The sequence below is a fragment of the uncultured Aquimonas sp. genome, assembly GCF_937888285.1.
GTDB lineage: Bacteria > Pseudomonadota > Gammaproteobacteria > Xanthomonadales > Xanthomonadaceae > Aquimonas.
On record NZ_CALART010000005.1, the window covers coordinates 1 to 56,199 of the forward strand.

A 56,199-nucleotide genomic window follows, 5' to 3' on the forward strand; every position below is an offset into this window, starting at 1 on the left:
CAACCCGGCGGTGATCGCCGACAACGTCGGCGACAACGTCGGCGACTGCGCCGGAATGGCCGCCGACCTGTTCGAGACCTACGCCGTGACCATCATCGCGGCCATGCTGATCGCCGGCATCAGCTTCGCCACCTACGGCTTCGGCGGCGTGATGTATCCGCTGGTGATCGGCGCGGTGTCGATCGTGGCCTCGATCATCGGCACCTTCTTCGTCAAGGTCGGCAGCGACGGCAAGATCATGAAGGCGCTGTACAAGGGCCTGATCGTGTCCGGCGTGCTGGCGGCGATCGCCTTCTGGTTCGTCACCCAGGACATGATCCAGACGAATGCCACGGAAGTGTTCGCCTGCGCCCTGATCGGCCTCGGCCTCACCGCGGCCATGGTGGTGATCACCGAGTACTACACCGCCACCGAGTACGGCCCGGTGCGCCAGGTCGCCAAGGCGTCCGAAACCGGCCACGGCACCAATGTCATCGCCGGCCTCGCGGTGTCGATGAAGTCCACGGCCGCGCCCGTGCTGGCGGTCGCCGCCGCGATCTACGCCTGCTACGAGCTGGCCGGCCTGTTCGGCATCGCCGTGGCCGCGACCTCGATGCTGTCGATGGCCGGCGTGATCGTCGCACTCGACGCCTACGGCCCGATCACCGACAACGCCGGCGGCATCGCCGAGATGAGCGAGCTCGGGCCCGAGATCCGCAAGACCACCGACGCGCTGGACGCGGTCGGCAACACCACCAAGGCGGTGACCAAGGGCTATGCGATCGGCTCGGCCGGTCTGGCCGCGCTGGTGCTGTTCGCCGACTACGCGCACAAGCTCGACGAGAAGTTCGGCGTCGATGCCATCGACTTCTCGATCGACCGCCCGGACGTGCTGATCGGGCTCTTGATCGGCGGCATGATCCCCTTCCTGTTCGGCGCCTATGCCATGCAGGCGGTGGGCCGTGCGGCCGGCGCGGTGGTCGAGGAAGTGCGCCGCCAGTTCCGCGACATCAAGGGGATCATGGAAGGCACCGGCAAGCCGGAGTACGACAAGGCCGTCGACCTGCTGACCCGCGCCGCGATCAAGGAGATGATCCTGCCCTCGATGCTGCCGCTGTTCATCCCGGTGCTGGTCGGCCTGCTGCTGGGCCCGGCCGCGCTCGGCGGCCTGCTGATGGGCACCATCGTCACCGGCCTGTTCGTGGCGATCTCGATGTGCACCGGCGGCGGCGCCTGGGACAACGCCAAGAAGTACATCGAGGAAGGCCACCACGGCGGCAAGGGCAGCGAGGCCCACAAGGCCGCGGTGACCGGCGACACCGTGGGTGACCCCTACAAGGACACCGCCGGCCCGGCCATCAACCCCCTGATCAAGATCATCAACATCGTCGCCCTGCTGCTGGTGCCGCTGCTGTAATCGTTTCGATGATGGTTTGACCCCACGCGGCCCGCCTTGTGCGGGCCGCGTGCGTTGCAGGCTACGGCAGCCCAAACGACGCGCGTCGGGTTTGCATTTGTTGGCAGCGCTTGGGGTATTGCGCGCTCGCGTTGGCTGCTAGCGTCCGTCTTCCCACATCGGGACTTCGATGAAATGGTCTATGCGCGCGCAATCAAGGACGCTCAAGGCGCACTGAGGTTTCAGGCGCTCGAAGATCACCTGCAGGGCGTCGCGGGTCGCGCCCAGTGCTTCGCAGCTGCGTTCGGATGCGAGGCCTGGGGCGAGCTGGCTGGGCGCTGGCATGACCTGGGCAAGTACGCCGCCGACTTTCAGCGCTATCTGCTGGAAGCCAATGGGGTTGAGGTGGATCACGAGGACGCGGGCATCGGCGACAGCGGTCGCGTGGATCACTCCGCTGCCGGCGCGCTGCATGCCCTGTGCCAACTCGGCCCACTTGGCGCGCTCATTGCCCACCCCATCGCAGCCCATCATGCGGGGCTCTACGACGCTTCCGAGCTTGAGGCTCGACTGCAACGTGCAAGAACGGCCGGCCGACTCGAAGCAGCGAAGCTGGCCGCACCACCGCCGCACGTTCTCGACAGCGCGGCGCTCGCTCCGCCCACGATCCCCGGCCGTGAAGACGAGCCGCTGGCGTTTGCCACCTGGCTGCGCCTGCTGTTCTCCTGCCTCGTCGACGCCGACGTGCTGGACAGCGAAGCCTTCGGCGACCCGGCGGCCTCGGGCCTGCGCAGCGCCTATCCCACGCTGGGCGAACTCAAGCCGCGCTTCGATGCGCACATGGCGAGATTCACCGCCGACAGCCCGGTCAAGCAACTGCGCGCGCAGATTCTCGCCGACTGCCGCGAGCGCGCCGCCTGTGCGCCGGGCCTGTTCAGCCTGACCGTGCCCACCGGCGGCGGCAAGACGCTCTCCAGCATGGCCTTCGCGCTGGAGCACGCGCAGCGCCACGGCTTCAAGCGGGTGATCTATGTCATCCCCTACACCAGCATCATCGAACAGACCGCGGACGTGTTCCGCGGGATGTTCGGCGAGGCGGTCGTCGAGCATCACAGCAACTTCGAGGTCCAGAACGAGGGCAGCCGCGAAACGCAACGCTCGCGCCTGGCCACCGAGAACTGGGATGCGCCGATCATCGTCACCACCAATGTGCAGTTCTTCGAATCCCTGTTCGCCGCCCGCACCAGCCGCTGCCGCAAACTGCACAACATCCTCGACAGCGTGGTGATCCTGGACGAGGCGCAGATGCTGCCGCCGCCCTTCCTGCTGCCGATCACACAGGTGCTGCGCCTGCTCAGCCAGCACTACCGCACTTCGATCGTCCTGTGCACCGCCACCCAGCCCGCGCTGTCGGAGCGCCGCAGCTTCGACCAGTATTTCCGCGGCCTGCCTGAGCCCACCGAGCTGATGGCAGACCGCGATGCGCTGTACCGCCAGTTGAAGCGCGTGCAGGTCGAGCTGCCCGAAGACCTGTCGGTCGGCACCGACTGGCCCGAGCTGGCAGAACGCGTCAGCGCCCATGAGTGCGTACTGGTGATCGTCAACAGCCGCGCCGATGCGCAGGCCCTGCATGCGCTGCTGCCTGAGGGCAGCCTGCATCTGTCGGGGCGCATGTGCGGCGCCCATCGCTCCGAAGTGATCCAGCAGATCCGCCATCGACTGCAGGCGCGACGCGAGGGCCACGACACCGCACCGCTGCGCGTGGTCAGCACCAGCCTGATCGAGGCCGGTGTGGATGTGGACTTCCCTGTCGTCTACCGCGCGCTGGCTGGGCTGGACTCGATCGCGCAGGCGGCCGGACGCTGCAACCGCGAGGGGCTGCTGACCGAGCTCGGCAGAGTGATCGTGTTCGTGCCGATGAAGCCGGCGCCACCGGGGCTGCAACGCATGGGCGCGCAGGCCTGCATCGGCGTATTGAAGCAAGCCGAAGGCGACCCGCTGCAGCCCGCGCTGTTCACCCGCTACTTCCAGTCTCTTTACAACGACTGCGCGCTGGATCAGCACGATATCGTCGGGCTGCTCAAGGCCCAGAACCTGCAGCTGCGCACGGCAGCCGAGCGCTTCAAGCTGATCGATGATCGGCAGCAGGCGATCCTGGTGCCCTACCAGTCGGATGCGGAAGACGCGCGCTATGCGGCTGCGCGCGCTGCGCTGATGGCACAGCAGAGCCAGGGCTCGGCGCTGCGCCGGCTCCAGAGGTTCGCCGTCAACGTGAACCCGCGGGACTTTCAGCATCTGCAGAACTCTCACGAAGTTCACGAGCTGTTCCCGGGGGTCTGGGAACTGGTCTCTTCAACGCAATACGACGCTGTTCTGGGCCTACGGCTGGATGGCCCCGATGCCAGCGCCCTCTTGATGGTTTGATGGAGCACGCATGCAAGGTTTCTGTCTGGACGTCCGCGGCGACTTCGCCTGCTTCACCCGGCCCGAGATGAAGGCCGAGCGCGTGTCCTATGACGTGATCACACCGTCGGCGGCGCGCGCGATTTTCGAGTCGATCTGCTGGAAGCCGGCGATCCGCTGGCAGGTTCAGAAGATCGAGGTGCTGAACCCGATCCGCTGGTTCAGCCTGCGCCGCAACGAGGTCGGCGCGGTGGTGTCGTCGCGCTCGGTCGAGGCCGCCATGCGCTCGGGCTCGGGCGCGCTGGCGCTGTACGCCGACGAGGATCGCCAGCAGCGCGCCGGCCTGTTTCTGCGCGATGTGCGCTACCGCCTGCATGCGCGCTTCGAGCTGACCCGCGAGGCCGGGCCCGGCGACAACGCCGGCAAGTTCGCCGACATGTTCCGCCGCCGCGCGCAGCGCGGGCAGTGCGTCAACCAGCCCTATCTCGGCTGCCGCGAGTTCTCGGCCGACGTGCGCTGGGTGGAAGACGTGGCCGCTGAACCCGCCGCGCTGGACGAGACTCGCGACCTGGGCTGGATGCTCTACGACCTCGACTTCGCCAACCCCACCGAGCCCGCGCCGAGGTTCTTCAAGGCGACGCTGCAGCAGGGCGTGGTGCAGGTGCCGGCCTGGAACAGCCCGGAGGTGCGCGGATGATCCTGCAGAGCCTGGTCGAGCTGTACGAGCGCCGCATGAAGCTCAGCGACGCCAACGAGCAGCCGGCGCCGCTGGGGTTCGAGAACAAGGAGATCCCGTTCCTGATCGAGATCGACAGCGACGGACGTTTCCTCCAACTTCGGGACGTGCGGCTGGGCGAAGGCAAGGCGCGCCGAGCGCGGCCGCGCATCGTGCCGCAGGGCGAGAAGAAGACTTCGGGCGTCAAGGCCAACCTGCTCTGGGACACCGCCGAGTACGTGCTGGGCTGTCCGGTCGAGCTGAAGGGCAAGGCCTCGAAGCCCGAGCGCCTGCGCGAACAGCATTTGGCCTTTCGCCAGCGCATCGAGAACCTGCCGGAGCCTGCGCGCAGCGATGCCGGCGTCGCGGCCGTGCTCGCCTTTCTGGATTCACTCGACCTTGACCAGCTGGCGCGCGACCCGCTGTGGGAGGAAATCCGTACCAGCAACCCTCTGATGAGCTTCCGCCTCTCCAGTGATGACGACTTGGTCTGCCAGCGCCCGGCGGTGGAGGCTGCCTGCAGGTCACTGCTGTCGGCCTCGGACAACGACGGTCTGTGTCTGGTCAGCGGCGAGCCGGCGCCGATCGAGCGACTGCATGCGGCCATCAAGGGCGTGTTGGGTGCGCAGACTTCGGGCGCCAACATCGTGTCTTTCAATCAGGCCTCGTTCGCGTCCTACGGCAAGTCGCAGGGCGCGAATGCCCCCGTCGGCAAGGACGCTGCCGCCAAGTACACGACGGCGCTGAACGATCTGCTGGGCCGCAACTCCCGGCAGCGCGCGCAGGTGGGCGACACCTCGATGGTGTTCTGGTCCGAGCAGGACAGCGCCATGGAGCAAGGCGACTTTCTGAGTCTGCTGGGCATCGCCCAGGAGGACGACCCGGCCGCGCACACCGACCGCGTCGCCAAGCTCTATGCCGCCGTGCGCACCGGCCAATATGCGCAGCTGCCCGAGGCCCGACAACGCTTCTTCGTGCTGGGCCTGGCACCGAATGCGGCGCGGCTGTCGGTGCGCTTCTGGCATGTCGACACCATCGCCGGCATGTCCGCGCGCTTTGCCCGCTGGTTCGATGACATCGCGCTCGCCCACGGGCCGAATCAGCCAGACGCACTGTCTCTCAACAGCCTGCTTCGCGCCTGCGCACTGCAAGGCAAGCTCGACAACCTGCCGCCTAGCCTGGGTAGCGACATCCTGCGCGCCGTCCTGACCGGCGCTGCCTATCCGCAGAGCTGGCTTCATGCCGCGCTTCGACGATTTCGAGCGGAACGCCGAGGCGAGCGAAGCATCGACTATCCGCGCGTCGCTGCACTCAAGGCTTGCTTGAATCGCATGGCCACCACAGACAAGGAGAGGCTTACCGTGTCCCTCGATCCAGACAACACCGACATCGCCTATCGCTTGGGCCGTCTGTTCGCGGTGCTGGAGCGCATTCAGGAGGAAGCGAACCCGAGAATCAACGCCACCATCCGAGATCGCTACTTTGGCGCTGCATCAAGCAACCCGATGACTGTGTTCCCCACGCTACTGAGACTCAAGAACCACCATCTCGGCAAGCTCGGCAAAGGTAGGGCTAAGAACCTCGAGACCTTGATCGGCTCGATCACAGATGCCCTGCCGGGCTCGAACCCGTTCCCAGCAGTGTTCGACCTCGCTGCGCAAGGTCGCTTCGCGGTGGGCTACTACCACCAGCGTCAGGATTCCTCCACTTACCGCAATCACCAGGAGAACGCAGCATGAGCCTTGTCAATCGCTTCGATTTTGCCTTGCTGTTTGATGTCATCGACGGCAATCCGAACGGAGATCCCGACGCCGGCAATCTGCCCAGGCTGGATGCGGAGACCGGGCGTGGACTTGTGACCGACGTGTGCCTCAAGCGGAAGGTCCGAAACTTCGTAGCGCTCACCCGTGAGTACGCGAAACCCTACGACATCTACGTGCGCGAGCGGAGCGTTCTCGGACGCGCTCATGTGGAGGCCTTCAAGGAACTTGGTATCAGTTTGGGTGACGAGAGCAGAGTCCCGATTACCCATACGCAAGCAGAAGCGCTTGAGGAACTCGGGCTTCCAGAGGGGCTGAGCATCCAGGAAGAAGACGACGATTCCTGGCGACTTGTCGTCGCAGCCGACGTTGACCCCAAGGCGATCAAAGCTTCCATCAAGGAGCTGCAGGCGCCAAAGGCGCTCTCACAGCTACTGACCAAGGCACTCTCGGGAGCTAAGGGGCGAAAGCCCACCCCCGCAGAGAGTGACGGTGGCAAGGCTTGGCTGTGCAAGAACTACTTCGACATCCGTACCTTTGGCGCGGTGCTGAGCCTCAAGTCAGCGCCCAACTGCGGCCAGGTCCGCGGCCCCGTCCAGCTCACCTTTGGCCGCTCGGTCGACCCCATCGTCGCGCAGGAGCACAGCATCACCCGCATGGCCGTCGCCACCGAGGCCGAGGCCGAGAAGCAGGGCGGCGACAACCGCACCATGGGCCGCAAGCACACCGTGCCCTATGGCCTCTATGTCGCGCACGGCTTCGTCTCCAGCTTCCTTGCCAAGCAGTCGGGCTTCTCGGCGGACGACCTCGAACTGCTGTGGCAGGCGCTCGGCCAGATGTTCGAGCACGACCGCTCGGCCGCACGCGGCCAGATGTCCACGCGCGGCCTGTACGTGTTCAAGCACGAGAGCGAGCTGGGCAATGCGCCCGCGCACAGCCTGTTCGACCGTCTCACGGTGGCGCGCAAGCCCGAGATGGCCATTGCCCGATGCTTCGACCATTACGACGTGCGCTTCGACGGGCGTACTCTTGCCGTGGGCGAAACCGTATCCGCCGGCCCGGGCGTTGAACTGATCCGCAGGTGCTGACATGGACTGGAAGGGCCGCATCGTGGCCGACCCCGAGGTGATGCTGGGCAAGCCCTGCATCCGCGGCACGCGCATCTCGGTGGAGTGGATTCTGGAGCGGCTCTCCGGCGGCTGGGACGTGCTCACCCTGATCGAGGCCTACCCGCACCTGTGCGCCGAAGACGTCCAGGCGGCGCTGGCCTTTGCCGCCGAGCTGATGCGCGACGAGCGCTACATCGCCGCGAGCAAGGCGGTGGCCTAGGCCATGTGGCCGCCGCGCCTGCTGGCCAACGAGAACCTGCCCGCACCGTCGATCCGGCGGCTGCGGGCGGCGGGTATCGACGTGGCCGCCGTTCGCGAGGACTCCCCGGGCATCGACGACATCAGCGTGCTGGCGCGCGCCGTGGCCGAGCAGCGCTGGCTGCTGACCTTCGACATGGACTACGGCGAGCTGATCTTCCGGCGCGGCCTGACGCCACCGCCTGCGCTGGTGCTCTACCGCCTTCAGCGCTTCGGCGTGGACGATGCCGCGCTGCGCCTGCTCGCGTTGCTCGATTCCGCCGAGGCGCGCAGCGGCGGCTACTTCATCGTGCTGGACGAGGCCGTGCGCTGGCGGCCCTTGGGCGATGCGGCGGGTGGACGCTGAAGACCCCATCCCGCTGTCGGCCCTGCAGCACTGGAGCTATTGCCCGCGCCAGTGCGCGTTGATCCACCTTGAGCAAGCCTTTGCCGAGAACCTGCACACCGCGCGCGGGCGCGCAGTGCATGCGCTGGTGGACGAACCCGGCGTGGAGCGCGCAGGCCGCACGCGCATCGAGCGCGCCATGCCGCTGTGGTGCGAACGCCTGGGCCTGATCGGCAAGGCCGATGTCGTCGAGTTCGCCGCCGATGGCACGCCCTACCCCGTGGAATACAAACACGGTCGCCGACGCCAGCGCCGTCACGACGAACTGCAGCTGGCCGCGCAGGCGCTGTGCCTGGAAGAGATGACCGGCAAGCCAGTGCCCGCGGGCGCGATCTACCACCACAGCTCGCGCCGCCGTCGCGAGGTGCGCATCGACGCCGCACTGCGCGCCGAGGTGGAAGCAGCAGCCCTCGCAGTGCGAGAGATGCTGCGTCAGGCGCGCCTGCCGCCACCCGCCAACGACACCCGCTGCCGCGAGTGCTCATTGATCGAACTCTGCCAACCCAAGCCGCTGGCCGAGCACGCCCGCTACGCGGCGCTGCTGAAGGAGCTGACCGCGCCATGAGCCTCAGCTACACCCTGCAGAACACCTTGTATGTGATGACCGGCGGTAGCTATCTGCATCTGGACAACGACACCGTGCGCATCGAGGTGGAGCGCGAAACCCGCCTGCGCGTGCCCCTGCACCATCTGGGCAGCATCGTCTGTCTGGGCGATGTGCTGATCTCACCGGCCCTGATCGGACGCTGCGCGGAAGCCGGCATCGGGCTCTGCCTGCTGGACCGCAGCGGCCGATTCCGCGCGCGCGTCGAAGGCCCGATGAGCGGCAACGTGCTGCTGCGTCAGGCCCAGCATCAGGCGGTCTCGGATACCGCCAGCACGCTGGCGAATGCGCGCCAGTTCGTGCTGGGCAAGCTGCGCAACAGCCGGAATGTGCTGCAGCGCAGCGCGCGCGAGGCGAAGAGCGAAGCCGACAGCGAAGCGCTGGCTGCGGCGGTGCAGAAGTTCGATGCCTCGCTGCGCGCCGCCACCGCAGTGGAAGATCTGGATGCCCTGCGCGGCGTGGAAGGCGAAGCCGCGCGCACCTATTTCGGTGCCTTCCAGCACCTGATTCGCCCCGACCGCCGCGAGGCCTTCGCGCCTTCCGGGCGCAGCCGACGGCCGCCGCGGGATCGCTGCAACGCGCTGCTCTCCTACCTCTATACCTTGATCACTCACGAATGCCGCAGCGCGCTCGAAGTGGTGGGGCTCGATCCGCAGATGGGCTTTCTGCATGCCTTGCGGCCCGGCCGGCCTGCGCTGGCGCTCGACCTGGTGGAAGAGTTCCGCGCGGTGCTGGCCGATCGCACTGCGTTGTCCTTGATCAACCGCGGGCAGATCGGCGAGAACGATTTCCGCATCACCGAAGGCGGCGGCGTGCTGCTGGGCGACGAGGCGCGCCGCACCGTCGCCACCGCTTGGCAAACCCGCAAGCAGGACGTACTGACCCACCCGCTGCTGGAGGCCGAGATCCCCTGCGGTCTGCTGCCACAGGTGCAGGCGCGCATCCTGGCGCGCAGCCTGCGCGGCGAAACACCCGCCTACCTGCCCTATTTGCACCGCTGAGGTCGCCATGCTGGTCATCGCCTGCTACGACGTGTCCACCGAAACCAGCGAAGGCCGCAGTCGCCTGCGCCGCGTGGCCAAGGCCTGCGAACGCATCGGCCAGCGCGTGCAGAAGTCGGTGTTCGAATGCCGCATCAACCAGATGCAGTTCGAAGAGCTGGAGCGCCGCCTGCTGTCGATCATCGACCCCGAGCAGGACTGCCTGCGCTTCTACCGCCTGCACGAACCGGCGGAGCTCAACATCAAGCAGCACGGCAACTTCCGTGCGCTAGACTTCGATGGCCCCTTGGTGGTCTGACGCGAACCCCAAGCATCGCCCGATTTCCCGGCAGGTTCGCGCGGACCGGAAAGCCCTGATTTTCCTGAAGTTGCGGAGCCGCGCGTGGCCGTTCGCTCGCTCGATGTCCAGCATTCAACGAGGTTCGCGCAAAGGGTTTGCGCAAGCCTTGCAGATCAACGGTTTTCCAAGGTGGAGTCGCCTGCTCATCAACGAGCAGGCGTGGGTTGAAACCTCACCAGTCTCAGCACGGGCTTTGTTCCCGTTGTCGCCTGCTCATCAACGAGCAGGCGTGGGTTGAAACACCGCGACGCGTCTGCTGACCACGGCGACCACGGTCGCCTGCTCATCAACGAGCAGGCGTGGGTTGAAACGAGAAGATCGACGACACGCCGGCGCAGCGCCTTGGTCGCCTGCTCATCAACGAGCAGGCGTGGGTTGAAACAAGCTGGCGCGCATCCTGATCTGCGCCGACGACGTCGCCTGCTCATCAACGAGCAGGCGTGGGTTGAAACAGAACCGACATGTTGGTGGACTTGCTGTACAAGAGTCGCCTGCTCATCAACGAGCAGGCGTGGGTTGAAACGAATGCACGCAGCCAGACGTCGGGTGCCTTCGGGTCGCCTGCTCATCAACGAGCAGGCGTGGGTTGAAACGATATAGGCCGAGTAGTTGGCGTCCGGGGTGCTGGTCGCCTGCTCATCAACGAGCAGGCGTGGGTTGAAACCTTCGGCTTCAGGTGCGGGGCTTGGGCGTAGATCGTCGCCTGCTCATCAACGAGCAGGCGTGGGTTGAAACTTCTTCGCGTAGATCGGCCACTTCGCGCCCTCCGTCGCCTGCTCATCAACGAGCAGGCGTGGGTTGAAACCGAAGCTGGCTTGCCATCCATTCGGCGTCACCGCGTCGCCTGCTCATCAACGAGCAGGCGTGGGTTGAAACGCATAGCTCACTCCATTCCTCAGGCAGCCGGCAGTCGCCTGCTCATCAACGAGCAGGCGTGGGTTGAAACTTCTTGCCGCTGTCATCCGGCCGGCTGGTCAGGTCGCCTGCTCATCAACGAGCAGGCGTGGGTTGAAACAAGCGAGACGCGGTAGGCCTCGCGCTGCTCTTCGTCGCCTGCTCATCAACGAGCAGGCGTGGGTTGAAACGAGCAGGCCGCCCGGAATCTCGGCATGGCCACGTCGCCTGCTCATCAACGAGCAGGCGTGGGTTGAAACCATCCTGCCCGCCGGACAGCGCTACCGGCTCGGTCGCCTGCTCATCAACGAGCAGGCGTGGGTTGAAACGTCTTGTTGCTGTTGGCGTCGCCGCGATAGTCCTGTCGCCTGCTCATCAACGAGCAGGCGTGGGTTGAAACGTCTTGTTGCTGTTGGCGTCGCCGCGATAGTCCTGTCGCCTGCTCATCAACGAGCAGGCGTGGGTTGAAACAGTTGCGACGCCTGCACTGGCAGTGCCGCCCACGTCGCCTGCTCATCAACGAGCAGGCGTGGGTTGAAACCGCGACAGGGTTCACGCTTTGGCGTGCTGCGCCGTCGCCTGCTCATCAACGAGCAGGCGTGGGTTGAAACTGGGAAACGCCGTTGGCGCAACCCGCAGTCAGCGTCGCCTGCTCATCAACGAGCAGGCGTGGGTTGAAACTCCATGCTGGCTTCGCCAGGCAGGCAGACCATGGTCGCCTGCTCATCAACGAGCAGGCGTGGGTTGAAACTCGAAGGTGTTGCGCAGGGCGTCCCACGCCCCGAGTCGCCTGCTCATCAACGAGCAGGCGTGGGTTGAAACAAGAGAGACCGCACATGTCACTTGACCTCAAACGTCGCCTGCTCATCAACGAGCAGGCGTGGGTTGAAACGATTCGGTGGAGTCGTGCACCGCGCGCTCGACGTCGCCTGCTCATCAACGAGCAGGCGTGGGTTGAAACATGTGCTTCTCGTAGGTGCTGCCCGAGGGCACATGTCGCCTGCTCATCAACGAGCAGGCGTGGGTTGAAACTCGTTGGGCACCACCGCTTCGAGCGCGCTCGGCGTCGCCTGCTCATCAACGAGCAGGCGTGGGTTGAAACTTGAGGACGAGATGGCAGCCACGCAGGACCACAGTCGCCTGCTCATCAACGAGCAGGCGTGGGTTGAAACATCGCCGTTTTGAACTTGCTGATAGCAGCTAGCGTCGCCTGCTCATCAACGAGCAGGCGTGGGTTGAAACTGCGTCGACAGATGGACGCGGCCTGCAAGCATCACGTCGCCTGCTCATCAACGAGCAGGCGTGGGTTGAAACCGGATCCAGCGCGTCGCGTGGTGCCGGAAGGAGGGTCGCCTGCTCATCAACGAGCAGGCGTGGGTTGAAACGAGATCCCCCGCAACTACACCCTCGACGCCGTCGTCGCCTGCTCATCAACTAGCAGGCGTGGGTTGAAACGGCGTCGATCACGGCATACAGAGTGCGGCGCGACGTCGCCTGCTCATCAACGAGCAGGCGTGGGTTGAAACCGCGTACCAGTGACCGTCGGGCCCGCTCACGCCGTCGCCTGCTCATCAACGAGCAGGCGTGGGTTGAAACCTGCGCGACGACGACGACCGCGCGCTGCACGACCACGTCGCCTGCTCATCAACGAGCAGGCGTGGGTTGAAACATCACCGCCGCGGACTGCATCGACTTCGCCCAGGTCGCCTGCTCATCAACGAGCAGGCGTGGGTTGAAACAAGCGCAGGAGGTTGCCGTTGGCCCAACCCGTGCGTCGCCTGCTCATCAACGAGCAGGCGTGGGTTGAAACGCCATCACGTTCACCAACACCATCCTCGGCGAGGTCGCCTGCTCATCAACGAGCAGGCGTGGGTTGAAACGCGCGGCAGCTGCTGAACCTGTTCCGCGACTGGTGCGTCGCCTGCTCATCAACGAGCAGGCGTGGGTTGAAACGAGGTCGACGGCTTGCAGGTCAAGTGCCGCCACGTCGCCTGCTCATCAACGAGCAGGCGTGGGTTGAAACTGCCGTCAGGTGACCCTGCCGGACTTCAAGGAAGTCGCCTGCTCATCAACGAGCAGGCGTGGGTTGAAACGCGGACCTGAAGGTGAAGCTCGAGCGCATGGATGTCGCCTGCTCATCAACGAGCAGGCGTGGGTTGAAACGCCGGGCGGTGCGTCTGACCTTGCACAGGCCTGACGTCGCCTGCTCATCAACGAGCAGGCGTGGGTTGAAACGCGGATGCGGGCATCGCCGACACCGGCACCTACGTCGCCTGCTCATCAACGAGCAGGCGTGGGTTGAAACGCTGCCTGAGCCAGCTTGCGCACCTCGTCGACGGGTCGCCTGCTCATCAACGAGCAGGCGTGGGTTGAAACGATGGTGACCCGGTGCAATCGCAGGTGCGCCGCGTCGCCTGCTCATCAACGAGCAGGCGTGGGTTGAAACAGCTGCTGCAGCCTCGCTACGGCGATGACCGTGGTCGCCTGCTCATCAACGAGCAGGCGTGGGTTGAAACCTGGCGCATCGATCAGATCCCGTGGAGCAAGGGTCGCCTGCTCATCAACGAGCAGGCGTGGGTTGAAACGGGCTGATCGACGAATAGACCTCGGTGAACCAGGTCGCCTGCTCATCAACGAGCAGGCGTGGGTTGAAACCATGACAGCCCTCGCGAGCGGGCTCGGGCCGATGTCGCCTGCTCATCAACGAGCAGGCGTGGGTTGAAACCACGGCTTGGCCATCGAGCTCAAGCGCCAGCAGGTCGCCTGCTCATCAACGAGCAGGCGTGGGTTGAAACGAGCAGTTCACGCACCCGAAGTGGGGCATCCGCGTCGCCTGCTCATCAACGAGCAGGCGTGGGTTGAAACACCGCTGGATCGGCGTCATGCGCCGCGTCGAGGTCGCCTGCTCATCAACGAGCAGGCGTGGGTTGAAACCGATATCGGCCACATCGTTGTGCTCGGCCTCGTACGTCGCCTGCTCATCAACGAGCAGGCGTGGGTTGAAACACTGAGCGCAGCGCGCTGGCATCCACCGCGCATGTCGCCTGCTCATCAACGAGCAGGCGTGGGTTGAAACACTGCGGTCTTGCCGGTGCGGCGGGCGCTGAAGTCGCCTGCTCATCAACGAGCAGGCGTGGGTTGAAACGACTACTCGATGCCGAAGTGGGACTACGTCAACGTCGCCTGCTCATCAACGAGCAGGCGTGGGTTGAAACAGGCTGGCCAGCAGGCGGAAGCTGACGGCGTCGTCGCCTGCTCATCAACGAGCAGGCGTGGGTTGAAACAACACTTCCTGGGATTCCAGCAGGCTGATCCCGTCGCCTGCTCATCAACGAGCAGGCGTGGGTTGAAACGCGTCTCCGCGGGAAGCCTGAACGCGAAGCCAGGTGTCGCCTGCTCATCAACGAGCAGGCGTGGGTTGAAACTCTCCTGCAGGCGTCCAGCGACATAGGCCACGCCCAGTCGCCTGCTCATCAACGAGCAGGCGTGGGTTGAAACGCGGCTTCGATATGTGCGGCGACCGTGGCGGCGTCGCCTGCTCATCAACGAGCAGGCGTGGGTTGAAACGTGGAAGTTCGCACGGGTCTGACGGTGCTCTGACGTCGCCTGCTCATCAACGAGCAGGCGTGGGTTGAAACTCGTAGGCGAGCGGGAAGCGATGTGCCATCGCGTCGCCTGCTCATCAACGAGCAGGCGTGGGTTGAAACAGGTTGAGCTTGGTCGACGCGCACGCCGACAGGTCGCCTGCTCATCAACGAGCAGGCGTGGGTTGAAACTTCGACTGGTGGCCCAGGTACTCACAGTCCCGGTGTCGCCTGCTCATCAACGAGCAGGCGTGGGTTGAAACTTGTTGCAGCTGACTGACCAAAGCGTATGCAGCGTCGCCTGCTCATCAACGAGCAGGCGTGGGTTGAAACACCACAGGAAAGGTGGGACAGGATCCACCGCCGATGTCGCCTGCTCATCAACGAGCAGGCGTGGGTTGAAACCCTGGCACCAAGCCGCCGCGCGCAAAGCCTCGCGTCGCCTGCTCATCAACGAGCAGGCGTGGGTTGAAACCTGACCGCCTCGGGCATCAGCTACGACCTGAACTGTCGCCTGCTCATCAACGAGCAGGCGTGGGTTGAAACAGCGCGGTGTAAGTGCGCTCGATCGTGAACACATGTCGCCTGCTCATCAACGAGCAGGCGTGGGTTGAAACACCTGCACGTCGCGGCAGGGGTCGTGGCCGATCGTCGCCTGCTCATCAACGAGCAGGCGTGGGTTGAAACGCTCGCGGTGTCGACTGGCTCGGGTGATCGCCGTCGCCTGCTCATCAACGAGCAGGCGTGGGTTGAAACACCGTAGCGGGGCACGAGGTACGCCGAAACCAGGTCGCCTGCTCATCAACGAGCAGGCGTGGGTTGAAACCAGGTCGATCGGCATGCGCACCTGGCCGTCGAGCGTCGCCCGCTCATCAACGAGCAGGCGTGGGTTGAAACGAGCATCCGCTGGCTTCGCAGGCCGAGCACGAAGTCGCCTGCTCATCAACGAGCAGGCGTGGGTTGAAACAACGACTGGCTGTCCGCCAAGCTGTTCCTGATCGTGTCGCCTGCTCATCAACGAGCAGGCGTGGGTTGAAACCATTCTCTGCGGTTCACGCCGTCTCTCCGTCAGGTCGCCTGCTCATCAACGAGCAGGCGTGGGTTGAAACGGGGTCAGACTTTTGCTCATGCGCGTGTCAGTCGTCGCCTGCTCATCAACGAGCAGGCGTGGGTTGAAACGGCAACGACGAGTTCGTGGTCTCGAATCGTCGCGTCGCCTGCTCATCAACGAGCAGGCGTGGGTTGAAACGGGGTCAGACTTTTGCTCATGCGCGTGTCAGTCGTCGCCTGCTCATCAACGAGCAGGCGTGGGTTGAAACGGCAACGACGAGTTCGTGGTCTCGAATCGTCGCGTCGCCTGCTCATCAACGAGCAGGCGTGGGTTGAAACTTGCTGTCCTCTGCGCTCTTGGGCAGCACCAGGCCCGTCGCCTGCTCATCAACGAGCAGGCGTGGGTTGAAACTCGCTGACCTGCCCGATGATTTGACCAGGCAGGTCGCCTGCTCATCAACGAGCAGGCGTGGGTTGAAACCCGATCCTGCTCGAATCGGCCATGCACAAGGCGTCGCCTGCTCATCAACGAGCAGGCGTGGGTTGAAATATCTCGGGCATGAGCGACCTCATCGAAGCCTTCGGTCGCCTGCTCATCAACGAGCAGGCTTGGGGTGAAGGTGCTGCTGCATGCAATTCCTGCTCTCAGGCGGCAAGAGGCCGGGCCGCGAAGGCGCAGACGTTAATCGAACTGGCAAGGCGCATCTCCCCAGTAAGCGGCGGGCGATCGGCGGGATGGGGCTCATGGTGGGCCAGGGCCCACCCTATTCCGCTTGAGGGGGCGCGACTTTCCGTCAGCGGATCGTCCGCTGCTCTACTGCCTGTGTCCTAAATCGTCGCTTCATGGTCTTTCGGGACGCTCGCACCAAGCGCAGACTGACCGCATGAAACCCTCCACACGCACCCGCCAGATTGTTCTCCTCGGCTACGACGGGCTGACCGCGCTGGATCTGACCGGGCCAGCAGAAGTGTTTGCGACGGCGAACGACTGGCTGCGCGAGCGACACCCGCGCGCACGCGCCGCCTATGCGCTGCAGGTGCTGAGCCTGGATGGCCCGAGTTTCGTGGCGGAGAACGGTCTGCGCTTGGTCGCGGACGGACTTCTCGAGGGGCCAACGCCGGCGGATACCTTGATCGTGCCGGGCGGCAAAGGCCTGCGCGAACCCGCGCGGCTTGCACGTGTTGCGATTTGGTTGAAACTGCACCACGCGGGCGTGCGGCGCCTGGCCTCGATCTGCACAGGCGCCTACGCGCTGGCCGAAGCCGGACTGCTGGATGGCCTGCAGGCGACCACCCACTGGAAGCATGCGGCGGCCTTCGCCGCGCGCTATCCGGCCATTGGCCTGGTGATCGATGCGCTGTACCTGCGACAGGGCGCGCTTTACACCTCGGCCGGAGTCACTGCCGGCATCGACCTCTGCCTGTCCCTGGTCGAACAGGACCACGGCAGCGACTGCGCGCTGGCGGTGGCGCGCGAGCTGGTGGTGCATCTCAAGCGCCCCGGCGGGCAGCGCCAGTACTGCGAGCGCCTGGCCTCGCAGGGCGCGGACGATGCACGACTGAGCCGGCTGTCGGCCTGGATCCTCGACCATCTCGATGGCGAGCTGTCGGTGGCAGCGCTGGCCGCGCGCTGCCACTGCAGCGAGCGCCAACCCTCGCGCCTGTTCCTGCGCCACTTCGCGCTTTCGCCCGCGGCCTATGTCGAGCGTCTGCGCGTCGAAGAGGCCGGCCAGCGGCTGATCGCGAGCGGCCTCGGCGTCGAGCGCATCGCGCGCAGCGTGGGTTACCTCAGCGCCGATGTGTTCCGCCGCGCCTTCGAGCGCCACTACGGCATCGCGCCGCTGCAGTACCGCGCGCGGTTTCAATCCCGATCCACCCGCTGAGGCTGTCGACATGACCCACGCTGCACGCCCCATGACAGCTCACCCTGCGAATGCTGCCGCTGCGAGCGTTCGTGCTTCGCTGTTCCTGCTGCTGTCGACGGCGAACGCCCTGGCCTTCGCTGCGGACGCGGTCCACCGCGGCCCGCTCGACTTCGCCGAGGCCTATGCGTTTGCGCGCGCGGCGCTCGATGCCGGCGAGATCCCCTCCGCGGCCTACGCCATTGCCCGCGATGGCGTCGTGCTGCATGCCGCCGCGGTCGGTGCAGCCGATCGTGAGCAGAACATTGCCTCAAGCCTGCAGACGCCGTATGCGCTGGCATCCTTGAGCAAACCGATCACCGCAACCGCGCTGCGCGTGCTGCAGCACGCCTCGGGCCTGTCGATGGATGCGCCGATCCAGCACGTGCTGCCTGCGCTGAGGTCGGAGGAGGACAGTGCTGATCCACTGCAGGGCGTCGCGCTGAGGCGGCTGCTGCATCACACCGCGGGTCTGGGCACCTATGCGCGGATCCACTACGGCGCTGAAATCGCTGGTGCCGCAGCCCGGGCGTCGCTCGCGCAGCGACCCTATCTCCGCACGGTGCAATCCCCGGGGCGGATCGCGGAGTACTCGAACCTCGGCTATGGGCTCATCGGCGCCGCGATCGCAGCGCGCAGCGGCGACTCCTTCGAGGGCTACCTGCAGCGTTCGGTGTTCACTCCCCTGGACATGCGAGATGCGTTCGTCGCCGGTACCGATGCGCATGCGGGCGCGGTCGGCTATGACACTGCGTTGAAGCCGATTGGCCCACTGTGGAACGACACGCCCGGCGCGGGCAACGTGTTCGCGAGCGTCAACGATCTGCTGCGCTTCGGCGCCTTCCATCTCGACCCTTCGCGCTTCGAAGCGATGCTTGCGCTGCTGCCCGCGACGGAAGTCATGGCGATGCGCGGCCCGGACAGCGACGGTGCGGCACATCCGATGTATGGCGACGCCTGGTATGGCCAGGGCTGGTACGTGCGCGGTCCGATCGCCGCACCCGCACAGATCTGGCATGAAGGCGGCATGCCTGGCGCGAGCACCCTGCTTGCGCTCTTTCCTGACCAGGGCCTCGTGCTCACCGTGCTGGTCAACCGCAGCGAGGCCCAGCCCTTTTTGCAGGCGCTGGCCGAACGCCTGCTGCGTGATGCCTGGCCGGAGGCACCCGCGCTGGGCCTGGACCCGACCGTCGATTTCACCCCCTTGAGTGTGCCCACGCGCTTTGGCGGCGATTGGACCGGCACGATCGCGGTGGATGGGCTGGTGCGCAGCGTGAGTCTGCACATCGATCCCGAAGCTGAGAGCCGGTTCGAGTACCTGTCCGGCGTGGAAGGTGAGACCACGCCCGCAGTTCGAGGCTTCCAGGCCATCGTTCGGGGGGACTCGCTGGTCAGCGCTGTGCAAGGTCCCTGGCGGTCGGCTGACGCTCCGGGCGGCGCTGCTGCCCTGCTGCTGAAGCTGAGCCTGCGCGACGACGACACACTGGAAGGCGCGCTGGTGGCCTACGAGGGGCCGGAGCGCCTGCGCTTTCTGCTGCCGTTCGCGCTGAGGCTCCAGCGGGTGGTCGAAGCGCGGGTCAGCGCCGCCGTGGAGCGCTGATCCACGGCGCACTCGACGCTCTCGAGGAACAGAACGCCTGCCGCCCCATGACTTGTCGCCCCCGCGAATGCGGGGGCCCAGTCACAGCCTGACCCAGTCGCAAGATCACTGGATCCCCGCATCCGCGGGGATGACGAATCAAGGTTCGTTGGAGAACGCCCGACCCGAAACGCGCGACCGAGAAACTCTGAGTACCTTGGGCGGGCAAGCCGTGCGCGCCGGCTGCTCGCAGGACTCATGGGAATCGCTCGCGGCGTCGCTCGTCACGAGGAAGCAGTGCAGGACGTGCACACACCGTGTGCGTCCGTTGGTGCGCGACACGCGCACCTACCTGCACCGATGGGTGCGCGGCACGCGCACGCTGTGTGCCGGTGCTGAGGGGCGTCACGACCATGGCCGTGGTGCGCCGCAGCAGCCGATCCCGTATCCTTCGCGCCGCGCGGGCGGCCCTCAACGGCAGGGCGGCCTTGGCAGATGGGGCGCTGTGGAATGCCCCCGTGCCGGGCACGACCCGCTCCCGAACTTCCTTCCCTACCCCGCAGGAGCCAGCCATGGGCCTCGAACTTGTTCCCTCCGGCCGCGATGTGCCGAACGAGATCAACGTCGTCATCGAAATTCCGAAGGACGCCGAGCCGGTCAAGTACGAGGTCGACAAGGACACCGGCGCGATCTTCGTCGACCGCATCCTGTCGACGCCGATGCGCTATCCCTGCAACTACGGCTATGTGCCGCACAGCCTGTGCGGCGACGGTGACCCCGCGGACGTGCTGGTGATCCTGCCGCTGCCGCTGATCCCCGGCTCGGTGATCCGCTGCCGCCCGGTCGGCGTGCTGAAGATGACCGACGAGGCCGGCTCGGACGAGAAGCTGCTGGCCGTGCCGGTCGGCAAGGTGTTTGCCGGCTACAGCCACATCAACGACATCGAGCAGGTCTCGGGCCACTGGCTGGAGCGCATCGGCCACTTCTTCGAGCACTACAAGGACCTGGAGAAGGGCAAGTGGGTGAAGCTGGACGGCTGGGGCAATGCCGCCGAGGCCAAGGCGATCCTGCTGGATGCCATCGAGCGCTACAACAGCAGCGACGACAAGCCGAAGTTCTGATCCACCGCTTGCGAATCCAGCCGCCGAAAGCGGCCTGATCCGCAGGATGCACGCAACGCCCGGCCCATGGCCGGGCGTTGTCGTTTGCGCCGGGCAATCCGCAACTCCGTTGTGGGGCTATCGCCTGTGGGCAGGCTCCCGGGAGCGCAGCGCGGACGAGCTCTGGCTCTGCGAATCCCGAATCCCGAATCCCGCCTGCCACCACAGGCCTGCTCGCGAAGACCGAGTCCGGCCTTCAGCCGCGCACCACCCGATTGCGGCCGCCCTTCTTGGCCGCGTACATCGCTTCGTCTGCACGCCGCAGCAGCTCTTCCGCGCCGGCCTCTGGATACCGCGCGCTGCTGACCACGCCGATGCTGGCCGTGCAGGACAACGGAGCCTCCGGACCGCTGCCGACCAGGGGCAGCAGCTCGATGCGCTCACGCACGCGCTCGGCGAGGCGCAGGCTGGTCGCTTCGTCAGCGCCGACCAGGATCAGCACGAACTCGTCGCCGCCGAGTCGAGCCACCACGTCGCTGGCGCGCACCAGCTGCCGCAGCAGCTGGGCGACGCCGCCGAGCACGCGGTCGCCGCTGGCGTGGCCAAAGCCGTCGTTGATCTGCTTGAAGTGATCGATATCGACGTAGACCAGGCCGAACTCCGTGCCCAGCGCACGGCGACGGTCGACCTCGTCCTGCAGCCGCGCCAGCGCCGTGCGGCGGTTGCCCAGGCCGGTGAGCGGATCGCTCTGGGCAAGCGCGCGCATCTCGTCGCGCTGCCGACGCAGGCTGGCCAGGCGCATCATCAGCATCGAGCTGGAGGCCACGGCGATCCAGGCCGCGCCGCCGACATAGGCCTCGACCTTCCATTCGCCAAACCCGCCTGCTGCGAACACGCCCAAGGTGCTGACCACGGCCAGCGGCAGCACGCCGAGCAGGTTCGCCACCGGCAGCAGGCGCCTGCGCAAGGCACCGGGCAGACAGACCAGGACGACACCGGTGAACAGCAGGAACACGCCGACTTCGGCCCACTGGGTGAAGGCCGGGATATAGCTCCAGGGCACTCCCCAGGCCGCGACCGCAAGCAGCGCGAGCAGGCAGCAGCCGGCGGTGATCAGCAGCACGCCCTTCTCGCCGCGTCGCAGGCGTCCGGAGCGCATCATCAGGAACACGGTGATGCCGGCCACCAGCAGCGGTGAACTCAGCAGGATCCGCAGCCGCGCCTCACCGACCGGCAGCCAGGCCTCGGGGAAGCCCGAAAGCCCGGTGATCATCGCCATCCACACCACCACCAGCGCCGTATTGATCGACAGGCTGAGCAGCGAAACTTCGCGCAGTGCCACCCAGGCCAGCGCGGTGGAGATCACCACGCTGAAGGTGATCGCCAGCATGGCGATGCGGAAGGCGAAGCGCAGCGCATCCAAGCGCTGCACCGACGCCGGTGAACCGACATCGATGACCACCGGCCAGAACTGCAGGGCGGCGCCGGACACGGCCACGCGCACCGGATTGCTGCTGCCCTGGGCGGGCACGAACACGCCGCCGACGCCGGTGCGGAAGCGCGAATCCGCGCGCGCGCCGTCGCCGTACTGGCCGCAATAGACACGATCGCCCTGGCTGATGCGCACCCGATCGACCGCGATGCCGCTCACCAACACGGCCAGAGGCCGCGCTTCCCAGCCCACGGCCGGGGCCTCGATGCGGTAGCTGGTCCAGCCCTCGCCCTCGGCGTCGGAACAGTCCACCGGCAGGCTGCGGACGCCTGCCGACTCGGGATGGGTGCGGATCACCGCCTCGCCCGCCGCGACGACGCTCGCCTGCAGGCACAGCACCAGCAGCGCGAGCAGGAGAGCCGCGAGGCGCGGCGCCATCGACATCTCAGCCGCGCTCCAGCAGCTGGCGCAGATCGATCACCGCGGCATTGGCGCGCGAGACGTAGTTGGCCATCACCAGCGAATGGTTGGCGAAGAAGCCGAAGGGCGAGCCGTTCAGCACCACCGGGCTGCCGAGGTCGTGCTGGCTTTCCTCCAGCTCGCGGATGATCTGGCGCAGGCTGACCAGGGCGTTCTTGTCGCGCAGCACCGGCTCGAAATCGTGCTCGACCGCGCGCAGGAAATGCAGCAGGGCCCAGGTGGTGCCGCGGGCTTCGTAGAACACATCGTCGATCTCGGTCCACGGCGTCTGCACCATTCGGGGCGACACGCCCGGCGTGCTCTGGGTGGCGCTGCGGTCGCCGCCGCGGTCGGTATCGATGCGGATCTGCCCAACGCTGGCCGAGAGCCGCTGCGAGAGCGAGCCCAACCGCTTCTCGACCACCGCCAGCCAATCGGCGAGGTTGTCGGCGCGCGCATAGAACTGCGCGGAATAGGGATCGCTGTCGGAGAGCCGGTCGAGATAGCCCTCGACGTGGCCGATCGCCTTGCGGTACTGGCCTTCCGAGGAGGGCAGCAGCCAGCGATCGGAGGGCGTGGAGAACAGCGGATCGGCTTCCAGCAGGTCGGCGTCCTCGGTGCTCTGCGTCTGCGAGCGGCTGAATTCGTTGCGGAAGGCTTTGGCGAAGTCGCGGGTCTGCACCAGCACGCCGAACTCCCAGTTGGGCAGGTTGTCCATCAGTGCACCCGGCGGCAGTTTGTCGTTGCTGAGATAGCCGCCGCGCTTGTCGAGCAGGGTCTCGGCGACGCGGATCAGGGCCTCGGTGCTGACCGTGCCGACCACCACCGGCTGGCCGCGTTCAGAGGCACGCGCCTTGGCATGGGCGACAACATCGAAGGCATCGGGCTCGTGATCCCACCACCACATGAAGGCGAGGATCAGCAGGGTCGGCAGGCCGATCAGCAGCGCGCCGAGCCAGGCGTAGCGGCGGGTCTTGGGGGTCGTGACGGACATGGTGTACTCCTTCGCGTTGCGGGCCCGCGGTGGCGCAGCATCGCCAGGGCCGCTCGCGGGCCAGTGTAGAGGCCCCGCGTCGACACCGGTGAAGCGGCTGCGCGACCCCGCTTCGCAGCCTCGACCAAAGTCAGGCCCTAATGCCGTTTCGGCTGTTGACACTTCGCGAAAGCCTGTGTTTTGCTGCAGCGCATGAACCGGCAGCCCACCCGCCCCCGCGCTATCGCAATCCCCCGCACCGCCCAGGTGCGGGTGACGAACGCGCGCATCGCGGCCGCAGCGCTCGCGCTCCTCGTACTCGTACTTCTTATTGGCCTGCCACCCGGCGCGGGATAGGAAAGTACGGTCCGAAGAAAGCCTCCAGAGCAGGCCAGGATCCGAAAAAACCGAAAACCCCGCCCCGGCAACGAGGCGGGGTTTTTTATTGCCCGCCTTCCACTCCTCCACCGCCACCAGGACTCCCCCCGTGCAGAGCGACGCAATCAAGACCGGTCCCGCCCGTGCCCCCGCCCGCGCCATGCTGCGCGCCACAGGCCTGGACGACGCCGCGATCGCAAAGCCGCTGGTGGCGGTGGTTCATACCTGGTCGGACGTCAGCCCCTGCAACATCAACCTGCGCGAGTTGGCCGAGCATGTCGGCATCGGCATCAAGCGTGGCGGCGGCACGCCGATCGAGTTCAACACTATCGCCGTGACCGACGGCATCGCCATGGGCTCGGACGGCATGCGCGCCTCCCTGCCCTCGCGCGAGGTCATCGCCGATTCCATCGAGCTGGCGGTGCGCGGCCACTGCCTGGATGCGGTGGTGCTGCTGGTCGGCTGCGACAAGACCATTCCCGCCGCGGCGATGGCGCTGGGCCGGATGAACCTGCCGGGCCTCATCCTGTACGGCGGCACCATCCTGCCCGGCCGCTGCAAGGACAAGGCGGTCACCATCCAGGACGTGTTCGAGGCGGTGGGGGCGCATTCCGCCGGGCGCATCGACGAGGCCGAGCTGGCCGAGGTCGAGAAAGCGGCCTGCCCCGGCGCCGGCGCCTGCGGCGGCCAGTTCACCGCCAACACCATGGCCATGGTGCTGACCTTCCTCGGCCTGTCGCCGATGGGCCTGAACGATATCCCCGCACCGGCAACGGAGAAACGCGAGGCCGCGCAGGCCTGCGGCGAACAGGTGATGCGGCTGTTCGCGAACAATGGGCCGCTGCCGCGCGAGATCATCACGACTGAGAGCCTGCGCAATGCCGCGCGCGCGGTCTCGGCCACCGCCGGCTCGACCAATGCCGCCCTGCATCTCTTGGCGATCGCGCACGAGGCCGGCGTGGCCTTCGATCTGGAAGAGTTCCAGGCGGCATCGAGCGTGCCGGTCATTGCCGATCTCAAGCCCGGCGGCCGCTACACCGCCGCCGAGCTGTACACCATGGGCGGCACCGCCCTGGTCGCCAAAGAAATGAAGGCCGCCGGCCTGCTGGCCGATGCGCCGACAGTGACCGGGCGCAGCTTCTTCGCCGAGATCGATGCCGCACCGGCAGGCGACCCGAACCAGGATGCCGTTCGCCCGCTGAGCCATCCGCTGAAGCCCAGCGGCGGCTACTCGATCCTCTACGGCAACCTCGCGCCCGAGGGCTGCATCGTCAAGCTGGCCGGTCACGGCCGCCGTCGCCATGAAGGTCCGGCGCGCGTGTTCGATTCCGAAGACGCGGCGTTTGCCGCCGTGCAGGCGCGCGAGATCAAGGCCGGCGACATCGTGGTGATCCGCTTCGAAGGCCCGGCCGGCGGCCCCGGCATGCGCGAGATGCTGGCCGTCACCGCGGCCCTGGTCGGCCAGGGCCTGGGCAACGAGGTCGCGCTGATCACCGATGGCCGCTTCAGCGGTGCCACCCACGGCTTCATGGTCGGCCACGCCAGCCCGGAGGCCGCGCGCGGCGGCCCGATCGCGCAGCTGGCCGATGGCGACACCGTGATCATCGACGTCGATCGGCGCGTGCTGGAAACCACCGCCGACCTCTCGCGCCGCATCCCTGCCCGCATCGCCCCGCGTGTTGAGACCGGCGTGCTGGCCAAGTACGCCCGGCTGGTCAGCTCCGCCTCGCGCGGCGCGATCACCACCGGCTGAAACCGCACCCCCGAACCTCGCCCCCGCGAACGACCCACACCTACCACCGCACCGCCCTTCCAAGGAACCGACGATGAGCCAGCCGAACAATCCAGCCGCCACCCTGCCCCGCGTCGCCATCATCGGCTACGGCAGCCAGGGCCGCGCCCACGCCCTCAATCTGCGCGACTCCGGCGCCGACGTGATCATCGGCCTGCGCCCGGGCGGCCCGACCGAGGCCAAGGCGAAAGCGGACGGTTTCACCGTCAAGTCGCCGGCAGATGCGATCCGCGAAGCCGGCCTGATCGCGGTGCTGACGCCGGACATGGTGCAGCCGCAGCTGTATCGCGAGCACATCGAGCCGAACATCCAGAAGGGCGCTTGCCTGCTGTTCGCGCACGGCCTGAACGTGCACTACGGCGAAATCGCGCCGCGCGAGGATCTCGACGTGATCCTGGTCGCGCCCAAGGGCCCGGGCGCACTGGTCCGACGCGAGTTCGAGATCGGTCGCGGCGTGCCCTGCGTCTACGCCGTCCATGCTGACCGTTCGGGCAAGGCCGAGCAGCTGGCCCTGGCCTACTGCGCCGGCGTCGGCGGCGCGCGCGCCAAGGCGATCAAGACCACGTTCAAGGAAGAAACCGAGACCGATCTGTTCGGCGAGCAGGCGGTGCTCTGCGGTGGCGCGACCAAGCTGGTGCTCGCTGGCTGGGAAACCCTGGTCGAGGCCGGCTACCAGCCCGAGATTGCCTACTACGAGTGCCTGCACGAGCTGAAACTCATCGTCGATCTGCTCTACGACGGCGGCCTGACCCGCATGCACGAGTTCATCAGCGAGACCGCGCAGTACGGTGACCTGACCCGCGGCCCGCGCGTCATCGATGCCGACACCAAGGCCCGCATGAAGGACATCCTGACCGAGATCCAGGACGGCACCTTCGCGCGCCAGTGGATCGCCGAGTACAAGGCCGGCAACCCCGAGTACCAGCGCCTGAAGCAGGCCGATCTGGACCATCCGATCGAGAAGATCGGCAAGACCCTGCGCGCCGAGATGGCCTGGCTGAATGCCGCGCCCAAGGCCGAGACCAAGCCCGCCGCCGACGCCCCCGCCGCCAAACCGCAGGACGCCGCCGCATGAACGCCCGCGCCGCCCACAGCCTGGACGCGTCTGACGCGTCGGCCGAACCCGCCGCCGCGCAGATCGCGGCGGCGGCCTTCAAGCCCGCCAAGAACGGCGCCGAACTGATGGCCCGCTGCCTTGAGGCCGAAGGCACCGAGGTGCTGTTCGGCTACCCGGGCGGCGCGATCATGCCCTTCTACGACGCGCTCACCGGCTCGCCGATGCGCCACATCCTGGTCCGCCACGAGCAGGGCGCCGCGCTCGCCGCCAACGGCTTCGCGCGCGCGTCGGGCAAGGTCGGGGTGTGCGTGGCCACCTCGGGCCCCGGTGCGTCCAACCTGGTCACCGGCATCGCTGATGCCTTTCTGGACTCGGTGCCGATGGTGGTGCTGACCGGCCAGGTGCCCACCACCCTGATGGGCACCGATGCCTTCCAGGAGCTGGACGTCTACGGCATGACCCTGCCGATCGTGAAGCACAGCTTCCTGCTGCGCTCGATCGAAGACATGCCCAAGGTCGTCCACGAAGCCTTCCGCATCGCCAAGAGCGGCCGGCCCGGGCCGGTGCTGATCGATTTCCCGAAAGACGTGCAGAACGCGCCGGCGCAGCATCTGCGTCCGCTGCCGCCTTCGGTGCAGGGCACCCTGCCGCAGCCCTCGGCCGCGCACCTGATCGAGGCCATCGCCGCGATCGCCTCGGCCGAACGGCCGGTGGTCTACGCGGGCCAGGGCGTGGTGCTGGGCGATGCGGTCGCCGAGTTCCGCGCCTTCGTCGAGTCGGCCCGTCTGCCGACCGTGCAGACCCTGCGCGGCCAGGGCAACCTGCCGCCCGACCATCCCTACCTGATCGGCATGCTGGGCATGCACGGTACCCGTGCGGCAAACACGGCGGTGCAGGAATGCGACCTGCTGATCTGCGTCGGCGCCCGTTTCGACGACCGCGCCACCGGCAAGCTGAGCGAGTTCGCGCCCAACGCGCGCGTCATCCATCTGGACGCCGACCCGGCCGAGATCAGCAAGCTGCGGCGTGCCGACGTGCCGCTCTATGGCGACTTGCGCGATTCGCTGCGCGGGCTGGCCGCGGCGCGCAGCAACTGCGAGGACTGGCACCAGCGCTGCCAGCGCATGCGCGCGCTGTCGGCGCCGCGCTACGACGCGCCGGGCAAGGGCGTGTACGCGCCGGCCCTGCTGAAGCGCCTGTCCGAGCTGATGCCGCCCGACACCGTGGTCGCCTGCGATGTCGGCCAGCACCAGATGTGGGTGGCCCAGCACTGGCGCTTCCACCATCCGCGCAACCATCTGACCTCCGGCGCGCTGGGCACCATGGGCTTCGGCCTGCCGGCAGCGATGGGCGCGCAGTTCGGCTGCCCGGATCGGCCCGTCGTGCTGGTCTCGGGCGACGGCAGCATCATGATGAACATCCAGGAGCTGGCCACCGTCGCGCGCTGCAAGCTGCCGATCAAGATGGTGCTGCTGGACAACAGTTCGCTGGGCATGGTCCGGCAGTGGCAGGAGCTGTTCTTCGCGAAGAACTTCAGCGAGATCGACCTCTCCGACAACCCCGACTTCGCCGCGCTGACCCGCGTGTTCGGTATCCCCGCCGTGCGCCTGGAGCGCCGCGAGGACACCGAGGCCGCGCTGCGCGAGCTGATGGCGACCCCGGGCCCTGCACTGCTGCACGTGATCATCGACGCCCGCGCCAACGTCTGGCCGCTGGTGCCACCCAACCACAGCAACGCCACCATGCTGGACGAGACCGAAGCCCATGCGATTCCGGCTTGACCTGACCCTGCGCCCGGCCGAAGGCGCGCTGCTGCGCGTGCTGGGCACGGCCGAGCGCCGCGGCTACACGCCGCTGGCCATCGAAGGCCAGCGCTCCAACGACGGCAGCGCCTGGAATCTTGCGCTCACGCTTGAGGGCGAACGCGCCGCCGAAGGCCTGTGCCGACAGATGGAAAAGCTCTACGACTGCCTGAAGGTGGAGGTGGCCGAATGTCCCTGAGCCTCTGGTACAACGGCGACATCGTGCGCGTCGACGAGATCGGCATCCACCCGCTCGCCCACGGCCTGCACTACGGCACCGGCGTGTTCGAGGGCATCCGCGCCTACGCCACGCCGGACGGCGCCGCGGTGTTCCGCCTGCGCGACCACCTCGATCGCATGGCCCGCGGCTGCGAGGCGCTGGGCATCAGGTTTTCGATCGGCGAGTTCGAGGCGGCGACGCTGGCCGTGCTGCGCGCGAACCGGCACCGCGACGCCTACATCCGCCCGCTGGCGACCTATGCGCGCGGCGGCCTCGGGCTCGATGTCGAAGTGCTGGGCGAGGACGTGCTGGTCGCCTCGATGCCGTGGAAGCCGCATCTGGGCAGCGAGCGGGTCAGGCTCACCCACAGCCCCTACCGCCGCAACACGGCGGCGGCGATTCCGCCGCTGAAGCTCTGCGGGGCCTACGTCAACTCGATCCTGGCCAAGCGCGAGGCGACTTCGCGCGGCTTCGGCGAAGCCCTGTTCACCGACGCGCAGGGGCAGGTGGTCGAGTGCACCGGCGAAAATGTGTTCATGGTGAAGGACGGGCGAGTGACGGCCGTCGAACACCCCGACGCCCTGCCCGGCATCACCCGCGCCACGGTGATGGAGCTGGCCGGCGCGGAGTCGCGTACGGTGTCGCTGGAAGAGCTCGCAGACGCCGACGAGATCTTCCTCACCGGCACCTCGGCCGAGATCGCCCAGGTCGGCTGGCTGGATCAGCGCGAGCTCGGCGCCAACCCGATCAGCATGGAGCTGCGGCGCCTGTACCAGCGCGTGGTGACCGGGCAGGAGGCTGCGCGCCATGGGTGGCTGACGACGTATTGAGCGGCGCTCCGTGCGGACGCGAGGGCGGCTTGGGTGCAGCGGTGCACACGGCTTTGCGATGAAGGCAGGTGCGGGACCGGGGCGCGCTTGGAATAGAGGGGACCGGGGCCGGTGTTGAGCGCATGGTGGGCCAGGGCCCACCCTATGAGCCGCCGTCCGCCCCATCCCCAACGAAATCACCGCGGATCACTTGCCTCGGTTCCGGCCCACGGAACCTCATAGGGTGGGCCCTGGCCCACCGCGAGCTGTGCACTGTCCCCAATACCGGGCGCATCTCGAACCTCCCCTGCCCCGCTTCGCAGCTGCTGACGCCGCCGCTGCGTCCGCGGCTCTTGAATTCGCAGCTCCCGCCCCCATTCTGCGCCCACCTTTGAGATTGCCCCGGAGCACCCCATGCCCCTCTACGGATTCGAATGCGGCGCCTGCGGCCACAGCTTCGAGCGCCTGCAGAAGCTCTCCGATGCCGACCCGAGCACCTGCCCTGCCTGTGGCGCCGAACAGGTCCGTCGACAGGTGAGCGCGCCCAGCTTCCGTCTGGCCGGCGGCGGCTGGTATGAGACCGACTTCAAGAAGGACGGCGACAAGAAGCGCAACCTGGCGGGCGACAGCAGTGGCTCGGGCGGCGCCGACGCCAAGCCCGCCAGCAGCGAGAGCAAGCCCGCCGCCAGCAGCGAAGCCAAGCCGGCCGCGACGGGCACCTGAGCTCCTCGCGTGCTCCCGGTCGGGCGCTGGCGCTGGCGCTGGCGCTGCAAGCGGAATGCTCCATCGGCCCCGCAGCGCGCAGCGCGAGCCGCCCAGCACCTCCCTGTCGCATCTGCCGCCCTGGCGCCGTAACCTCGCGGAATCCCACGCCGGAGTCCCACCCATGCGCCCCTCGCAGACCCTGTTCGTCCGCATCACCGTCCTGCTGCTGGCCGTCGGCCTCGGGGCCTGCGCCCCTTCGAGCGAGGAAGCGCCGGCCGCCGCGGCCAGCTCTGCCGCCAGTGAAGCCGCACCGAGCGGGGCGGACACCGCGGCCACCGCGGAAGTCGCCGCCAGCGAAGGCGCGAACGCCCTGCAGCTCAACATCGACGGCAGCGACCACGCGGTCCGCAACGCCTCCGGCAGCGCCATGCGCCTGCCGGTGATCGACGCCGAGGGCGTCGAATCGCTGACGCTCGAGGTCTACAACGAAGCCAACACCCTGTACGCCAAGGCCGACCTGTTCGTCGCCGCCTCCGAGACCTCCGAGGGCAGCTACCAGCTCGGCAGCTTCGGCAGCGAGGGGGTGCGCAATACCCCGCGACGCGGCCAGCTGACGCTCGCGATCGAAGGAGCGGACGGCCGCCGCATGATCGCCAGCGCCGACGGCGAACTGCGCCTGCGCCGCGAAGGCCAGGCCCTGGTCGCCGACTTCGAGTTCAGCCGCAGCGCCTTCATGGGCGAGTCGCCCGTGCAGGCGCGTGGCCAGCTGCGTATCGGCGAGGCTGGCGACATCCGCTGAAGACACGAGGCGCCCGCGGCGCCCCATGGGGCGCAGACCTTGCATGCCTCGCCGGCATTCGCGGCACAAACCGGACGTGCCGCCCGCCGGAGAGCGCTGATGCCCGAGTCCATCCTGCATGTCTACGCGCAGGACTTTCCCCGTGACATGTCGACCGTGGTCGGCACGCCACAAGCGCTGCGTGCACTGGGCGCGGCGATCAACCAGGCACTGAAGCAGGGCGAAGCCCACACCGTCGAGGTCGAGGACACGGCCGGCGATGGCTACGTCGTGCGGGTCTGCTGCCGTCGCCCGCACCGCAGCGAACCGCCGCCGGGCCGCCATCGCGAGAAGCTCGGAAAGGCCGACAGCGACCCCTTGCCCAACAGCTTCTGGGAGCGTCTGGGCACGCGCTGAAGCCACACCAGCACTCCAGATCAGGCGCCCGGAGGCCACTCGGGCACCCGGGACGCAGGCCGTGAGGCGGCGAACAGCCGACAGTCAGAGCGCAGCGCGCACAGCCAGCTCGCGCAGACGCTGCGGGATTTCGTCCGCCGGCACGGGGCGACTGAACAGGTAGCCCTGGGCGGCATCACAGCCCTGCTCGCGCAGGTGGCTCCACACGTCCTCGCTCTCCACGCCCTCGGCGACCACCGACAGCCCCAGACTGTGCGCGAGATGGATGACCGCGCGGGCGATCGAGGCGGCATTGGCGTCGGTGAGCAGATCGACGACGAAGCTGCGATCGATCTTGAGCTGCTCCAGCGGCAGGCGCCTGAGATAGGACAGGGACGAGAAACCGGTGCCGAAATCGTCTAGCGAAAAGCCGAGGCCGAGCGCGCGCAGCTCGTGCATGCGCGCGATCGCCGAATCCACCTGGTCGAGCAGCAGGCTTTCGGTCAGCTCCAGCTTGATCCGCTGCGGGTCCGCTCCGGTGGTCTCGAGCGCGCCGCGGATCTGCGAGACGAACTCGCGGCTGCGGAACTGGCGCGCGCTGACGTTGACCGCGATATTCAGGTCGCGCGTCGCGGGGTCGCCCTGCCAGGCGACCTGCTGGCGACAGGCCTCGACGAAGGCTGCGGCGCCCATCGGCACGATCAGGCCGGTCTCCTCTGCCAGCGGAATGAACTCCGCGGGCGACACCAGCCGGCCGTCGTCGCGCTGCCAGCGGATCAGCGCCTCGACCCCGATCACGCCCTGCGGGTGATTCCACTGCGGCTGGTAGTGCAGGACGAACTGACCGTGCTCGACGGCATCGCGCAGCTCGGCCTCCAGGCGCGAGCGCGCCTCCACCACGCTCTGCATCGCCGGGTCGAAAAAGCGCACCGCGTTCTTGCCATCGGCCTTGGCCTGGTAGAGGGCGAGGTCGGCCTGCTTCATGACGCTGTCCGCAGTCGCGCCCTGCCCTCCGAACAGCGCGATGCCGATGCTGGCGGTACAGCGATGCTCGGCGTCTCCGATCTGGTAGCTGGCGGCGAGGCGGTCGCCGATGCGGCGGGCTTCGCGGGCGACCAGGGCGGCCGTGGCGTCGGCGTCCTCCGCGAAGTGTTCCAGCAGCACCACGAACTCGTCGCCGCCCAGCCGCGCCACGGTGTCGGTTTCGCGCACGGCGTCCAGCAGCCGCTTCGCGACCAGCATCAGCAGCTGGTCGCCGGCATCGTGGCCGCGGGTGTCGTTGAGCTGCTTGAAGTTGTCGAGGTCGATGAACAGCAGCGCGCCGCGCAGACCCTCGCGCTCGCTGGCCTTCAGCGCATGCTGCAGCCGGTCCAGCAGCAGCCGGCGGTTCGGCAGGTGGGTCAGGGCGTCGTAGTAGGCGAGGCGGACGATGGTCTCCTCGGCGCGCTTGCGCTGGGTGATGTCCTGCATCACGCCGACGTAGTGGCTGATCGCACCGTGCTCGTCCTTGACCGCCGTGATGCTCAGGAACTCGGGGTAGAGCTCGCCGCTCTTGCGGCGGTTCCACAGCTCACCGCGCCAGACGCCCACCGTGGCCAGCTCCGACCACATCGCGCGATAGAACTCGGCTCCCTGCTTGCCGGAGCGCACCAGATCGCCCTGCCGGCGGCCGATGGCCTCCTCGCGGCTGTAGCCGGTGATCTCGCAGTAGGCGCTGTTCACCTGCTGGACGATCGAATGGGCGTCGGTGATGACGATGGCATCGGCGGCTTCGAGCGCCACCGCGGCGATGCGCTGCTGGTCCAGCAGGCGCATCTGCGCGGTCAGGTCATCGGTGACGATGATGATGCCGCCGACCTCGCCGCGCTCGTCCTGCCAGGGCTGGATGGCCCAGCGCAGCCACTGGCGCTGGCCGTCGCTGCGCTCCCACAGGTCCATGTCGCTTTGCAGGTGCTCGCCGGCCAGGCCGCGGGCATGCAGCTCGCGCCAGCGCTCCGGCAGGTCCGGCAGCAGCGTGTAGTGCGAGACGCCAACCAGATCGGAGCTGGCCAGGCCAAAGCTGGCGCGCCAGCGCTGGCTCGCCGCCAGGTAGCACATGTCGCGGTCGAACATCGCCACGCTGATGGGCGCCTGTTCGACGAAGGTGCGCAGCTGGGCGCGACTCTCGGCCAGCAGGCGCTGCTGCCGGCTGCGCTCGGTGATGTCGCGGGAAATGCCGAACACGCCGATGCGCTCGCCGCGCGCGTCGCGCACCAGCCCCTTGGTGGCCAGGAAGACCGCATCCGGCTGGCCCGGCAGGCTCAGCTGCTCTTCGCCGGTGCGGGTCTCGCCGGAGGCGAGGATCGACAGATCGATCTGGCGCAGCATGCGCGCCTGCTCGGGCGGGAACAGGTCGGCGTCGGTGCGTCCCAGCAGGTCCTCGACGCTGAAGCCGACCATGCGCGCGCCCTGCGCATTGCACATCAGATAGCGCCCTTCGGGGTCCTTGACGAAGATCGCGTCGGAGGCGCCTTCGATGACCGCGCCCAGCAGGCTGCGCACGCGCCGCGCCTCGCGCTCCAGTGACTCCCGCTGGGTCTCATCGCGGAGCACCACCACTCGCCCACGCTCGCGCCCCTGCTCGACCAGCGCGAACTCCTCGATGCGCAGGGCGAGCTGCGCGCCGTCGGGCCGCGACATTCGGACCAATCCGGCCTCGTCCGGAGGGAGGCTGCGGCCAGCGGCGGGGGCACCCTCAGCAGCCTGTGCACCCAGCAGGCTGTCGAGCCGGCAGCCGCGTGCCGCGTCCGCGGTGCGACCCAGGATCGTCGTCGCCGCGCGGTTCATCGAGCGCACGCGACCCTCGGCGTCCAGCACCACGACGCCATCGCCGATCGCGGTCAGGGTCGCGGTCGTGGCCATCGCCTCGCGCTGGGCCGACTCGCGGGCCCGATGCAGGCTGCTGCTGATCAGGCTGCCGGCGGCGCCGCTGATGGCCAGCAGCAGCAGCTGCAGGTGTTCAACCGTGCCCGGGTCGCGCGCTTCGATGCCGTGCCAGTACATCGACTGCGCGGTGATCAGCAGCGCCACCGCAGTACTCAGCAGGCCCGGGCCCCAGCCACCCAACAGGGCCGATACGAAGATCGCCGGCACGAACACCAGCAGCAGGCCGGTTTCCGCACCGACCGCATCGAGCACCAGGGCGCGCAGCACGCCGACGGTGGCAGTCAGCAGCAGGGCGAGCAGATAGCCCGGCCAGCGCTGCCAGCGACGCCAGTCGAAGCCGCGGTCGGAGGAGATCTCGGCGTCCTGCAGGAATCGCACATGGCGCATGCCAAGCGCGAATGCGCAGCCGGACAGCACCACGAACAGCAGCCCCTTGGCCATCGACAGCCGCGCGATCGCATCGACGTCGATCAGGCGCGCCAGCAGCGCGTCGGAGCCAACGATCCAGACCGCTCCGAACAGCGCATAGGCCAGCGTTGCCCTGAGAATGAAGCGATCCACCGCGTGCAGGAGCATGAGCCGTCTCCGAGGGGCATTTGGGCAGGGCGACATCGGCACCCCGCCATGGCCCCTACTCTGGCATGAAGCGGTCGTCGCCCGAATGCGCCGCGCCGTCGCAAGGCGCAGGTCCTTGCGGGGCGCGAAACGTTCGCGGCACATCGCAGGCGCTGCCAGGCAGGCCACAGCACTGCAACACGCCAGGTCCAGACTGGCGGCCCGCAGCAGCCGGGCCGGGACCACCATGCCAAACCACCCCTGCGCGCGGCTGATCGCCGTGCTCATCAGCGGCCTCGTCGTCCAGCAGGCGACCGCGCAGACAGCACCTGACGCGGCCCGCGGACAGCAGCGTTATCTGGAGGTGTGCGGGCGCTGCCACGAGCCCGACCCGCGCACCGATCGGCCGCGCCAGGCCATAGGCGTCCCCGGCGGCGTCCGCACCGCCACCGAAGTCATCTCGCCCATGCGATTCCTGCAGACCGTGCTGGACGCGCGCGACATCGCCGACATCCAGGCCTGGCTCGACAGCCTGTCGCCGCTCTACATCCGCGACACGCGTGCCCTCAGCGGCGCGTGGTACGACCCCGCCAGCTCGGGCCAGGGCTTCAGCTTCTCGGTGCTGGCCGGCGATGGCTTCGCCTTCGTCTTTCACGGTCACCGCAATGTCGGCGTCAATCTCACCCTGGTCGGCAGCACCGTGCATCGTCCGCGCTACGGCGAGCCCTTCAGCCTGAGCGCGCTGGCGGTCGAAGGCGGCCGCTTCGGCGCCTTCGACCCGGCGCAGATCCGCCGACCGCTATGGGGCAGGCTGGAGCTGCGATTCCTCGACTGCGGCCGCGCCGAGGCCAGGCTGGAGGGGCGCGACGGCATACAGCAGCTGCAGCTGCAGGCGCTGACGCCGCTTGAAGGGCTGCGCTGCGATTGATCGCCTCGCTGCGCCCCTTGCCTGGGCGCCCGCGCTGTTGTGGGCGACGCGCCAGGCGGGACCTTCCTTGAAGCCGGGGCGCTGGCGATGTGGTCACTCGGGCTCTTCAACCCGACGCCTGCGCTGCGCATCCAGCGGACTCAAAGGGTGTGAGAACCCAGACGCCGTAGCGAGGGCGCCTCTGGGCGGTCGTGGCAAAGCGCGGTACGTCAATCCGAGGGCGTTTGGCGAGCCAGCGACCACAGAATTCTCAAAGCGCGCTGCCGCCACGGACAGCCAGGGTCGGCCGCGTTAGGCGGATGGTTCTCACATGCTTTCAGCGCAGCTCGAACCGATCGGCAAACACCTCCACCGCCAACCGCAGCAGTACATCCGCGCAGTCGAGGCGCGGGTAGTCCAGGGTCATCGGCGGTCGCAGCAGGCGTACGGTCGAGGCCTCCAGTGCAGCCCCGATTTCATCCGACGTGGCCGTGGGCGCTGCCTGCTTGAGCACGGCGATGCAGCCCGCGGTCATCGGTGCGGCCATCGATGTGCCAGAGAAGGTCGGGCCATTTGCGCTGATGCCGCTGAAGTCGGAGCCGCCCTCAGTGGAGAGTTGCCTCGAAGGAGACGTTCCCCTGAGCGCTCACGCCAACGGCAGGACGCTCGCCGATTTGCACACCGAGTCGTGCAGCTGGCGCACCTGAGCGGCCACGGCATGCTCCTGGCCGCTGCCCAAAGCATCGACATGCCGACAGGCGGCGAAACCCTGCGATGCGCGCTCGTACTTCGCCACCCACGAGCGCCGTGCGGGCAAGTCGGCGTGTTCCGGACGCCACGCCGCCGCATAGGGCGAACGCAGTCGCGGCAGGTCAATGCGCCAGGGCTTGGGCGTGAGGCGCGCGCGGAAGCAGTTCTGGTTGCGGCACATGCGCGCATAGTCGGCGTCCACGCCGAGCGCCTCGAAGGCGGCGGCAACCTCCGGTTCCCGGGGATCGAACAGGCGGTGCATCGCCAGCAGCCGCAGACCGGCCGGGGTGCGGTACACATGCAGCCGCCAGTCAGGGCGTCGTTCGACGAAACGCTGGATACGGCGTCGCGCCAGCCCTTCGACGCCACCGGACAGGGCCATCCAGGACCGGAACAGCAAGCGACTCAACACCCCGCCCACGATCAGCCCGAGAAGCAGCCCGCCCACCAGCGCACTCCCCCAGCCCTGCCCGAATGCCGACCCCAGAGCGAGCGCAAAGGCGAGTGCGAGCAACCCGGTCAGCGTCCAGCGCAGACGCCAGTCCGGCGCCTCGACGAAATCGATGTCGGCAAACAGCACATTCGGGGTGTTGAGGCACAAGGCGCCATAGCCGTTGCGCGTGATCACGGACTCACCCTTGCGCTGCACGACCTCTTCCCGGATCGGCAGACCGTCTGCGCCGTTGTAGGCGACCCGGCGCTCACGCCGAGCCAACTCGACGCCTGCACGAATCTGCGCCATCGCGTCGGCGACGCGCGCCTCCGCATGCGCCTGGGCCTGCTCCAGGCTGAGGTCCGACCAGCCAAAGCGGCGCACGGTGACCTGACGGCGACGCTCGCGATGCTGCAGGCGGGCTTCCGCCCAGTACTTCGGGATGATCATCGGTGCCTGTCCTTGGGAGCTGCACGCGCAAAGCTTACGCAAAGGGACACTGCAGACAGCAGCACGACCCGCCATCAGGATTCAGGACCAGCGCCCGGCTCACCTTCCCTCCGGGCAGACGCCGTTCTGGCGCGCCCCGTGTTGTCGCGCCTGCACACACGAAGTCGACAAGCCGCCGCGAGGGCCCGTCAAGAATGGGGCGGCTCCGCCTCACGCCTCGCGGCGATCGCCGACCGCCAGCCTGTTCTACTCGCGCAAGTGCAGTGCGCGCGGGCAGCGGCCACGGCGTCGCCACGGTGGCAACCCCTTTCGCCGGCTGGGAGCGCGGGCAAGCCGCCGCTGCAGGGAGGCTGACGACCCTGACTGCGTCGTCCGGGTCCCGTACGCCTCGCACTCGTTCGGTCGACGTCCATTCCACGGAATCAAGCGACCGCTCCCTGCCGCTTCGCGCCCCACTGCTAGACTCAGGCTCCCGAGACTCTTCCTCGAACCACCATGCGCCTGCCGCAAGTGTTGTGCATCCTCACCCTGGTCGCCGGCCTTTCTTGCAGCGCATCGGCATGGGCGGAGGAAGAGGAAGTTCCTCTTCCGCGACACATGACGACCGAGGAGCGCGCGCGCTGGACGCCGCCGCTGTCCGTGCCGCTGCGCGCGCCGCCTCCAGGCCCCGTCCGCGCCATCGCCGAGTACGAGCCGAATGCCGGCATCCTGATGCGCTGGACGGCGACCAGCAGCCTGCTGCCGCTGCAGACCGAAATGATCACCAAGGTCACGACCGTGGACAGCCGCGCCAAGGTCTTCCTGGTGGTCGCGAGCAGCGCGCAGCAGGCCAGCGCGACCACGGCGCTCAGCAATGCCGGCGCGGATCTCGCCCGCGTGCAGTTCGTGATCGCCGCCAGCGACAGCATCTGGATGCGCGACTACGGCCCGCGCTATGTCGTCGATGAAGCCGGCCAGCTGGCGATCATCGACCACACCTACAACCGTCCGCGGCCGAACGACAATCTGATTCCCACCGCCCTGTCGAACGCCTGGAACCAGCCGCGCTACGAAATCGGCCTGCTGCACGGCGGCGGCAACTACCACCTGTTCGACGACCGCGCGGCCTTCCTGACCAACCTGATCTTCGACCCGTCCGAGGGCAATCCTTCGCTGAGCCTGGCCGATGTGCAGGCCCGCTATCTCGACTACCAGGGCAACCTGGTCGAAGTCACCGCCGCGCTGCCGCAGGCGCTGGATGCGACCCGCCACATCGACATGTGGATGCTGCCGGCATCGAGGGACTCGGTGATCATTTCCGAGTACTCGCCGAGCCTGCTCGGCGGCGTGCCGGCACAGGTCACCAACGACATGGCGACGACGCTGGCAGGCCGCGGCTACACGGTGTTCCGCACGCCAGGCTTCCAGTGCAGCGGCGCGCACTGCACCTATGCGAACGCGGTGATCCTCAACGATCTGGTGCTGACCTGCCGCTTCACCCCGGCCAGCAACCCGAACCAGTACGCCGCGCAGAACGCGCAGGCGGTGAGCGTGTTCCAGCAGGCGTTTCCGGGACGCACCATCGACACCGTCGACTGCACCAACATCATCGCCCTGGCCGGCGCGATCCACTGCATCGTGATGCACGTCCCCGAGGTCGGTACGATCGTTCTGTTCAGAGACGGATTCGAGGACTGAGGAGCGCGCGGCACACCCCGTGCCCCGTGTGCTTTGAGCGACACCGCGCGCGCGTCGACACTGTGCGATCTTCGACTGCGGGGGCCGCTCCGCACCTGGCGCGCCGCTGCAGCGGCGGCTTCAAGCGCGACGCACAGAGGGCTTGACAGCCCGAAAAACAGGCGTATCGTGCGCCACCTCGCGGACTTCCCCGCACTGTTCCAGAGCAGACCCAGCCATGAACCGCATCGCCCACCCGCCACGCAAGCCGCACGCGAGGCCCTTCGGCTTTGACGTCTGCGCGCGCATGCGGCTGGACCAGCGCGGCATCGCTGGCAACCGCCGCATCGATACCACCGGCTGATCTTCCGCTCGCGGGAGATCGGCGACCCCGATCTCCCCGAGGCGACGCGAACGCCCTCGGGTTCCCACCCGGGGGCGTTTTGTTTCCAGCGTTCGCGATCGACAGCGGTTCGAAGCCGCTCCCTTCTCTCGCCTCGTTGATTCGCAGCGGATCGCTGATCGGCTGGCAAAGTCAGCTGAGCATCAGATGCGCTTGAACGAAGCAAGGGCGTGGGGTTTGGAAGAGGGGAGCGAAGGCTTGCGCGAGCCTGCCCCCCCTCTCCCCAACCCCTCTCCCTCCAGGGGAGAGGGGCTCGACTCGGCAGACTGGCGTGGACCCAAGGTGCATGAGGCCAAGCGAGTGTTGGCTTCAGGGTTCGCAATCAATACAGGGAGTTCCAGGACAAGCGCGAGCCTGCTCAGCAGCAGCAGGCCCGCAGCAGGCCAAAGCGGCCTGCAGGAATTGCCGCCGTGAACCGGCGGCAATGCGAAGCCTCTTTCACCGGTTCGTAGCGGTACGGGTTCCCACGCCCGTCCGGTGCGCGCGGCGCTGCCGTGGCGTATGCCTCGGGCCGGCTGCAGGGGGTTTCTCAGCGACGGCATTGGCTCAGAGGCGAGAGCGTCGGACCGCATAGTCCGAAGGTCGCGGGTTCGAGTCCCGTATGCCGACACACGGATAGCTCAATTGGTTAGAGCATCGGACTTCTAATCCGAGGGTTGCGGGTTCGATTCCCGTTCCAACTGCCTGTCACGCAGTGTTCCATCGCACCACCCGGGGCCTTGCGCCCAGCGGGCTTCGCCCCGCGCCGCCTGGCGACTCGCGAACACGCGGCTTCGGCTGCAGGTTCAAGGGACACCAGGCGGCAACGTCAACTGGACCGGGACCCCGCCCGCGCCAGCGGCCGGCCCGCGCAGGGATCGCCTTCTGCCAGTTCGGAGAGCGCGACACCCACGCCACGCCGCCCGCACGCGCGCGCTGGATCTCCGTCCCGAGGGCGGCGGGGCGAACCCTTCTCTTCGCGGCATCGCGGCCTGTTGGCCGTGCGCTTTGTTGATCCACAGAAGCCCACTTCAAGTCCCTGAGGGCACTGAGGCCGCGCATTCCCCCGCTCGTCGTCCCCGCGCATGCGGGGACCCAGTCGGGCACCCGGTGACTGCACGTAAGTGCAGTCACGCCTCTGACGCCAATCGGAGGTGCAGCAGCACGGGATCCCGGCCTGCGCGGGGATGACGGGCTGAGTGAACGAGCGGGCATCACCAGCGCACTGCGCTTCTCAGGCGCGCGGAAGAGGCGCACTGCATTGAACACCTGCAGGTGGCCACTGCGTCGAATCGCCAAGCGCAACCCAAAGCTGACCTACAACGCAACCCCTGCCCCCGTCGCGCATCGGCTCGCCGCGGCACCGGGGCCTGCCCACCCATCGTCGAGCCCAATGCAAGTAAAGGAGACCGCAATGCTGATGATCCGCAAGGTCGTGATCGGCGACGCCGAGCGCGGCCTCGTTTACCGCAACCGTCGCTTCGAGCGCGTGCTGGGCCCGGGCGTGCACCGCCTGCGGGCCTGGTTCGATGAAGTCGAAGTGCGCCTGTTCGACATCACCCAGCCGGAGTACGCCGGCAAGGATATCGACGCCCTCATCGCTGGTCTGGGCGGGCACCTGTCCGAGAACTTCCTGCTCGCCGACATCGGCGGCCAGGAGCTCGGCCTCGTGTTCAAGCACGGCAAGCTGCAGGACGTGCTGCAGCCGGGCACCCGCAAGCTCTACTGGAAGGGCCTGGTGCCGGTCGAGGTGCAGCGCATCGCCGTGGCCGAATCGAGCGAGATCGATGTGGCCACCGCGCAGCGCCTGCGCCAGATCGGCCTGCTCGACAAGGTCGCGGTGTCGGTGACCGTGCCCAGCGAGCACGCCGGCCTGCTGTTCGTCGACGGCACGCTCGCGCGGGTGCTGACGCCGGGTGCTGCGGCCTTCTGGAACCTGCAGAAGAACGTCGTGGCCGAAGTCATCGACCTGCGCGTACTGGCCATCGAAGTCGGCGGCCAGGAGCTGCTGACCCGCGACAAGGTCTCGCTGCGCGTGAACCTGGGTGCGAGCGTGCGTGTCACCGACCCGGTGGCGGCCCGCACCAAGGTCGCCAAGTACGGTGACTTCCTGTATCGCGAGCTGCAGTTCGGGCTGCGTCAGGCGGTGTCGTCGAAGTCGCTGGACGAACTGCTCGGCGACAAGGCCTCGCTGGACGCCGACATCTACAGCTACGTGCGCGCTCGCGTCGAGGCGCTGGGGCTGGAGGTGCTGGGCGTCGGCGTCAAGGACGTGATCCTGCCGGGCGACATGAAGGAGATCCTGAACAGCGTGGTGCAGGCGGAGAAGGCGGCCCAGGCCAACGTGATCCGCCGCCGTGAGGAAGCGAACGCCACGCGCTCGCTGCTCAACACCGCCAAGCTGATGGAGGACAGCCCGGTGCTGATGCACCTGAAGGAGCTGGAGGCGCTGGAAAAGGTCACCGAGAAGATCGACAAACTCACCGTGTTTGGCGGCCTGGATGGCGTGCTCAAGCAGCTGGTGACGCTGAAATGAGAAACCGCGCGGCCGAAGGGAATCGGCCGCGCGGCCTTTGCCATGTCAAGGGATGAACCCATGGACACCGCCGCGATGCCCGCGACTCGCACCCTGCTTCTGTTGATCCTCCTCGTATGCGCATCGATCGTTGGCGCCGTCGACAACCCCGATGCCCCCGACTATCTAGGCGAGTTCCGAACGCGCGCTGCGGCGTATGAGCTGGCGGTTGCGGAAGCTGCGGGCGGCAGCGCCTCCGCCGAGATCGGCGCATGGATCGCGTTTCTGGAGAGCGAGCTGACACAGGCGCAGGAAGCCCTGTCTGCACTGCTTCCCGTGGACGAGCAGAGCCAGCTGCAGCGCGCCCAGTCCCGCTGGCGCGCGCACTTCGATGCGGACAAAGAGCTGATCCGCACGATCTGGTCGCGCGAACGCGCGGGCAGTTCCGCAGCGCTGTCGGCGGGTATGGAGCGCGCGGCAGCCCTGCAGCAGCGGATCGAACTGCTGCTGCGTATGCGTGGGGCCGTATATGCCGACATCGAGCCCTGAGGGCTGGACCTTCGCGGCGCCGAGTGGTCGATGCCGTGTCGATGGGATTTGGCTCGAGGCATGGCGCAGGCTGCGGTCGCCTGCACGCAGGCTCCTCCCCGATGCGTGAGCGAGCCCGTGCAGACAACCTCGGCAACAACTGACCTGCGAAGCGCAGCCAAGCCACTCGCAGCTGCGGCAGCTCCTGCCAGATGGAATGCATCGATGGCGCCGACGGGCGAATGCCGCGTCGCGGCACTGCCCGCAGCGCCATAGGCCGCGCGCCGGAGATATCGGATGATCGCGGCTGCGCATTCCACTCACCCAGGCCACCGGATGTCACTCGAGCTCTTCTTCGTCACCCGAACACCTTCGTTCGAGGCCTTGCGCGACCCGGACTTCGCACCCAGCCCGGCACAGCGCAAGCTGCGGCAGAAGCTCGTGACCGAGCTGCTGGCCGACTATGCCGGCACCGGACTGCGCGGCGACCTCCTTGATGGATGGATCGACGGCCTGCCCGGCACCCTGCAGCTGCAGCCCGGCTATCTGCTCTGGAGTCTCAAGGGCATCGACGGCGATGCCGACATCGACATGGTTCAGGGCGTGATCGACTGGTTCGCCGCGCGCGCGCTCATCTGCGAGGACCCGCAGGATGCAGGCTTCGGCAACCGGCGTCCGCGCCAGGGTGAGAAGCTGGACTCCTACCAGGCGCTGGTGGGTGCCCAGCTGCAGAGCCTGCAGTTCGATCGCGATTGGTCGACCTCGCTGATCGTGGGGTGGATCCTCGGCGATGAACGCGGCGCCCGGCTGCGCCTGATGCACTTCACCCGCTGCGAGGTGCCGCAGCTCTCTCCACTGGTGCAGGCACGGGTGACGGCGGTGGAGCATGTGCGCGCCAGCGAAGTGTTCGACAATTTCGTGTTCCGCTTCGATTCGGGCGACAGCCTGCAGATCTTCGGCTGCGTGCCCGACTCGCTGACGGCCCTGGCGAAGCCGAGCCGTGGCGGCGGGAAGCGCTGAGACTTCGCCTGCCGCAGGGCCTAGGCCTGGACGCGGTCGCTGCCGTTCAAGAGCGACGCGTGGGAGTCCGGGATTCGTTCGCCGATGCAGTGAGAACAGCAGTGGATGCGAGTCGAGGCGCCGATTGCTGGAGACCGCCCTGATGTCGAATAAGCCCGCCGGAAACACGCCGCTTGGCGGACACCTGACGAGACCGCTCATTCGCGCCGACGCAGCTCGCCGTGATCGTTGAACTCCATGCGCACGGGCATCTCGTCACCATCGCGACGCGTGCAGCCGGAGCGCAGCGGCAGGGCTTCGAGCTGAGCGGGCGCGTTGCGCACGGACGAGCTCATGCTGGCGTCCGCTGCGATCTGCTCTTCGGTGCCGACGGGCGCCAGCGGCCCCATGAAAGCGAGCACTGCGGTTCCCGTGTCCAGAGGACGCTGCCATGCCTGCGCAACCAAGGGACCCGGCATGCGGCGGCCGCTCACTGCCAGGCCTCCACGCTTCCGCTGGGCGCTCGTTCAAGGGCGCGCCGGGCGACCAAGGGACGCAGCCAGTTGTGCACGCCGGAGCAGGCATATGAACCTTCATGAACAGTGCGGAAAGACCCATCGAATCGGCGCGCAGGCAGGACAGTGCCAAGCCCCGAGGACGGTTTCGGCCCCTCGCTACTGCGTCGCCGGCGCCTTGACCAGGCGGCAGCAGCGAGGCGTCGAGGCTGCGCGCGATCCACGCTATTGCCGCGCTTGACGCCTAACTTTGACCATGGCGCAGCTTCCTCCCTGTCGCAATGGCACGGCCAAACGCCCCGCCACCGCTCCATGCGATTGGCGTGACGCGCACGCGAGCGTCTTCAGCCGTCCGCTGGTGGCATTGCAGGTTCGATCGCCGACCATCGGTCCGGACTCGCACCGACGGCATCGATCACGCTCTCACCCCCGGAGGTGCGAGCAACCGCGCTGAGCCAGCTCCTCCTGAGCCCGCTCAGCGCGGCCGGGCTGGACGATGCAGGCAGGGCCACGTCCTTCCTGATCCGGCACGCATCGAGCACCAGCGGGACCACCCCTGACTGGGCCGGCGGATCTTGAAGACACTGCGTGCCGGCCCCGCTCGCTGGGGCAGAGCCCGGCGGGCGGATCAGGGATCCAGCGGCGGCATGTAGTCCAGCGGCACGCAGACGAGTACGCCGCGCTGCCAGTTGCAATCCCAATACTGGCCGTCGCTGTCGACCACGATCATCGCCATCGACTGGGCGCTGGCCAGCGCGAGCATGGCCGCAGCCATCGTCAGCAGAATCTTCTTTTTCATGTCATCTCTCCGATAGTGAGAACCGGCCAGGACCGGTGCGGCGCGCCTGCCGCCAGGACGGAGGCATCCACTGCGCCCGCGCCTGCAGTGTCCGGCGCCATGGGCTCCCATGTCGGCACGCACCCACCTCGCGGCGGTAACGGATCGGAAACGCCACCTTCAGCAGAGTGGCGATTGCCTTCCAAGCAGAAGCAAGCTTGAGTCGTTCCCAGTACAGCCCATCAGCGCGTTCGCTGCGGCCTCCGCCGTCCGAGGTCACACCACGCTGAGGTGACCGGGAGAGGGCTCAAGCGAGCGCAGGGCGTGTCCTGCCGCGGGTGCTGCAGCGCCCCGGCACCCGCCGGTCCGACTTTGGCACGCCTCCCCGATGAGGCGGGATTCTTACCGGCGCGCTCCATGCCAGCGCAGGCCGAGCGACGGAGGGTTGCTCTCATCGCTCCAGACGCCGGTGAAGGCATTGAAGTCGGCGCTGAACTTCAGGTCGAGCTGGCCTGAGCCCCAGCGATCCTTCCAGCCGCAGCGGAACTCCTGGGCCTTGAGCCGCTTGCAGTCGAGTAGCACGCCCTCTTCCACGTCGTCGCCGTACTCGAACCGATACACGCCGTCGCGGCCATCGCGGGTTTCGCCGTAGAACTCGGTGACGGATGGGGACATGCCGTCGGACCAGATCTCGCCGTGGTACGCGCCGCGTGGGGCGCTTGCGGGCTCGTTGGCCGACTCGGGCTCGCTGCCCGTGCATGCGGCGCTCGACAGGATGAGGGCAACGGCGATCAGCCGAGACGCGCGGCGAGAAATCGTGCGGTTCATGCAGACGCTCCAGAAGGAAGGTTGATATCGGTTGGATACGGGCGAGCGCGGCGCCGGGGAACGCGCCGGGCCTTGGTGCGCCGCAGGCGCACCCTACCGGATGGGATACGCCGCAGGCGCACCCTATCGGATGGGTTACGCCTCGGCGCACCCTACCGGATGCAATCCATTACTGGGGTATGCCGCATGACTTCATGCGCGCCGCGCGCGCTGCAGCCTGCCAGATGATCGACGACGGCGCGCCACGCTTCGCGCATCTTGGCGATGACGGCGAAACGTACGCGCCGCGAGACTCGATGCGTCGGCGAAGCGCCCCTGGGCGACGATAACCCCGCCGCCCAAACCCGAGGCACCGCCGGGCCCCGTAGGGTGCGCGTGTCGCGCACCGGCCTCCCGAAAGATGCGGTGTCCCGCGCCAACACCCACCAACACGACAGGGCATAGAACCCACGCCCCCAGATGAGCCACCGATCTGAATCTCACTGCCGGATTCGTCAACCGGCACGATACCGCCGATGCGTAGTTGGTTCTCTTCAGGTTCTGCCAGGCACCCGCCCTCCGCACTCGAGACGCCCTTCGATCCACGCTTCAACCGTGGGTGCGAACCCGCGAAAGCTGTCCGGGTAGACGGTCTGCGCTTCCTCGATCGTCACGAAGCTCAGGCTCGCTGTCGACGACACCACGCGCACCGTGAGGAAGGCGCTCGCGAACCCAGGCTTGGACACCTTGGGCGCAATCTGAAGAGAGGTGCCGCCCACGCCGATGTCGTATCTCCGGATCTCGATCGTGTCGCCCGCCAGGGCGCGCTTCTCGTTCCAACAGACATTGGCCGCGCGCTCGACTCGATCAATGACGTCGGCGGCTGGAACGAAGAACTCCCGCTCCACGACCGGCACTGAGCGATACGTTTCATACGCCGCGCATCCCGGCAGCGCGACGGCAGCGACCATGAGAAACCCCATGGAAGAAATCTTCTGGGTCAACTTGAAGGGGTCGCTTGGCATACAGCTCAGTCCAGTTCCATTGTCAGTCATGGCGATAGCAAACGCCTTCGCAACTCACGCGCAGCTTCATCACCCGCGTTTTCGCCGACTTCCAGCAAGCGAAGCGCTCTCGCCCGGTCTTCAGCCTTTCCCGACGCCAGGCGCATCAGCGCGGCGTTGTACGCAGCGATCGGATGATGGGGTGCAATCAGCTCGAACTCGGCGAGTGCGCGCTCGGGACAAAGCCCGTGCACGTCCCAGCCGACCGCCGCGTGAAGCAACAAGCCGTACTCGTCGGCTTCGCGCAGGCGCTCGTTGTAGAACATCATTTCGCCGAAGGCGAGCGAGGTCAGCACCGGCTGGTCGGGCGCCACCCGGTAGCCGCCGCCGGTGTACCAGCCGCTGAAAGCCTGCTGCGTTGTCCGTACGCGCCCATCCGGTTCCAGCCACATGAAGCCATCCAGACCCCGTACCGGAAACCCGTCAAGCGCATCCGACACCTGCCGCGCAAGCGATCGCACATGCGCCTCGGGGGCAATACCTGACCAACTGGCGTACAGCACCACTTCGCGCACTTCAGGCTTGAAGCTCGTCCGCAACTCCGTCGTCAAGGCTTCGATGGTAAGGATGCGGCCATCCCCGCTGTAAAAGCGCCAGGGACTTGATGCCACGAGCACACTGAACTCGTGAGGCGGGCTATCGATGTGCTCGGCATACGCATTCACCGCATCGCGCCCGTACCGGCAGCCCTCGCCGTTTTCAGGGCAGGTCGGCACCGCCAGCATGCCCTCCAGGCGCAGGCCGTGACTGCAACTGCCGCCTGGAGATGTCGTTGTTCCATCGGAAGAGGAGCCTGCATCGTCCGACCGTTCGATCGTCTGCTCAGGCGCAGCACTCGCTGCACGGCGGGTTTCGGTGCGCGCGCAGGCCGCCAGCAAAAGCAGGCACAGCAGGCTGAGCGACTGCACGAGACCGGATGGAACGGCCCCGCGCACGAGGAAGGACTTCGGGTCCGGAAACCAGTACCAACGGCTGGGATTGCGCATGGAGAAAGATTCCCGAGGACAGGATTCCGCGAGTCACTCGCGTTGAACACTCCTACTTCGATGCAAGCCCCTGCCGAGCCCGGGCCAACTGCTGCTCCGCCAGCGGATAGCGCTCGATCGCCAGCGCCCGCTCAAGAGCGTAGATGGCCTCCTCGTAGCGCTTCATGCGCAGCAGCGCAGCACCCAGGTTTCCGTGTGCGTGGGCCGCGCTGGGGTCTATCTCGATGATGCGGCGCAGCTGCGCGAGCTCGGACTCAGGTGAGCCGTGCACACGCTCCATTCGAGCGCGTTGCCGCAACACCGAAATCCTCGCGGCGTCCGAGTCGGCCCACCGCTCAGCCTCGTCTAGCTGCGTCTTCGCGCGCTGCGGATCCTTCATCTGCAGAGCGATCACCCCACGCAGCAGCCAGGGCCGATGGTGTTCCGGCTGCAGGGTGTATGCGGTGTTGAGCGTCTCCCATGCCTGCCGCCTCTGTCCGCGCAGAATCTGCAGACGCGCCTGGGCGAGAAAAGCGCGTGCGACCGGCGGGTCTGCCTGCAAGGCCGGCTGCAGCAGACGCTCAGCATGGGTGACGGCCTCCGGCGCATAACTCCTGCCGCGGAAGGCATCGCCACTGCGATAGCCCAGTGCCAGCACCAGCTCTGAGGAGGCAAGCGCCACCCAGGGGTCGTTGGCATCGATCTGCCGCGCCCGCGATACGTCAGCAGCGACCTGCTCCAGCACCCCGCCACGCAGGCCTCCGGCATCCAGACGCTCCAGTGCGGCGCGCGCGTGATCTTGGGCTGAAGGCGCTGGCGCCTGCTCAGCGCAAGCCGAAAGTACAAGAAGCGCGAACAGCCATCCGCAGCGCACGAGGCTCCGGACTGCACACCACCGACGCAAAGAAGAGGCCATCGTCATCGAAGTCCCAAGGGTGCAGTTTGGGTAGAGCGCCATCGCGGATGGCGCCGGTAGCGCAGATACAGCGGGAGCCCTTCCGGACCCAGCGAGCGCGAAAGTGTCGGACAGATTTCCTGGCTCATGGGAAATGTACGCGCCCCCGTTCTCGGCAGTGGGTGGGAGAGAACTGTGGCGAACTACTCCGGCGAGCGCCACATGCTGTACTTGAACATCAGATAGAAATGCACGGCAAACCCGACTGCACAAACGCGCCAGCCGGCGATGATCCCCAGCAGGAATGCCTTTGAGTCAAACACGACTGCGCAGCCAGCGGACAGCAGGCCGATGCATAGTCCAGCCCCCATGAGATTGAGACAAGACTGGCGCCGGCCTTGTTGACGCGTCCCACTCCGCCTGTCGCCTTCTGAGGGAACAGGGAACTGCCCATCCCCCGCCACCGCTGCCCGCGCGACATGCACGGCCCGATGAGGGACGCCAGCGCCATCCTGCGCTAGCGTTTTCGCGGTGAAGCGCGACTTCTGCCCGGCCGCGCCGTCGGAGACCCGCATGCTGCCCCTGCTTTCCTGTACCCCATCCGTGGATCACGCTGGTGCGCATTCGCCGCGCTCGCCCAGGCGACGGCGCGTGCCCGCGCTGCAGGCCCTGCTGGCGGTGCTGATGTGGCTGGGCCTGCTCACGCTGTCCGCGGCGCAGACTCTGTCGGGCAGCGTCAGCAGCACGCCGGCCAACTGTTTCGGCAGCAACACCGGCTCCGCCACCGCTTCGGTCACTGGCGGCACCCCGCCTTACAGCTACATCTGGAGCCCGCGCGGCGGCACGGCGGCCACGGCGACGGGTCTCACCGCCGGCGACTACAGCGTGCGGGTGACGGATTCGGTGGGCGCCAGCCTGGACCTCTTCACCACGGTGACGCAGCCGCCCCAGCTGCTGGTGAGCGTGGTCGGCACCGATGCCAGCACCTTCGGCGGCAGCGACGGCAGCGCGACCGCCACGGCCAGCGGCGGCACAGCGCCCTACAGCTATTTCTGGTCGCCGTTCGGTAGCGGCCCGACCCTGAGCGGCCTCGCCGCCGGCACCTATTCCGTCTCGGTGACTGATTTCAACGCCTGTAGCGCGCAGGGCAGCGTGGTGATCGGCCAGCCGACACCGCCGACGATCAGCACGGCGATGCCGACCTCGATCCGCGCACGCTCCGCCGTGCTGGGCGGCACGGTCACCAGCGAGGGCAGCACGGCGGTCAGCGAGCGCGGCGTGGTGTTCAGCCGCACGCAGTCGACGCCGACCCTGCAGGATGAGCGCGTCGCCATGGGCAGCGGCCAAGGCAGCTTCGCCGAAACCGTGACCCTTGAGCCGAACAGCACCTATGCCGTGCGGGCCTACGCGATCAGCCCGGCGGCGACGGTCTACGGCGCAACCCGCAGCTTCAGCACGCCGTCGGAGCTGTTCGGCACCATCGCGGTGGTGAACGGCGTCGCATGCTTCGGCGGCAGCAACGGTCGCCTACGGGTGAACGCCAGCGGCGGCGTGCCGCCCTACAGCTACCTGTGGTCGCCCGGTGGCAGCACCGCCGTGGAGATCTCCGGACGCCCGGCCGGCAGCTACAGCGTGTAGGTCAGCGATGCGATCGGGCAGAGCCTGTCGCTGTCGACCGTGCTCACGCAGCCGCCGCAGCTGCGAGTCGACAGCATCCTCAGCATCGAGACCAGCAGCCCGCAGGCCTTCGACGGCCGCCTCATCGCCAACGTCAGCGGCGGCACGCCGCCCTACTTCTACAGCTGGTCGCCTGCGGGCGGGACTGGCGCCACCACGGGGCTGCTCGGCGTCGGTACGTACACGGTGAACGTGGGCGACAACTTCAACTGCGCCACCTCGGCGAGCGAGAGCCTGCGCTCCGCAGCGCCCGCCGGTGCGCCCGAGGTGGACACGGCGCCCGCCGCAAACATCGCGCAGACCAGCGCCCAGCTCGGCGGCGCCGTGGTCGCGGAGGGCGATGCCCCAGTCAGCGAGCGCGGACTCGTGTACAGCACTTCGCGCACGCCCACCGTGCTCGACACCCGGGTCGCGCTGGGCAGCGGCATCGGTACGTTTGCGACTACGGTGAGCGGCCTGCAGCCCGGCGCCCTCTACTACGTCCGCGCCTATGCCACCAACACGGTCGGCACGCGCTACGGCAGCCTGCAGAGCTTCCGCACTCTGGCCACACCGGCCGCACCGCTGATCGGCAGCGCCACAGCCGACGACGGCGCGGCGACGCTGGCATTCACCCCGCCCGCGGAATCGGGCAGCAGTGCGATCAGCGGCTACGTCGTGCAGGTCGAACCGGGCGGCCGCGAGCTGGTCTGCAGCGGCCCGCCCTGCCGCATCGATGCGCTGCAGAACGGCAGCAGCTACGCCTTCCGCGCGATCGCGGTGAACGCCGCCGGCCGCGGGCCAGCGTCGGAGCTTTCGAACAGCGTGATCCCCGCGGGCGTGCCCGGTGTCCCCACCGGCCTGCGCGCCGTGGCCTCCAACGGCGCCGCTGAACTGCGCTTCCTGCCGCCCGCAGACGCCGGCGGCAGCCCGCTGACGGGCTATGCGATCGAGATACTTCCCAGCGGAGACACACGCGTCTGTGCGGCCGCGCCCTGCCGCATCGAAGGCCTGCAGAACCAGACCGCCTATCGCTTCACGGTGGCCGCCATCAACACCGCGCGCACCGGCCCGGCGTCTGCGCCCTCCAATGCGGTGACGCCCGCCAGCGCGGGCGCCGAACTGGTGCTCTCCGCCGCGCGCGCATCGCCTGCAAACGCCGCGGCCTCACGACTGGAATACCGCGTACACATCGACAACCACGGGCCGGACACCGTGCAGGCGCTCGGCGCACGCCTGCCGCTGCTGCTCGGGCTCGGCGATGTGCTGTGGTCGTGCAGCGGCATGAGCCCCGACGCGTGCACGCCCAGTGCCGGCGGCCAGCCCGTCAGCACCGCGCTGGCGCTGGCCGCGGGCGAGAGCGCGGTGATCGCGCTCAGCGGCGTGCCCCCACCGGAAGCGCTGTTCATCGAGTTCGAAGCGCGCCTCGAACCGCCCGCCGGGCTACTGCTCAACGGCGGCCACCCGCTGCGGCTGCGGTTTATCGACGCGGCGGACGAGCGTGGGTTGTTGCGGAGCGGGTTCGAGTAGGGGCGCAGTAGCGCTGGCGGTACCGTGCCAGCAGCGGCGCGGACCGCTGCGCTCTTCGCGCCATCAGGGTGTGGACGCGTCCGCCGAGGTGTCCTGGCAGATGACACGCCCGGCGGACGCTGCGTGCACTGAAGCGCAGAATCCACGCGCTTCTGCTTCGGAGAAGCCGAACAGGGCTCCGCAGTCGTCCGCACTGGATAGCGGCGCCAGCAGCATCGGGCCGAGCATATCGCGGCCCAGTCCGAGAAAAACCTCCTCGAACTGATAGCGCGAATGGAACTGGACCGCGGCCTCCGCGTCTTGACAAGCAAACCGGACGGAGAGTAGCCCGTTCGATTCACGGCGAATCACGGGAGGATCCGACGAGAAGGCCAGATGATTCTGCCCATCGGTCGAATTGCAGTTCACCTCGTCACCATCGACTACTGCAAGGGCGTCGACGGCAGCCATAAATGCTGCGTCGCTGAGTTCACAGTCCGCGTACATCCCGACAGAAGGCCCGGAATTCGCGTGCCCTCCAGTGGAAAGAAAACCTAATCCAAGGAGCACGACCAGATGCTTCGCAGAACGTTGCCCTATTGCCACGGAAAGACCCCCGAATGTGAGTGAGATTGAACTGCTGGCTGCCAGATGAGGGAAGACTCCAGGGGGGAGAGTTCGAATCAAGATAACGTGGCCAGGAAAGTGGCCCTGCCCCCCATCACTCGGATCGCATCGCCTGCTCGGCGGCGCCCGTCACATCGCTGTCTGTTCGCGGCAGCACCCGACGGAAACTTGCAGGGTCGATGCGTTCGCCGCCCTCGACCACACGCAGTCGTCCGTCGATCTCGCGTCCATCGCTGGACTGGAACACGCCGGTGGCGTAGCGCTCCAGGCAGCCGGCGTAGTCCGGCTCGCGCTTGCGACACAGCACGTGCGTCAGCCACGGCCCGAGCAAGGGCATCACCTGCATGGCCACCAGATCGCCATAGGTGCCGACCATGGCGGTACCGAAGGCCGACGAGAACTCGATGCGGTCCACCAGATCACGCGGCACTTCCGCCATGTTCTGCTGCGAATAGATGCCGGTGACGCCGGCCGTTCGCACCGCCGTGCGGCCCGCACTGGTGAGCACATACGCCTCGCGGTCCAGCGCCGGCCGCTGGCCGGGGCCCGCCGCGGCCCTGGCGTAGTTCTGATAGTCGACGTCATCCGCATCCAGCGCCTGCAGCGCCATGACGTGACCCACCACGATCACCCGGGGCCCGGGCACCGGCTGCAGCAGGGTCGTTGCCGGTGTCTCGACCTGCCCGCCGGGCTCGACCCAAGCGCCGACAAGCAGGTTGCGGGCATTGAAGTCCGCAAGCTCCTCCGCGCTCGGGCCGCTGCGCGCCAAGCGGATGCCCTGAGGCGTGACGCAGGCGCTGAGGCTTGAAACCAGCGCGATGGCAACAAGGAGCCGCTTGAAGGTGCGTGAGGGAAAGGGCACGGCGGAGTCAAACTGCGTAGGGAAGAATCGAGGCGAAGGATGGCGCGTGTTCTGAGGCATGCCAAGCGTTACAGCTGATTGGAAGCGCAGCGGGTGCGCGCACGCCAGAAGTCCGACCTCGCGAATCGCCCGGTGCCGCCCTCACCCCACCGCCGCCACCATCCGCCCCGCAAACTCCCGAAACAGCGCCCGCAAGCTCGTCGCCTCCGACAGCGCGCGATGCTCGCGGCTGTCGCGCGTTGTTAGCTCCAGCGCAGCCGCAGCATAGAGCTGCCGCTCGACCAGGCGCTCGCAGAGGATCTGGTAGCGCTGGGCGTAGCTGGCATTGCGGAATTCGTCGAAGACGCGGTAGTGCGGTTCCTGAACTTTCACCGGGGTGGTGGAGGCTTCGCAGTCTTCCAGCAGCATCAGCCAGCCGAGGAAGGGTGGGCGCGGGTCGCTGCGCAGGGTCGGGTTGAGCAGGGCGGGATCGGTGTCGGCTTGGTCACGGCAGTAGTCGCCCTCGCCTGCCGCCGTTTCGGCGATGCCGCCGCGGCGCGGGCGGTGCGGGCCGTCGCTGAAGGCGTGGTGGTGGTGCGCCACCCACAGGTCGGCGGCGGAGCCGATCACTTCTTCGCTGCGGTTGTTCAAGTTGTTGCCGAAGCTGCCCACCTGCGACTTGAACTCGAACACCGCCAGCAGGCGGCGCTGGTGGATGACCAGCACGTCCCAGTTCTTGGTGGCGCGAAAGAACCCCGGCAGCACCACGTCGCGCATGCCGGCATACACGCACTCCGGCGGCAGGCCGCAGTGCTGGACGACCTCGCGCACGAGCTGGGCGAAGCCGTCCATGTTCTTGCCGCCGACCACGGAATCACGACTGCCGCCCTGGCTGCGTTCGATCACCGCGCCGGTGCGCGTCTTCCAGAACGCCTCCACCGCATCACCAATCCGCGCGTCGAATCCTTCGGGCAACAGCTGGATCTTCATGCGGCCGCCTTGCGCTTGGCGCGTCCGGTCACCTGCGCCTCTTCAGCGATGCGCCGCACCAGCCGGCCTTCGTCCGCGCTCAGCCCAAACAGCTCGAACACCGGTGCGTCCAGCGCATCGGGTTTGGCCTCATCGGCCGCGGCCTGCAGGCGCGCGCGCAGCGCGTCCGGCACATGCTTCCACTGCGGCAGCCGCAGGCGGCGCAGGTACTGCGCCTGGAAGCGCAGAAAGCCGCCGGCCATGCGCGTGCAGTAGGTCGCTACGATCATCACACTCAACGACGAGCGCATCACGCAGCGCAGGGCGCGCAGATCCCACTCGCGCGAGGTGATGAAGTACAGATTGTGGTGCGGGTAGTAGTGGCCTTCGTCCAGCACGAATACCGCCTCGCCCTTGATGTCCGGCACCAGCAGCTTGGGCTGACGCACCAGCTCGGGGTAGATGCGGTCGATGGTGCGATACCAGCCCTCGCCGCTGCGCGTGGCGACATGGCGGCCGGCCACCGCTTCGTAGTGCTTGTACAGGTAGGCGGCGAAGCGCGGATAGCGCTCCAGATCGGCCAGCGTGCCGTCGGCCTCGAAGGGGTTGAGCACGCCACGGCCGCGCCAGTCGATGCGGCCGTCCACCAGATCGCGCGCCATCGCCAGCGGCAGCTTGCGCTCGGGCTCGACCGGCAGCGCTTCGAGGTCATCGATGAAGACGCGATCGCAGCCAGTGGCGACGCCAATGCCGACCTTGCAGCCGGCGTCTTCCAGCGCGGGGAACTGCGACTCCAGCCGGCGCAGCAGACGCAGGCGCGGCACATCATCGAGCAGCCAGGGCGCCTCACCGCCCTGAGCGAGGTCGACTTCATCGACGCCGCTGGCAACCGCATCCGCGAGCAGGCTCTGCGCCACGCGCGCCAGCCCGTGCTGCTGCAGAGCATCGGCGGTGGCGACGCGGGTGGGCGCGGCGCGCATCTTGGCGGCACGCGGTCGCTCGATCACGGTGATGGCCGGGTAGGCGATCACCTCGGTGTGGAAGGCATCGACGTTCTCCATGTCGATGTAATGCAGCAGCGCAAAGCCGCCGCTGATCTTGGCGCGCAGCGGGCCGCCGTAGCGGTTCTTCACCCAGCGGTTGGCGCAGATGAAACCCAGCCGCCCGCCCGGCGCCAACAGATCCAGCGCGCGCTCGTAGAAGGGCACGTACAGATCGGCGCGGTCGAACAGGGTGCGATAGCGCTGGCGGTACTCGGCCAGCAGGGGGGCGGGGATGCGCTCCTGCCGCACATAGGGCGGGTTGCCCACCACCACATCGAACTCGCCGGGCAGCGAGGTCAGCAGGAAGTCGTCGCAGACCAGCCAGGCCGCGCACAGGGCTTCGGCATCGGCGCGCGCGATGCCGGCATCGCAGAGCAGCGGCAGCAGACGCGCACTCACCGCATCGACGCTGCCGCGATGCAGTTCAACCGCGCGCACGGTCTCGCGCAGATCAGCGAGCGCCGATGCCGGCGTGCCGCCCTCGCGACGCCAGCTCTGCAGCAGACGCTGCACCGCAAGCAGCAGGAAATCACCGCCGCCGAAGGAAGGCTCGAGCAGGCGCAGGCGAGGTAGGGCGCGGTCGGCGGTGTAGCCGCAGAGATCGAGGATGGCCGCCGCCACCTCGGGCCGGGTGAACACCGCCCCGCGCTCGACCTCGCTCTCGGCCGCAAGCGACTCCAGCGCGGCGGAGACGTCCGGGGCGCGGAAGGCGGGGCCTAGGGAGTCGAAGAGGGAGGGCATGCGGCGAGGGTGGCGGGCGGGGAGAGATCAGGCAAGCGCTGAAAAGATAGCGGCTGAGGTTGCGATGCAAGAGAACAAGACCATGCTACGAAGATAGACCTAACCCATTCACCCTACTTTGAACCCGCCCGGACTTTCCAAACGCTTCCGGCGAACCCATTCCTAGGAAATACCTTTAATCGCAAGCACTCGCTGTACACCCTTCCGGACAAGTCCGAATAAGTTAAACGTATCGGAATCGCTGCCCCGTAATTAAGGTGCTGCCATCGGACATCGCTGCTGTATGAACCAAAGGCGTTGACTAGCTCCTCCCCGTTCCGAAGTACAGCAACCGCACTTTCGCCATCAAAACAACTAGCAATAATTCTCGCAACTTCGTCAGGGGCGCTCTTGGAGATGAGCGCATCGAGCGACCTCTTGTCCGCATGCAACCTTACCTCAAGCGCGGGGCGATTCCCTACATTTGAGATCACCAAGTTAAAAGCAGTCGACGTGTTCCCAGATGAGCACTCATCAACGAAGGCGACCACTATCGGCCGGTTAGTGCTCAACCAAAGGCGTCGCGTTAGATAAAGAGACAGACCAGAGCTGAAGAGTGCGAGCACGGAAATGGCCGTTCTAATCTCATCCCCCATCACAGGAAATCCCCCACTCATAGCTCTCGCGCAAGTTCCATACGAACCTCAAGAAAGGGGCCAGAGTAACTTCTCATGCTTTGGGAAGTGAACCTGACCCCAATTTCTGCTTCTTCAACGCGCCGCGCGGATGCGCGTAAATCGCCGCGTACACGGTTTCGTGGCTGACCCGCCACGCAGGATCGTCCGGATGCA

General features: G+C 67.4%; 46 protein-coding genes, 2 tRNA genes and 1 CRISPR repeat array. Of the genes, 32 read left to right on the plus strand and 16 right to left on the minus strand.

Annotation, left to right across the window (positions count from 1 at the left end; all coding sequences use genetic code 11):
* The 13 genes from Q0654_RS00440 to ppa all read left to right on the plus strand — a co-directional run.
* On the plus strand, nt 1-1,396 hold a 1,396-nt coding region (locus tag Q0654_RS00440; RefSeq protein WP_298849362.1), incomplete at its 5' end, for a sodium-translocating pyrophosphatase.
* Between the two features lie 174 nt (nt 1,397-1,570).
* Nucleotides 1,571-3,799, plus strand: a complete 2,229-nt coding sequence (cas3, locus tag Q0654_RS00445) for a CRISPR-associated helicase Cas3' (protein WP_298849363.1) — start codon at nt 1,571-1,573, stop codon at nt 3,797-3,799.
* A gap of 10 nt (nt 3,800-3,809) precedes the next feature.
* Complete coding sequence (gene cas5c, locus Q0654_RS00450) at nt 3,810-4,475, plus strand: type I-C CRISPR-associated protein Cas5c (RefSeq protein WP_298849365.1); 666 nt, start codon at nt 3,810-3,812, stop codon at nt 4,473-4,475.
* Entirely contained in the window at nt 4,472-6,232 is a 1,761-nt protein-coding gene (gene cas8c, locus Q0654_RS00455; protein WP_298849367.1) for a type I-C CRISPR-associated protein Cas8c/Csd1, read from the plus strand. Before cas5c ends, cas8c begins: the two co-directional genes overlap by 4 nt.
* Nucleotides 6,229-7,341 carry a type I-C CRISPR-associated protein Cas7/Csd2 gene (gene cas7c, locus Q0654_RS00460; RefSeq protein ID WP_298849368.1) on the plus strand — a complete coding sequence of 371 codons (1,113 nt, stop codon included), beginning with the start codon at nt 6,229-6,231 and terminating at the stop codon, nt 7,339-7,341. The genes cas8c and cas7c overlap by 4 nt, the downstream gene beginning before the upstream one ends.
* 1 nt (nt 7,342) lies before the next feature.
* The gene (locus Q0654_RS00465; protein ID WP_298849370.1) at nt 7,343-7,582 is read left to right on the plus strand and encodes a DUF433 domain-containing protein; all 240 of its coding nucleotides are present in this window, start codon (nt 7,343-7,345) and stop codon (nt 7,580-7,582) included.
* Nucleotides 7,583-7,585: 3 nt separating this feature from the next.
* Entirely contained in the window at nt 7,586-7,966 is a 381-nt protein-coding gene (locus Q0654_RS00470; RefSeq protein WP_298849372.1) for a DUF5615 family PIN-like protein, read from the plus strand.
* Complete coding sequence (cas4, locus tag Q0654_RS00475; RefSeq protein ID WP_298849374.1) at nt 7,956-8,570, plus strand: CRISPR-associated protein Cas4; 615 nt, start codon at nt 7,956-7,958, stop codon at nt 8,568-8,570. Before Q0654_RS00470 ends, cas4 begins: the two co-directional genes overlap by 11 nt.
* Entirely contained in the window at nt 8,567-9,610 is a 1,044-nt protein-coding gene (gene cas1c / locus Q0654_RS00480; protein ID WP_298849376.1) for a type I-C CRISPR-associated endonuclease Cas1c, read from the plus strand. The genes cas4 and cas1c overlap by 4 nt, the downstream gene beginning before the upstream one ends.
* Nucleotides 9,611-9,617: 7 nt before the next feature.
* Nucleotides 9,618-9,908 (plus strand): CRISPR-associated endonuclease Cas2, encoded by a 291-nt coding sequence (gene cas2 / locus Q0654_RS00485; RefSeq protein WP_298849378.1) that lies wholly within the window; start codon nt 9,618-9,620, stop codon nt 9,906-9,908.
* 176 nt (nt 9,909-10,084) lie between these two features.
* A CRISPR array of direct repeats spans nt 10,085-16,099; the repeat unit is 37 nt; unit sequence GTCGCCTGCTCATCAACGAGCAGGCGTGGGTTGAAAC.
* A 263-nt stretch (nt 16,100-16,362) separates the two neighbouring features.
* Nucleotides 16,363-17,361, plus strand: coding sequence for a helix-turn-helix domain-containing protein (locus tag Q0654_RS00490; RefSeq protein ID WP_298849380.1), 999 nt, complete (start codon nt 16,363-16,365; stop codon nt 17,359-17,361).
* 31 nt (nt 17,362-17,392) lie between these two features.
* On the plus strand, nt 17,393-18,979 hold the full coding sequence (locus Q0654_RS00495) for a serine hydrolase domain-containing protein (RefSeq protein WP_298849382.1): 1,587 nt from the start codon (nt 17,393-17,395) through the stop codon (nt 18,977-18,979).
* 551 nt (nt 18,980-19,530) lie between these two features.
* Nucleotides 19,531-20,079 carry an inorganic diphosphatase gene (ppa, locus tag Q0654_RS00500; RefSeq protein ID WP_298849384.1) on the plus strand — a complete coding sequence of 183 codons (549 nt, stop codon included), beginning with the start codon at nt 19,531-19,533 and terminating at the stop codon, nt 20,077-20,079.
* Between the two features lie 235 nt (nt 20,080-20,314).
* Here the strand turns inward: ppa and Q0654_RS00505 are convergent, their stop codons facing one another.
* Together Q0654_RS00505 and Q0654_RS00510 are read right to left on the minus strand one after the other, a co-directional pair.
* The gene (locus Q0654_RS00505) at nt 20,315-21,928 is read right to left on the minus strand and encodes a GGDEF domain-containing protein (protein WP_298849385.1); all 1,614 of its coding nucleotides are present in this window, start codon (nt 21,926-21,928) and stop codon (nt 20,315-20,317) included.
* A gap of 7 nt (nt 21,929-21,935) precedes the next feature.
* Nucleotides 21,936-22,943 carry a DUF2333 family protein gene (locus Q0654_RS00510; protein ID WP_298849387.1) on the minus strand — a complete coding sequence of 336 codons (1,008 nt, stop codon included), beginning with the start codon at nt 22,941-22,943 and terminating at the stop codon, nt 21,936-21,938.
* A gap of 466 nt (nt 22,944-23,409) precedes the next feature.
* On the opposite strand from Q0654_RS00510, the gene Q0654_RS00515 reads away from it, so the two are divergent.
* The 8 genes from Q0654_RS00515 to Q0654_RS00550 all read left to right on the plus strand — a co-directional run bounded on the left by Q0654_RS00515 (nt 23,410) and on the right by Q0654_RS00550 (nt 30,880).
* On the plus strand, nt 23,410-25,053 hold the full coding sequence (locus Q0654_RS00515) for a dihydroxy-acid dehydratase (RefSeq protein WP_298849389.1): 1,644 nt from the start codon (nt 23,410-23,412) through the stop codon (nt 25,051-25,053).
* A 73-nt stretch (nt 25,054-25,126) separates the two neighbouring features.
* Nucleotides 25,127-26,167, plus strand: coding sequence for a ketol-acid reductoisomerase (ilvC, locus tag Q0654_RS00520; protein WP_298849391.1), 1,041 nt, complete (start codon nt 25,127-25,129; stop codon nt 26,165-26,167).
* Nucleotides 26,164-27,930 (plus strand): acetolactate synthase 2 catalytic subunit, encoded by a 1,767-nt coding sequence (gene ilvG, locus Q0654_RS00525; RefSeq protein WP_298849393.1) that lies wholly within the window; start codon nt 26,164-26,166, stop codon nt 27,928-27,930. Before ilvC ends, ilvG begins: the two co-directional genes overlap by 4 nt.
* Nucleotides 27,914-28,150, plus strand: a complete 237-nt coding sequence (locus Q0654_RS00530) for an ACT domain-containing protein (protein WP_298849395.1) — start codon at nt 27,914-27,916, stop codon at nt 28,148-28,150. The genes ilvG and Q0654_RS00530 overlap by 17 nt, the downstream gene beginning before the upstream one ends.
* Nucleotides 28,141-29,001, plus strand: a complete 861-nt coding sequence (locus tag Q0654_RS00535; RefSeq protein WP_298849397.1) for an aminotransferase class IV — start codon at nt 28,141-28,143, stop codon at nt 28,999-29,001. Before Q0654_RS00530 ends, Q0654_RS00535 begins: the two co-directional genes overlap by 10 nt.
* Before the next feature lie 393 nt (nt 29,002-29,394).
* Complete coding sequence (locus tag Q0654_RS00540; protein WP_298849399.1) at nt 29,395-29,703, plus strand: zinc ribbon domain-containing protein; 309 nt, start codon at nt 29,395-29,397, stop codon at nt 29,701-29,703.
* 163 nt (nt 29,704-29,866) lie between these two features.
* The gene (locus Q0654_RS00545) at nt 29,867-30,484 is read left to right on the plus strand and encodes a hypothetical protein (protein WP_298849401.1); all 618 of its coding nucleotides are present in this window, start codon (nt 29,867-29,869) and stop codon (nt 30,482-30,484) included.
* A 99-nt stretch (nt 30,485-30,583) separates the two neighbouring features.
* Nucleotides 30,584-30,880 carry a hypothetical protein gene (locus Q0654_RS00550; RefSeq protein WP_298849403.1) on the plus strand — a complete coding sequence of 99 codons (297 nt, stop codon included), beginning with the start codon at nt 30,584-30,586 and terminating at the stop codon, nt 30,878-30,880.
* A gap of 84 nt (nt 30,881-30,964) precedes the next feature.
* Here the strand turns inward: Q0654_RS00550 and Q0654_RS00555 are convergent, their stop codons facing one another.
* A complete protein-coding gene (locus tag Q0654_RS00555) occupies nt 30,965-34,360 on the minus strand; it encodes an EAL domain-containing protein (RefSeq protein WP_298849405.1) in 3,396 nt (1,131 codons plus the stop codon).
* 226 nt (nt 34,361-34,586) lie between these two features.
* Here Q0654_RS00555 and Q0654_RS00560 point away from each other — a divergent pair, with 226 nt between their 5' ends.
* A complete protein-coding gene (locus tag Q0654_RS00560) occupies nt 34,587-35,267 on the plus strand; it encodes a hypothetical protein (RefSeq protein ID WP_298849406.1) in 681 nt (226 codons plus the stop codon).
* Between the two features lie 316 nt (nt 35,268-35,583).
* Here Q0654_RS00560 and Q0654_RS00565 read toward each other — a convergent pair whose 3' ends face one another.
* Entirely contained in the window at nt 35,584-35,829 is a 246-nt protein-coding gene (locus tag Q0654_RS00565; RefSeq protein ID WP_298849442.1) for a S8 family serine peptidase, read from the minus strand.
* A 63-nt stretch (nt 35,830-35,892) separates the two neighbouring features.
* Nucleotides 35,893-36,954: a hypothetical protein gene (locus tag Q0654_RS00570; protein ID WP_298849407.1), complete on the minus strand. Its 1,062-nt coding sequence runs from the start codon at nt 36,952-36,954 to the stop codon at nt 35,893-35,895.
* Nucleotides 36,955-37,476: 522 nt separating this feature from the next.
* On the opposite strand from Q0654_RS00570, the gene Q0654_RS00575 reads away from it, so the two are divergent.
* The 7 genes from Q0654_RS00575 to Q0654_RS00605 all read left to right on the plus strand — a co-directional run bounded on the left by Q0654_RS00575 (nt 37,477) and on the right by Q0654_RS00605 (nt 42,980).
* Nucleotides 37,477-38,556, plus strand: a complete 1,080-nt coding sequence (locus Q0654_RS00575; RefSeq protein ID WP_298849408.1) for an agmatine deiminase family protein — start codon at nt 37,477-37,479, stop codon at nt 38,554-38,556.
* A gap of 217 nt (nt 38,557-38,773) precedes the next feature.
* Nucleotides 38,774-38,899: a hypothetical protein gene (locus tag Q0654_RS00580; RefSeq protein ID WP_298849409.1), complete on the plus strand. Its 126-nt coding sequence runs from the start codon at nt 38,774-38,776 to the stop codon at nt 38,897-38,899.
* Nucleotides 38,900-39,473: 574 nt separating this feature from the next.
* Nucleotides 39,474-39,547, plus strand: a tRNA-Cys gene (locus tag Q0654_RS00585).
* Between the two features lie 4 nt (nt 39,548-39,551).
* Nucleotides 39,552-39,618, plus strand: a tRNA-Arg gene (locus Q0654_RS00590).
* Between the two features lie 713 nt (nt 39,619-40,331).
* Nucleotides 40,332-41,453 (plus strand): slipin family protein, encoded by a 1,122-nt coding sequence (locus Q0654_RS00595; RefSeq protein ID WP_298849410.1) that lies wholly within the window; start codon nt 40,332-40,334, stop codon nt 41,451-41,453.
* A 60-nt stretch (nt 41,454-41,513) separates the two neighbouring features.
* On the plus strand, nt 41,514-41,981 hold the full coding sequence (locus Q0654_RS00600; protein ID WP_298849412.1) for a hypothetical protein: 468 nt from the start codon (nt 41,514-41,516) through the stop codon (nt 41,979-41,981).
* Between the two features lie 315 nt (nt 41,982-42,296).
* Entirely contained in the window at nt 42,297-42,980 is a 684-nt protein-coding gene (locus tag Q0654_RS00605) for a hypothetical protein (RefSeq protein ID WP_298849414.1), read from the plus strand.
* A gap of 197 nt (nt 42,981-43,177) precedes the next feature.
* Here the strand turns inward: Q0654_RS00605 and Q0654_RS00610 are convergent, their stop codons facing one another.
* The 3 genes from Q0654_RS00610 to Q0654_RS00620 all read right to left on the minus strand — a co-directional run bounded on the left by Q0654_RS00610 (nt 43,178) and on the right by Q0654_RS00620 (nt 44,927).
* Complete coding sequence (locus Q0654_RS00610; RefSeq protein ID WP_298849416.1) at nt 43,178-43,381, minus strand: hypothetical protein; 204 nt, start codon at nt 43,379-43,381, stop codon at nt 43,178-43,180.
* 721 nt (nt 43,382-44,102) lie between these two features.
* Nucleotides 44,103-44,273, minus strand: coding sequence for a hypothetical protein (locus Q0654_RS00615; protein ID WP_298849417.1), 171 nt, complete (start codon nt 44,271-44,273; stop codon nt 44,103-44,105).
* Between the two features lie 381 nt (nt 44,274-44,654).
* Nucleotides 44,655-44,927 (minus strand): hypothetical protein, encoded by a 273-nt coding sequence (locus Q0654_RS00620; RefSeq protein ID WP_298849419.1) that lies wholly within the window; start codon nt 44,925-44,927, stop codon nt 44,655-44,657.
* On the opposite strand from Q0654_RS00620, the gene Q0654_RS00625 reads away from it, so the two are divergent.
* On the plus strand, nt 44,926-45,105 hold the full coding sequence (locus tag Q0654_RS00625; RefSeq protein ID WP_298849421.1) for a hypothetical protein: 180 nt from the start codon (nt 44,926-44,928) through the stop codon (nt 45,103-45,105). The genes Q0654_RS00620 and Q0654_RS00625 overlap by 2 nt on opposite strands.
* A gap of 508 nt (nt 45,106-45,613) precedes the next feature.
* On the opposite strand, the gene Q0654_RS00630 is transcribed toward Q0654_RS00625, so the two are convergent.
* The 4 genes from Q0654_RS00630 to Q0654_RS00645 all read right to left on the minus strand — a co-directional run bounded on the left by Q0654_RS00630 (nt 45,614) and on the right by Q0654_RS00645 (nt 48,558).
* Nucleotides 45,614-46,084, minus strand: coding sequence for a hypothetical protein (locus Q0654_RS00630; RefSeq protein ID WP_298849423.1), 471 nt, complete (start codon nt 46,082-46,084; stop codon nt 45,614-45,616).
* Between the two features lie 26 nt (nt 46,085-46,110).
* Nucleotides 46,111-47,109: a hypothetical protein gene (locus Q0654_RS00635; RefSeq protein ID WP_298849425.1), complete on the minus strand. Its 999-nt coding sequence runs from the start codon at nt 47,107-47,109 to the stop codon at nt 46,111-46,113.
* 52 nt (nt 47,110-47,161) lie between these two features.
* Nucleotides 47,162-47,962 (minus strand): tetratricopeptide repeat protein, encoded by an 801-nt coding sequence (locus Q0654_RS00640; protein WP_298849427.1) that lies wholly within the window; start codon nt 47,960-47,962, stop codon nt 47,162-47,164.
* Between the two features lie 224 nt (nt 47,963-48,186).
* Nucleotides 48,187-48,558 (minus strand): hypothetical protein, encoded by a 372-nt coding sequence (locus Q0654_RS00645; protein ID WP_298849429.1) that lies wholly within the window; start codon nt 48,556-48,558, stop codon nt 48,187-48,189.
* Nucleotides 48,559-48,634: 76 nt separating this feature from the next.
* On the opposite strand from Q0654_RS00645, the gene Q0654_RS00650 reads away from it, so the two are divergent.
* Nucleotides 48,635-49,621 carry a SprB repeat-containing protein gene (locus tag Q0654_RS00650; RefSeq protein WP_298849431.1) on the plus strand — a complete coding sequence of 329 codons (987 nt, stop codon included), beginning with the start codon at nt 48,635-48,637 and terminating at the stop codon, nt 49,619-49,621.
* A 39-nt stretch (nt 49,622-49,660) separates the two neighbouring features.
* Complete coding sequence (locus tag Q0654_RS00655; RefSeq protein ID WP_298849432.1) at nt 49,661-51,169, plus strand: fibronectin type III domain-containing protein; 1,509 nt, start codon at nt 49,661-49,663, stop codon at nt 51,167-51,169.
* Nucleotides 51,170-51,232: 63 nt separating this feature from the next.
* Here Q0654_RS00655 and Q0654_RS00660 read toward each other — a convergent pair whose 3' ends face one another.
* From Q0654_RS00660 to Q0654_RS00675, 4 genes are all read right to left on the minus strand, one after another.
* Entirely contained in the window at nt 51,233-51,619 is a 387-nt protein-coding gene (locus Q0654_RS00660) for a hypothetical protein (RefSeq protein ID WP_298849434.1), read from the minus strand.
* Nucleotides 51,620-51,869: 250 nt separating this feature from the next.
* On the minus strand, nt 51,870-52,637 hold the full coding sequence (locus Q0654_RS00665) for a hypothetical protein (protein ID WP_298849436.1): 768 nt from the start codon (nt 52,635-52,637) through the stop codon (nt 51,870-51,872).
* A 141-nt stretch (nt 52,638-52,778) separates the two neighbouring features.
* Nucleotides 52,779-53,606, minus strand: a complete 828-nt coding sequence (locus tag Q0654_RS00670; RefSeq protein WP_298849438.1) for a PaeR7I family type II restriction endonuclease — start codon at nt 53,604-53,606, stop codon at nt 52,779-52,781.
* A complete protein-coding gene (locus tag Q0654_RS00675; RefSeq protein WP_298849440.1) occupies nt 53,603-55,369 on the minus strand; it encodes an Eco57I restriction-modification methylase domain-containing protein in 1,767 nt (588 codons plus the stop codon). The genes Q0654_RS00670 and Q0654_RS00675 overlap by 4 nt, the downstream gene beginning before the upstream one ends.
* Between the last annotated feature and the right edge of the window lie 830 nt (nt 55,370-56,199).

Excerpts from the sequence above, each read along its gene's own strand:
- Q0654_RS00490 (WP_298849380.1), top strand. The coding sequence starts at position 16,363 with ATGAAACCCTCCACACGCACCCGCCAGATTGTTCTCCTCGGCTACGAC.
- Q0654_RS00625 (WP_298849421.1), top strand. The coding sequence starts at position 44,926 with ATGCCGTCGGACCAGATCTCGCCGTGGTACGCGCCGCGTGGGGCGCTT.
- Q0654_RS00630 (WP_298849423.1), bottom strand. The coding sequence starts at position 46,084 with ATGCCAAGCGACCCCTTCAAGTTGACCCAGAAGATTTCTTCCATGGGG.
- Q0654_RS00535 (WP_298849397.1), top strand. The coding sequence starts at position 28,141 with ATGTCCCTGAGCCTCTGGTACAACGGCGACATCGTGCGCGTCGACGAG.
- Q0654_RS00570 (WP_298849407.1), bottom strand. The coding sequence starts at position 36,954 with ATGGCGGGTCGTGCTGCTGTCTGCAGTGTCCCTTTGCGTAAGCTTTGC.
- Q0654_RS00660 (WP_298849434.1), bottom strand. The coding sequence starts at position 51,619 with ATGGCTGCCGTCGACGCCCTTGCAGTAGTCGATGGTGACGAGGTGAAC.
- ppa (WP_298849384.1), top strand. The coding sequence starts at position 19,531 with ATGGGCCTCGAACTTGTTCCCTCCGGCCGCGATGTGCCGAACGAGATC.
- Q0654_RS00495 (WP_298849382.1), top strand. The coding sequence starts at position 17,393 with ATGACAGCTCACCCTGCGAATGCTGCCGCTGCGAGCGTTCGTGCTTCG.
- Q0654_RS00605 (WP_298849414.1), top strand. The coding sequence starts at position 42,297 with ATGTCACTCGAGCTCTTCTTCGTCACCCGAACACCTTCGTTCGAGGCC.
- Q0654_RS00560 (WP_298849406.1), top strand. The coding sequence starts at position 34,587 with ATGCCAAACCACCCCTGCGCGCGGCTGATCGCCGTGCTCATCAGCGGC.
- Q0654_RS00620 (WP_298849419.1), bottom strand. The coding sequence starts at position 44,927 with ATGTCCCCATCCGTCACCGAGTTCTACGGCGAAACCCGCGATGGCCGC.
- Q0654_RS00615 (WP_298849417.1), bottom strand. The coding sequence starts at position 44,273 with ATGAAAAAGAAGATTCTGCTGACGATGGCTGCGGCCATGCTCGCGCTG.
- Q0654_RS00670 (WP_298849438.1), bottom strand. The coding sequence starts at position 53,606 with ATGAAGATCCAGCTGTTGCCCGAAGGATTCGACGCGCGGATTGGTGAT.
- Q0654_RS00575 (WP_298849408.1), top strand. The coding sequence starts at position 37,477 with ATGACGACCGAGGAGCGCGCGCGCTGGACGCCGCCGCTGTCCGTGCCG.
- Q0654_RS00550 (WP_298849403.1), top strand. The coding sequence starts at position 30,584 with ATGCCCGAGTCCATCCTGCATGTCTACGCGCAGGACTTTCCCCGTGAC.
- Q0654_RS00530 (WP_298849395.1), top strand. The coding sequence starts at position 27,914 with ATGCGATTCCGGCTTGACCTGACCCTGCGCCCGGCCGAAGGCGCGCTG.
- Q0654_RS00595 (WP_298849410.1), top strand. The coding sequence starts at position 40,332 with ATGCTGATGATCCGCAAGGTCGTGATCGGCGACGCCGAGCGCGGCCTC.
- Q0654_RS00635 (WP_298849425.1), bottom strand. The coding sequence starts at position 47,109 with ATGCGCAATCCCAGCCGTTGGTACTGGTTTCCGGACCCGAAGTCCTTC.
- Q0654_RS00465 (WP_298849370.1), top strand. The coding sequence starts at position 7,343 with ATGGACTGGAAGGGCCGCATCGTGGCCGACCCCGAGGTGATGCTGGGC.
- cas8c (WP_298849367.1), top strand. The coding sequence starts at position 4,472 with ATGATCCTGCAGAGCCTGGTCGAGCTGTACGAGCGCCGCATGAAGCTC.
- ilvC (WP_298849391.1), top strand. The coding sequence starts at position 25,127 with ATGAGCCAGCCGAACAATCCAGCCGCCACCCTGCCCCGCGTCGCCATC.
- Q0654_RS00675 (WP_298849440.1), bottom strand. The coding sequence starts at position 55,369 with ATGCCCTCCCTCTTCGACTCCCTAGGCCCCGCCTTCCGCGCCCCGGAC.
- Q0654_RS00540 (WP_298849399.1), top strand. The coding sequence starts at position 29,395 with ATGCCCCTCTACGGATTCGAATGCGGCGCCTGCGGCCACAGCTTCGAG.
- cas1c (WP_298849376.1), top strand. The coding sequence starts at position 8,567 with ATGAGCCTCAGCTACACCCTGCAGAACACCTTGTATGTGATGACCGGC.
- cas3 (WP_298849363.1), top strand. The coding sequence starts at position 1,571 with ATGGTCTATGCGCGCGCAATCAAGGACGCTCAAGGCGCACTGAGGTTT.
- Q0654_RS00555 (WP_298849405.1), bottom strand. The coding sequence starts at position 34,360 with ATGCTCCTGCACGCGGTGGATCGCTTCATTCTCAGGGCAACGCTGGCC.
- cas2 (WP_298849378.1), top strand. The coding sequence starts at position 9,618 with ATGCTGGTCATCGCCTGCTACGACGTGTCCACCGAAACCAGCGAAGGC.
- Q0654_RS00600 (WP_298849412.1), top strand. The coding sequence starts at position 41,514 with ATGGACACCGCCGCGATGCCCGCGACTCGCACCCTGCTTCTGTTGATC.
- Q0654_RS00505 (WP_298849385.1), bottom strand. The coding sequence starts at position 21,928 with ATGGCGCCGCGCCTCGCGGCTCTCCTGCTCGCGCTGCTGGTGCTGTGC.
- cas5c (WP_298849365.1), top strand. The coding sequence starts at position 3,810 with ATGCAAGGTTTCTGTCTGGACGTCCGCGGCGACTTCGCCTGCTTCACC.
- cas7c (WP_298849368.1), top strand. The coding sequence starts at position 6,229 with ATGAGCCTTGTCAATCGCTTCGATTTTGCCTTGCTGTTTGATGTCATC.
- Q0654_RS00545 (WP_298849401.1), top strand. The coding sequence starts at position 29,867 with ATGCGCCCCTCGCAGACCCTGTTCGTCCGCATCACCGTCCTGCTGCTG.
- ilvG (WP_298849393.1), top strand. The coding sequence starts at position 26,164 with ATGAACGCCCGCGCCGCCCACAGCCTGGACGCGTCTGACGCGTCGGCC.
- Q0654_RS00510 (WP_298849387.1), bottom strand. The coding sequence starts at position 22,943 with ATGTCCGTCACGACCCCCAAGACCCGCCGCTACGCCTGGCTCGGCGCG.
- Q0654_RS00580 (WP_298849409.1), top strand. The coding sequence starts at position 38,774 with ATGAACCGCATCGCCCACCCGCCACGCAAGCCGCACGCGAGGCCCTTC.
- Q0654_RS00645 (WP_298849429.1), bottom strand. The coding sequence starts at position 48,558 with ATGCGGGTCTCCGACGGCGCGGCCGGGCAGAAGTCGCGCTTCACCGCG.
- Q0654_RS00470 (WP_298849372.1), top strand. The coding sequence starts at position 7,586 with ATGTGGCCGCCGCGCCTGCTGGCCAACGAGAACCTGCCCGCACCGTCG.